Origin of the sequence: Thermoflexus sp., assembly GCF_040289485.1 — a bacterium.
In the GTDB taxonomy this organism is placed as follows: Bacteria; Chloroflexota; Anaerolineae; order Thermoflexales; family Thermoflexaceae; genus Thermoflexus.
On the sequence record NZ_PSLG01000001.1, the window covers coordinates 58,192 to 114,792 of the forward strand.

52 protein-coding genes and 1 riboswitch are annotated in these 56,601 nt (G+C 68.6%); of the genes, 22 read left to right on the forward strand and 30 right to left on the reverse strand.

Annotated features, from left to right (window positions below; all coding sequences use genetic code 11):
* On the reverse strand, positions 1-632 hold a 632-nt coding region (locus C4313_RS00255; RefSeq protein WP_352427867.1), incomplete at its 3' end, for a ribonucleotide reductase N-terminal alpha domain-containing protein.
* 100 nt (positions 633-732) lie between these two features.
* Positions 733-929: riboswitch (cobalamin riboswitch) on the reverse strand.
* Positions 930-1,280: 351 nt separating this feature from the next.
* On the opposite strand from C4313_RS00255, the gene ilvB reads away from it, so the two are divergent.
* The 16 genes from ilvB (at position 1,281) to ruvA (ending at position 17,518) form a co-directional block, all read left to right on the forward strand.
* The gene (gene ilvB, locus C4313_RS00260) at positions 1,281-3,032 is read left to right on the forward strand and encodes a biosynthetic-type acetolactate synthase large subunit (RefSeq protein WP_352427868.1); all 1,752 of its coding nucleotides are present in this window, start codon (positions 1,281-1,283) and stop codon (positions 3,030-3,032) included.
* A 20-nt stretch (positions 3,033-3,052) separates the two neighbouring features.
* The gene (ilvN, locus tag C4313_RS00265; protein WP_352427869.1) at positions 3,053-3,571 is read left to right on the forward strand and encodes an acetolactate synthase small subunit; all 519 of its coding nucleotides are present in this window, start codon (positions 3,053-3,055) and stop codon (positions 3,569-3,571) included.
* A 27-nt stretch (positions 3,572-3,598) separates the two neighbouring features.
* Positions 3,599-4,600, forward strand: a complete 1,002-nt coding sequence (gene ilvC, locus C4313_RS00270) for a ketol-acid reductoisomerase (RefSeq protein WP_352427870.1) — start codon at positions 3,599-3,601, stop codon at positions 4,598-4,600.
* 29 nt (positions 4,601-4,629) lie between these two features.
* The gene (locus C4313_RS00275; protein WP_352427871.1) at positions 4,630-6,213 is read left to right on the forward strand and encodes a 2-isopropylmalate synthase; all 1,584 of its coding nucleotides are present in this window, start codon (positions 4,630-4,632) and stop codon (positions 6,211-6,213) included.
* A 28-nt stretch (positions 6,214-6,241) separates the two neighbouring features.
* Positions 6,242-7,519, forward strand: coding sequence for a 3-isopropylmalate dehydratase large subunit (gene leuC, locus C4313_RS00280; protein WP_352427872.1), 1,278 nt, complete (start codon positions 6,242-6,244; stop codon positions 7,517-7,519).
* A 29-nt stretch (positions 7,520-7,548) separates the two neighbouring features.
* Positions 7,549-7,713, forward strand: coding sequence for a hypothetical protein (locus tag C4313_RS00285; RefSeq protein ID WP_352427873.1), 165 nt, complete (start codon positions 7,549-7,551; stop codon positions 7,711-7,713).
* A gap of 9 nt (positions 7,714-7,722) precedes the next feature.
* Positions 7,723-8,232 (forward strand): 3-isopropylmalate dehydratase small subunit, encoded by a 510-nt coding sequence (locus C4313_RS00290; RefSeq protein WP_352427874.1) that lies wholly within the window; start codon positions 7,723-7,725, stop codon positions 8,230-8,232.
* 174 nt (positions 8,233-8,406) lie between these two features.
* A complete protein-coding gene (gene cimA / locus C4313_RS00295; protein WP_352427875.1) occupies positions 8,407-9,963 on the forward strand; it encodes a citramalate synthase in 1,557 nt (518 codons plus the stop codon).
* Positions 9,964-10,007: 44 nt separating this feature from the next.
* On the forward strand, positions 10,008-11,078 hold the full coding sequence (leuB, locus tag C4313_RS00300) for a 3-isopropylmalate dehydrogenase (RefSeq protein ID WP_352427876.1): 1,071 nt from the start codon (positions 10,008-10,010) through the stop codon (positions 11,076-11,078).
* Between the two features lie 55 nt (positions 11,079-11,133).
* On the forward strand, positions 11,134-12,819 hold the full coding sequence (ilvD, locus tag C4313_RS00305; RefSeq protein ID WP_352427877.1) for a dihydroxy-acid dehydratase: 1,686 nt from the start codon (positions 11,134-11,136) through the stop codon (positions 12,817-12,819).
* A 70-nt stretch (positions 12,820-12,889) separates the two neighbouring features.
* Positions 12,890-13,942, forward strand: coding sequence for an aspartate-semialdehyde dehydrogenase (gene asd, locus C4313_RS00310; protein ID WP_352427878.1), 1,053 nt, complete (start codon positions 12,890-12,892; stop codon positions 13,940-13,942).
* 114 nt (positions 13,943-14,056) lie between these two features.
* Positions 14,057-15,286: a S8 family peptidase gene (locus tag C4313_RS00315; RefSeq protein ID WP_352427879.1), complete on the forward strand. Its 1,230-nt coding sequence runs from the start codon at positions 14,057-14,059 to the stop codon at positions 15,284-15,286.
* A gap of 146 nt (positions 15,287-15,432) precedes the next feature.
* Positions 15,433-16,197 (forward strand): YebC/PmpR family DNA-binding transcriptional regulator, encoded by a 765-nt coding sequence (locus tag C4313_RS00320; RefSeq protein WP_352427880.1) that lies wholly within the window; start codon positions 15,433-15,435, stop codon positions 16,195-16,197.
* On the forward strand, positions 16,197-16,685 hold the full coding sequence (ruvC, locus tag C4313_RS00325) for a crossover junction endodeoxyribonuclease RuvC (RefSeq protein ID WP_352427881.1): 489 nt from the start codon (positions 16,197-16,199) through the stop codon (positions 16,683-16,685). Before C4313_RS00320 ends, ruvC begins: the two co-directional genes overlap by 1 nt.
* 12 nt (positions 16,686-16,697) lie before the next feature.
* Positions 16,698-16,985: a response regulator gene (locus C4313_RS00330; RefSeq protein WP_352427882.1), complete on the forward strand. Its 288-nt coding sequence runs from the start codon at positions 16,698-16,700 to the stop codon at positions 16,983-16,985.
* Positions 16,922-17,518 (forward strand): Holliday junction branch migration protein RuvA, encoded by a 597-nt coding sequence (gene ruvA, locus C4313_RS00335; RefSeq protein ID WP_352427883.1) that lies wholly within the window; start codon positions 16,922-16,924, stop codon positions 17,516-17,518. Before C4313_RS00330 ends, ruvA begins: the two co-directional genes overlap by 64 nt.
* A gap of 110 nt (positions 17,519-17,628) precedes the next feature.
* On the opposite strand, the gene phnE (C4313_RS00340) is transcribed toward ruvA, so the two are convergent.
* The 7 genes from phnE (C4313_RS00340) to ahcY all read right to left on the reverse strand — a co-directional run bounded on the left by phnE (C4313_RS00340) (position 17,629) and on the right by ahcY (position 27,385).
* Entirely contained in the window at positions 17,629-18,777 is a 1,149-nt protein-coding gene (gene phnE / locus C4313_RS00340) for a phosphonate ABC transporter, permease protein PhnE (protein ID WP_352427884.1), read from the reverse strand.
* Positions 18,778-18,809: 32 nt separating this feature from the next.
* Positions 18,810-20,180, reverse strand: a complete 1,371-nt coding sequence (phnE, locus tag C4313_RS00345) for a phosphonate ABC transporter, permease protein PhnE (RefSeq protein ID WP_352427885.1) — start codon at positions 20,178-20,180, stop codon at positions 18,810-18,812.
* Complete coding sequence (phnC, locus tag C4313_RS00350; protein ID WP_352427886.1) at positions 20,170-20,928, reverse strand: phosphonate ABC transporter ATP-binding protein; 759 nt, start codon at positions 20,926-20,928, stop codon at positions 20,170-20,172. Before phnC ends, phnE (C4313_RS00345) begins: the two co-directional genes overlap by 11 nt.
* A 68-nt stretch (positions 20,929-20,996) precedes the next feature.
* Positions 20,997-21,905: a phosphate/phosphite/phosphonate ABC transporter substrate-binding protein gene (locus tag C4313_RS00355; RefSeq protein ID WP_352427887.1), complete on the reverse strand. Its 909-nt coding sequence runs from the start codon at positions 21,903-21,905 to the stop codon at positions 20,997-20,999.
* Positions 21,906-22,044: 139 nt separating this feature from the next.
* A complete protein-coding gene (locus tag C4313_RS00360) occupies positions 22,045-23,970 on the reverse strand; it encodes a hypothetical protein (RefSeq protein WP_352427888.1) in 1,926 nt (641 codons plus the stop codon).
* Positions 23,971-24,094: 124 nt separating this feature from the next.
* Positions 24,095-25,885, reverse strand: a complete 1,791-nt coding sequence (locus tag C4313_RS00365; RefSeq protein WP_352427889.1) for a DNA repair helicase XPB — start codon at positions 25,883-25,885, stop codon at positions 24,095-24,097.
* 231 nt (positions 25,886-26,116) lie between these two features.
* The gene (gene ahcY / locus C4313_RS00370) at positions 26,117-27,385 is read right to left on the reverse strand and encodes an adenosylhomocysteinase (RefSeq protein WP_352427890.1); all 1,269 of its coding nucleotides are present in this window, start codon (positions 27,383-27,385) and stop codon (positions 26,117-26,119) included.
* A gap of 146 nt (positions 27,386-27,531) precedes the next feature.
* Here ahcY and trmFO point away from each other — a divergent pair, with 146 nt between their 5' ends.
* Positions 27,532-28,887, forward strand: a complete 1,356-nt coding sequence (trmFO, locus tag C4313_RS00375) for a methylenetetrahydrofolate--tRNA-(uracil(54)-C(5))-methyltransferase (FADH(2)-oxidizing) TrmFO (RefSeq protein ID WP_352427891.1) — start codon at positions 27,532-27,534, stop codon at positions 28,885-28,887.
* 47 nt (positions 28,888-28,934) lie between these two features.
* Here trmFO and C4313_RS00380 read toward each other — a convergent pair whose 3' ends face one another.
* Both C4313_RS00380 and C4313_RS00385 read right to left on the reverse strand, forming a co-directional pair.
* Positions 28,935-29,291: an NUDIX hydrolase gene (locus C4313_RS00380; RefSeq protein WP_352427892.1), complete on the reverse strand. Its 357-nt coding sequence runs from the start codon at positions 29,289-29,291 to the stop codon at positions 28,935-28,937.
* Between the two features lie 25 nt (positions 29,292-29,316).
* Complete coding sequence (locus tag C4313_RS00385; protein ID WP_352427893.1) at positions 29,317-30,636, reverse strand: M16 family metallopeptidase; 1,320 nt, start codon at positions 30,634-30,636, stop codon at positions 29,317-29,319.
* 223 nt (positions 30,637-30,859) lie between these two features.
* On the opposite strand from C4313_RS00385, the gene C4313_RS00390 reads away from it, so the two are divergent.
* From C4313_RS00390 to fdhD, 4 genes are all read left to right on the forward strand, one after another.
* Complete coding sequence (locus tag C4313_RS00390) at positions 30,860-31,453, forward strand: hypothetical protein (RefSeq protein WP_352427894.1); 594 nt, start codon at positions 30,860-30,862, stop codon at positions 31,451-31,453.
* Positions 31,450-32,832 carry a hypothetical protein gene (locus tag C4313_RS00395; RefSeq protein ID WP_352427895.1) on the forward strand — a complete coding sequence of 461 codons (1,383 nt, stop codon included), beginning with the start codon at positions 31,450-31,452 and terminating at the stop codon, positions 32,830-32,832. The genes C4313_RS00390 and C4313_RS00395 overlap by 4 nt, the downstream gene beginning before the upstream one ends.
* A gap of 244 nt (positions 32,833-33,076) precedes the next feature.
* Positions 33,077-35,374 (forward strand): FdhF/YdeP family oxidoreductase, encoded by a 2,298-nt coding sequence (locus tag C4313_RS00400; protein WP_352427896.1) that lies wholly within the window; start codon positions 33,077-33,079, stop codon positions 35,372-35,374.
* Complete coding sequence (gene fdhD, locus C4313_RS00405) at positions 35,353-36,231, forward strand: formate dehydrogenase accessory sulfurtransferase FdhD (protein WP_352427897.1); 879 nt, start codon at positions 35,353-35,355, stop codon at positions 36,229-36,231. The genes C4313_RS00400 and fdhD overlap by 22 nt, the downstream gene beginning before the upstream one ends.
* Here the strand turns inward: fdhD and C4313_RS00410 are convergent.
* From C4313_RS00410 to ftsY, 7 genes are all read right to left on the reverse strand, one after another.
* On the reverse strand, positions 36,209-37,387 hold the full coding sequence (locus C4313_RS00410; protein ID WP_352427898.1) for a class I SAM-dependent rRNA methyltransferase: 1,179 nt from the start codon (positions 37,385-37,387) through the stop codon (positions 36,209-36,211). The two genes, fdhD and C4313_RS00410, sit on opposite strands and share 23 nt — an antisense overlap.
* A gap of 13 nt (positions 37,388-37,400) precedes the next feature.
* Positions 37,401-38,390 carry a DNA polymerase III subunit delta gene (holA, locus tag C4313_RS00415; protein ID WP_352427899.1) on the reverse strand — a complete coding sequence of 330 codons (990 nt, stop codon included), beginning with the start codon at positions 38,388-38,390 and terminating at the stop codon, positions 37,401-37,403.
* Positions 38,391-38,397: 7 nt separating this feature from the next.
* Positions 38,398-38,901, reverse strand: a complete 504-nt coding sequence (locus tag C4313_RS00420) for a DUF6391 domain-containing protein (RefSeq protein ID WP_352427900.1) — start codon at positions 38,899-38,901, stop codon at positions 38,398-38,400.
* 13 nt (positions 38,902-38,914) lie between these two features.
* Positions 38,915-39,649 (reverse strand): sortase, encoded by a 735-nt coding sequence (locus tag C4313_RS00425; RefSeq protein ID WP_352427901.1) that lies wholly within the window; start codon positions 39,647-39,649, stop codon positions 38,915-38,917.
* Entirely contained in the window at positions 39,616-40,266 is a 651-nt protein-coding gene (locus C4313_RS00430; protein ID WP_352427902.1) for a helix-turn-helix domain-containing protein, read from the reverse strand. The genes C4313_RS00425 and C4313_RS00430 overlap by 34 nt, the downstream gene beginning before the upstream one ends.
* A gap of 28 nt (positions 40,267-40,294) precedes the next feature.
* Positions 40,295-41,408 (reverse strand): peptide chain release factor 2 gene (gene prfB / locus C4313_RS00435; protein ID WP_352427917.1). Its coding sequence is split into 2 segments (ribosomal slippage): positions 40,295-41,341 and positions 41,343-41,408, totalling 1,113 coding nucleotides; the frame shifts between segments, so codons are not numbered across the junction.
* 64 nt (positions 41,409-41,472) lie between these two features.
* Positions 41,473-42,402, reverse strand: coding sequence for a signal recognition particle-docking protein FtsY (gene ftsY, locus C4313_RS00440; RefSeq protein ID WP_352427903.1), 930 nt, complete (start codon positions 42,400-42,402; stop codon positions 41,473-41,475).
* 93 nt (positions 42,403-42,495) lie between these two features.
* On the opposite strand from ftsY, the gene C4313_RS00445 reads away from it, so the two are divergent.
* A complete protein-coding gene (locus C4313_RS00445) occupies positions 42,496-43,164 on the forward strand; it encodes a LysM peptidoglycan-binding domain-containing protein (RefSeq protein ID WP_352427904.1) in 669 nt (222 codons plus the stop codon).
* Between the two features lie 14 nt (positions 43,165-43,178).
* Here the strand turns inward: C4313_RS00445 and C4313_RS00450 are convergent, their stop codons facing one another.
* From C4313_RS00450 to C4313_RS00510, 13 genes are all read right to left on the reverse strand, one after another.
* A complete protein-coding gene (locus C4313_RS00450; RefSeq protein ID WP_352427905.1) occupies positions 43,179-44,201 on the reverse strand; it encodes an ABC transporter ATP-binding protein in 1,023 nt (340 codons plus the stop codon).
* Between the two features lie 23 nt (positions 44,202-44,224).
* Complete coding sequence (locus C4313_RS00455) at positions 44,225-45,226, reverse strand: ABC transporter ATP-binding protein (protein ID WP_352427906.1); 1,002 nt, start codon at positions 45,224-45,226, stop codon at positions 44,225-44,227.
* A 70-nt stretch (positions 45,227-45,296) separates the two neighbouring features.
* The gene (opp4C, locus tag C4313_RS00460) at positions 45,297-46,217 is read right to left on the reverse strand and encodes an oligopeptide ABC transporter permease (RefSeq protein WP_352427907.1); all 921 of its coding nucleotides are present in this window, start codon (positions 46,215-46,217) and stop codon (positions 45,297-45,299) included.
* 11 nt (positions 46,218-46,228) lie between these two features.
* Positions 46,229-47,347 (reverse strand): ABC transporter permease, encoded by a 1,119-nt coding sequence (locus C4313_RS00465; protein ID WP_352427908.1) that lies wholly within the window; start codon positions 47,345-47,347, stop codon positions 46,229-46,231.
* Between the two features lie 97 nt (positions 47,348-47,444).
* On the reverse strand, positions 47,445-48,293 hold the full coding sequence (locus tag C4313_RS00470) for an amino acid ABC transporter permease (RefSeq protein WP_352427909.1): 849 nt from the start codon (positions 48,291-48,293) through the stop codon (positions 47,445-47,447).
* 122 nt (positions 48,294-48,415) lie between these two features.
* Entirely contained in the window at positions 48,416-49,219 is an 804-nt protein-coding gene (locus C4313_RS00475) for a basic amino acid ABC transporter substrate-binding protein (RefSeq protein ID WP_352427910.1), read from the reverse strand.
* Between the two features lie 36 nt (positions 49,220-49,255).
* Positions 49,256-49,969: an ABC transporter ATP-binding protein gene (locus C4313_RS00480; protein WP_352427911.1), complete on the reverse strand. Its 714-nt coding sequence runs from the start codon at positions 49,967-49,969 to the stop codon at positions 49,256-49,258.
* Between the two features lie 18 nt (positions 49,970-49,987).
* Positions 49,988-50,773, reverse strand: a complete 786-nt coding sequence (locus C4313_RS00485; protein WP_352427912.1) for an ABC transporter ATP-binding protein — start codon at positions 50,771-50,773, stop codon at positions 49,988-49,990.
* A gap of 11 nt (positions 50,774-50,784) precedes the next feature.
* Positions 50,785-52,206: an ABC transporter permease subunit gene (locus C4313_RS00490; RefSeq protein ID WP_503012430.1), complete on the reverse strand. Its 1,422-nt coding sequence runs from the start codon at positions 52,204-52,206 to the stop codon at positions 50,785-50,787.
* A gap of 21 nt (positions 52,207-52,227) precedes the next feature.
* A complete protein-coding gene (locus C4313_RS00495) occupies positions 52,228-53,226 on the reverse strand; it encodes a branched-chain amino acid ABC transporter permease (RefSeq protein WP_503012431.1) in 999 nt (332 codons plus the stop codon).
* A gap of 231 nt (positions 53,227-53,457) precedes the next feature.
* Positions 53,458-54,759, reverse strand: a complete 1,302-nt coding sequence (locus tag C4313_RS00500; protein WP_352427914.1) for a branched-chain amino acid ABC transporter substrate-binding protein — start codon at positions 54,757-54,759, stop codon at positions 53,458-53,460.
* Between the two features lie 256 nt (positions 54,760-55,015).
* Positions 55,016-55,576: a DnaJ family domain-containing protein gene (locus C4313_RS00505; protein ID WP_352427915.1), complete on the reverse strand. Its 561-nt coding sequence runs from the start codon at positions 55,574-55,576 to the stop codon at positions 55,016-55,018.
* Positions 55,577-55,620: 44 nt separating this feature from the next.
* On the reverse strand, positions 55,621-56,601 hold a 981-nt coding region (locus tag C4313_RS00510; protein ID WP_352427916.1), incomplete at its 5' end, for a dihydrolipoamide acetyltransferase family protein.

Consider the following 56,601-nt stretch of genomic DNA (forward strand, 5'->3'; position numbering starts at 1 on the left):
TAGAGATAACAAGAAGCGAGTTGATGATGGGGCGTCCCGCTGTTGAACAAGGTGGGGGTGCTGGGCAGAAAACGCAGGGTGCTGATGGCCTCATAGAACCGCAGGGCCCAGGCTTCCTTCTCCGGCTCCTGCAGGGCCAGGCCCATGGCCACCCGCATCCACATGAACTGGGGCGTCTCCAACACCTGTCGCGTCTCGGGGTCCCGCACCAAGTAACGATCGTAAAGGGTGGCCAGGCCTATGTAGGGCAGGAGCGCGTCCCGCTCCGGGCGCAGGGCGCCGGCCAGGCGCTCCAGATCGAAGGTCAAAAGGTCCGGATGCAAGGTGCCCCGCTCGACCCCTTTCCGGATATAAGCCGGAAAGGCCTGAACGCTGTCCGGCGCTTCCGCCCCGGTGGCCTCCAGGGCGATACGCCGACGCATCCAAGCGGCCGCAGCCCGCTCCCAGAGGGGATCCTCGACGATGCGGGCAGTCGCCAGCAAGATCAGCCCCTCCAGGGCGGTGGAAGGCTCCAAAGCCTCCAACCCGTGCGCCCGGGCCTCCTCCCAGGCCTGCTGCACAAGGGGTTCTGGAAGCCCAGCCGCACGCAGCCACGCCGCCAGCCGGGCATGACGAGTAGACCGCACGACCATGGCCGCCTCCGGTGCGGTGGGATCGTGCGGGAAGGCCGATCACGGAGGAAACCGTCGGGTCCCCAGCCGACGGGCGCCGTCGCCCTCCCGCGAGGCGATGGCGCAACGGGGCGGATGGGCCGGTCTTCGGGCTCCCGGATCGTCCTACTCGCCGCGCCTTCCCAGGGCAGGGCCCCAGTGGCGAGTCGCGCAGCCCAGCGGAGCGGCTACGCCCAGCGGCTTTCGTCCCCGGTTACCGCTGCGGGGCAGCGCCGGTCTCCCACCGGACTTCCCGCCACCCATCCGTCAGTCTCCTCGGCCTGGATCCAAAGATAGCACAAGATCCCCGCCGCCGCAAGGGGCCGGGGATCCTCTACCCGCCAGGAGGCCTCTTGACAAAGCCGCCCATCTGTGCTATAAACAAGGGCAAATCTCAGGGCCAGGGTGCTGGGTTCCGATGACGACGGTGCCGGTGGTTCTCTCCCTCGTCCTTATCGTCCTCATCCTTCGGGGCATCCTTCGCCTCGGGGAGGCGATGCCCGTTTGGGAGGGAGCCACCGCCGGCTAGCCCAGGTCTATCGCAACACAGGCACAGCGCATCCGGAGGGGGCCTCCCAAACGGGAGGCCCCCTCCACATTTATTCCCCGCCCGCCGAAAGGAGGAGCGCGATGGAAGCGACAACCGCCGTTCCCATAACGGCCCGGACCATCCGTCGGGAGCGCCGTCGGATGAAGACGGCGTGGGCGGTGATGGAGGCCCTGGTTCGGGAGGGCGTGGAGGTCGTCTTCGGGATCCCCGGCGGGGCTTCCCTCCCCCTCTATGACGCCCTGTGCGATTACCCCCAGATCCGCCACATCCTCATGCGCCATGAGCAGTGTGCGATCCACGCCGCCGAAGGCTACGCCCGAGCCACCGGACGCCCCGGGGTCTGCCTGACCACCTCCGGCCCTGGCGCGACCAACCTGATCACCGGGCTGACCGATGCCATGATGGACTCCACCCCCGTGGTGGCCCTCACCGGCCAGGTCCCCACGTTCTTCATGGGCGGCGACGCCTTCCAGGAGGCCGACGTCATTGGCCTTACCATGTCCGTGACCAAACACAACTGGCTGGTGCGGAAGCCGACGCAGGCCCTCGAGGCCGTCCATCGGGCCTTCCACCTGGCCACCGACGGTCGTCCTGGCCCCACCCTGGTGGACCTCCCGCGGGATGTGCTGCTGACCGAGGCGGAGTTCGCCCCGGACGATCCGGAGGCCTACCGGCCCGCCGGATCCACCCGTCGCTCCCCGGACGAGGGCCTCCTTCGGCAGGCGGCCGACCTGATCGCCGCCTCCCGGCGCCCCATCCTCTATGTCGGCGGGGGGGTCATCCACGCTGGCGCGGCGCCGGAGGTGCGCGCCCTGGCCGAGAAAGCCCGCATCCCGGTGACCACCACCCTGATGGGTCTGGGGGCCTTCCCCGAGGACCATCCGTATTCCCTCAAGATGCTGGGGATGCACGGGACCGTCTACGCCAACTTCGCCATCAATTTCTCTGATCTGATCATCGCCGTGGGCGCCCGCTTTGACGATCGGGTGACTGGAAAGCTCTCGGCCTTCGCCCCCCACGCGAAGGTGATCCACATCGACATCGATCCGGCGGAGATCAACAAGAACCGCAAGGCCGACATCGCCCTGGTCGGCGACGCCAAGCAGATCCTGCAGGCGCTGCTCCCCTTCGTCCGCCCGCCCGACACCGAGGCGTGGTGGCGGCAGATCCAGGAATGGAAGGCCCGTTACCCTCTGCGTTACCGCCAGGACGACCGGGTCATCAAGCCCCAGTTCGCCATCCAGATGATCTACGAACTGACCAAGGACTACCGGCCCATCGTCACCTTGGATGTGGGCCAGCACCAGATGTGGGCCGCCCAGTTCTTCACCTGGACCGAGCCGCGCACCTGCATCACCTCGGGCGGGCTGGGGACCATGGGGTTCAGCCTGCCGGCGGCGGTGGGGGCCCAGTTCGGCCGCCCTGACCGGCTGGTGATCAACATCAACGGCGACGGCAGTTTCCAGATGACCTTCCAGGCCTTGATCACCGCCGTCGAATGGCGGCTGCCCATCAAGGTCTTCATCATCAACAACCAGTATCTGGGCATGGTCCGCCAGTGGCAGGAGCTCTTCTACAACCGGCGCTACTCCGCCGTCTACCTGGCCAACCCCGATTTCGCCCGCATGGCCGAGGCGGTGGGCGCGGCCGGGATCCGGGTGGAGCGGCCGGACCAGGTGGAACCGGCCATCCGCCAGGCCCTGGCGATCACCGACCGCCCCGTGGTGGTCGACCTTCTCGTGGACCCCGAGGAGAACTGCTTCCCGATGATCCCCTCGGGGATGACGGTGCACGATATGCTGATCGCGCCGGGCGTGAAGGCTGTGCCGTGAGCCTTCAGGAGGGGATGACGATGCCCCACTGGCTGGCGTTGACCGTGGAGAACTCCGTGGAAAGCCTGAACCGGGTGTTCCATCTGCTGCGCCGTCGGCACTTGCCCGTCGGCTTCATCTCGATCTGTCGCACCGAGGACCCTCAGGATCTGCGGCTGGTCATCCCGGTGGATCCGGCCCAGGTCGATCCGGAGCGGGTGCGGGCCAACCTGGAGAAGCTGCTCTGCGTGAAGGCGGTGGAGGACTGGGGCGGGCAGCCCCTGGTGGTCCGAGACGTGGCCCTGGTGAAGGTGCAAGCCCCCGCCGAGGCTTGGGTGGAGATCGCCCAACTGGCGGAGTTCTACCGGGCGCGCATCGTCGATGTAGGCCCGGAGACCCTCATCCTGGAGGTGACCGGCTCGGCGGACAAGGTGGACTCCTTCATCGCCCGGTTGCAGCGCTTCGGCATAGTCGCCGTTACCCGGTCGGGCCCCTTGGCGATGCCGCGGGGCCACGCCGAAGCCGCCCCTCTCGATCGGACGGCTGAAGTCGTTCCATGAACCAACTCCGCGAGCCTGGAGGCTCCCATGGCGCGGATCTATTACGATGCGGATGCGGACCTGAGCCTGCTCAACGGGCGCCGGATCGCCGTCCTGGGCTACGGCAGCCAGGGCCATGCCCACGCCCTTAACCTCAAGGACAGCGGCTGCGATGTGTGCGTGGGACTTTACCGGGGCAGCAAATCCTGGGAGAAGGCCGAGGCCGACGGCCTGCCGGTCTATGAGGTGGCCGAGGCAGTGCGCCGCTCCGACATCATCGTGATGCTGGTCCCCGACCCCGCCCAGCCGGCCCTCTACCGGGAGGCGGTGGCCCCCCACCTGGCGCCCGGCAAGACCCTGATGTTCGCCCACGGCTTCAACATCCGGTTCGGCCAGATCGTGCCGCCGCCCGATGTCGACGTCAGCATGGTGGCCCCCAAGTCCCCCGGCCACCGCATGCGGGAAATGTTCCGGGAGGGCGGTGGGGTCCCCGGCCTGGTGGCCGTGCACCAGGACGCCACGGGCAAGGCTCTGGCCACGGCCCTGGCCTACGCCAAAGCCATCGGCTGCACCCGCGCCGGGGTGATCGAGACCACCTTCGCCGAGGAGACGGAGACGGACCTGTTCGGCGAGCAGGTGGTGCTCTGCGGCGGGGTCACCCACCTCATCAAGGCCGCCTTCGAGATCCTGGTGGAGGCCGGCTATCAGCCGGAGATCGCCTACTTCGAGTGCCTCCACGAACTGAAGTTGATCGTGGACCTCATGTACCAGGGCGGTCTCTCGTATATGCGCTACTCGGTGAGCGACACCGCCGAATACGGTGACTACCGGAGCGGCCCCCGCGTGATCGACGACCACGTGCGAGCGACGATGAAGCAGATCCTGGAGGAGATCCGCAGCGGTGCCTTCGCGGAGGAATGGATCGAGGAGAACGCGAAGGGCCGCCCGTGGTTCAACGCCAAGCGCGAGGAGGAGCGCCGGCATCCCATCGAGGAGGTCGGTCGCCGCCTGAGGGCCATGATGCCTTGGCTCAACCCCAAAGAGGTATGAGGGCCATTGCGTCCGGGAAGGAGGCGCCCATGGGAGATGATGTCGTCCGGATCTTCGACACCACCCTGCGGGACGGGGAGCAGTCGCCGGGGGCGACCCTCACGGTGGAGGAGAAATTGGAGATCGCCCGCCAGTTGGTCCGCCTGGGGGTGGACATCATCGAGGCGGGGTTCCCCATCGCCTCGCCGGGGGACTTCGAGGCGGTGCGCCGGATCGCCCGGGAGATCGGGCCGCTGGGGCAGGACCGCCCCAACGGCCCCCCGGTGATCGCCGGGCTGGCCCGGGCGAACCGGGAGGACATCGACGCTTGCTGGGAGGCGGTCCGGGAGGCCCCCCGCCCGCGCATCCATGTCTTCTTGGCCACCTCGGACATCCATCTCCAATACAAACTGCGGATGACCCGAGAGGAATGCCTGGCCCGCATCCGGGAGATGGTGGCCTACGCCCGCAGCCTGTGCGCGGACGTGGAGTTCTCCCCCGAGGACGCCGGGCGCACCGACCGGGACTTCCTGATGCAGGCCCTGACGGTCGCCGTGGAGGCAGGGGCCGCCACCCTGAACATTCCGGACACGGTGGGCTACACCACGCCCGAGGAGTACGGGAGCCTCTTCGCCGAGATCCGCCGCCGGGTCCCCGGGGTGGAGCGGGTGATCCTCTCCGCCCACTGCCACAACGACCTGGGCCTGGCCACCGCCAACACCCTGGCCGCCATCCGCAACGGCGCCCGCCAAGTCGAGGTGACCGTCAACGGCATCGGGGAGCGGGCGGGCAACACCGCCCTGGAGGAGGTGGTGATGGCCCTCCACACCCGCCGGGACGTCTTCGGGGTCCGCACCCACATCGACACCACGCAGATCTACCGGACCAGCCGCCTGGTGAGTGCCCTCACCGGCATCCCGGTGCAGCCCAACAAGGCCATTGTGGGTGCCAACGCTTTCGCCCACGAGGCGGGCATCCACCAGGACGGCATGCTGAAGAACCCGCTGACCTACGAGATCATGCGGCCGGAAACCGTCGGCGTGCCGGAGTCCCGGCTGGTCCTGGGCAAGCATTCCGGCCGGCACGCCTTCCGGGTCCGCCTGGAGCAGATGGGCTACCACCTCCCGCCCGAGGCCTTCGAGGAGGCCTTCCGTCGGTTCAAGGCCCTGTGCGACCGCAAGAAATACGTAACCGACTTCGACCTGGAGGCCATGATGGCCGACTTCACCGAGAGCGCCGGCCAGACCTGGCGGCTGGATGTATTGCAGGTGACCTGCGGGACGCCCCTCATCGCTACCGCCACGGTCCGGCTGGTGGGGCCGGAGGGCCAGGAGCGGGTGGCCACCGGGACCGGCAACGGGCCGGTGGACGCGGCCTATCGGGCCATTGAGGCCGCCCTCGGGGTGCAGGCCCGCCTGCTGGAGTTCAATGTGCACGCGGTCACCCCCGGCCGCGACACGATGGGTCGGGTCTTCGTCCAGGTGGAGGACCCCCAGACCGGCGAGATCGCCGGCGGCTTCGGGGCCGACACGGACATCGTGGTGGCCGCCGCCAAGGCCTACCTCAACGCCCTGTTGCGTCGCGCCCGCGCCTCTTCGGAGGCCCGCATGGCCCTTTCCATCCCTGTCCCTTGATCGACACCCTTCGCTGCGGAGGTCATCCATGGGGATGACGATGGCGGAGAAGATCATCGCCGCCCACGCCGGGTTGGAGCGGGTGGAGCCCGGCGAACTGGTCGAGGTGCAGGTGGACTTCGTGATGGCCAACGACATCACCGCCGCCCTGGCCATCCGAGAGTTCGAGAAGATCGGTGTGGAGGAGGTCTTCGACCGATCGCGGGTGGCCTTCGTGGCGGACCACTTCGTTCCGCCGCCGAACATCAAGGCCGCCGAGCAGTGCATGACGGTGCGCGCGTGGGCCCGCCGCAAGGGCATCCTCTACTTCGAGGGCGGCCGCGATGGGGGCATCGAGCACATCGTGCTGCCGGAGCAGGGGCTGGTGCTCCCCGGGGAGATCATCATCGGGGCCGACTCCCACACTTGCACCTATGGGGCCCTGGGGGCCTTCGCCACCGGCGTCGGCTCCACCGACGCCGCCGTGGCCATGGCCACCGGCCGGCTCTGGCTCAAGGTCCCGGCGACGATGAGGCTGTTCTACCACGGGACCCTGCGCCCGTGGGTGACGGCCAAGGATCTCATCCTCCACACCATCGGCCGGATCGGAGTGGACGGCGCCCTGTACATGGCCATGTATTTCACCGGCCCGGTCATCCGCGGCCTGAGCATGGACGGCCGCTTCACCATCGCCAACATGGCCATCGAGGCGGGGGCCAAGGCCGGCCTGATGGACGTGGACGAGAAGACGCTGGATTACATCCGCCCTCGGGCCCGGCGCCCCTTCACCGTCTACGCCGAGGACCCGGACGCCCGCTACGAGATCGAACTGGATTTCAACGTCAGCGATTGGGAGCCGGTGGTGGCGGTCCCGCACCTGCCTTCCAACGTGCGCCCCGTCGGTGAACTGAGCGACGTGCGCATCGATCAGGTGTTCATCGGCTCCTGCACCAACGGGCGGATCGAGGACCTGCGGCTGGCGGCTCGCGTCCTCCAGGGCCGCCGGGTGCACCCCGAGGTCCGCTGCATCATCATCCCCGGCAGCGGGCCCACCTACCGCCAGGCCCTGGCCGAGGGGTTGATCGATCTCTTTGTGGAGGCGGGGGCGGTGGTGGGGTTGCCTTCCTGCGGCCCGTGCATGGGAGGCTACTCCGGAGTGCTGGGTCCCGGCGAGCGCTGCGTCTCCACCACCAACCGGAACTTCATCGGCCGCATGGGCCATCCCACCAGCGAGGTCTATTTGGCCAACCCGGCCGTGGCCGCGGCCAGCGCCATCCTGGGCCGCATCGCCAGCCCCGAGGAGGTTCTGGCCGCTGTCCCGGCGTGAACGGGGAAACCGTTTTCGGAGGGGAAGCCATGGAGAGCCACCCGTATACCGATGAAATCTGGGAAGCCGTGCTGGAGGCCGCCCTGGCCGCGGAGAGCACCGCGGCCCCCCCAGACCCGGGGGATGACCCCACCGGATGGGTGGTCGATTGCATGATGGGTTGCTACAACTTCACCGAACCCGAGATCGAATAGGAGGGCCGGATGCGCTTCCACGGACGGGCATGGGTGTTCGGGGACAACATCGACACCGATGTGATCATCCCCGGCCGCTACCTCAACACCACCGACCCCCATGAGCTGGCGGCCCATTGCATGGAGGGGGTGGACCCGGAGTTCCCCCGCAAGGTCCGGCCGGGCGACATCGTGGTGGCCGGCCGCAACTTCGGCAGCGGCTCCTCCCGGGAGCACGCCCCGATCAGCCTGAAGGCCGCCGGGATCTCCTGCGTCATCGCCAAATCCTTCGCCCGCATCTTCTTCCGCAACGCCATCAACATCGGCCTGCCGGTCCTGGAATGCCCGGAGGCTGTCGAAGCCACCCAGCCGGGGGACGAACTGGAGGTCCGCCTCGACACCGGCGAGATCCTGAACCGCCGGGCCGGGACGGTCTTCCGGGCCAAACCCTACCCGCCCTTCATGCTGGAACTGATCCGGGCGGGAGGCCTCATCCCCTATACCCGGGCCCGGCTGCAGGCCGGCGCCCGCGCCGGTTAAGCCCAAGCCCTTCAGCGCGAGAAGGAGGCTCCATGGCGCGCCGCGAAAGGAGGTGGACCCGGACTGCCCTGGGCGGGGGCTGCACCCTGGAGGCCCTGGCCAGGGCCGTCCGCGCCATTGCCGCCGTCCTGGCGCCCTCTCGCTCTCAACCCATTCCCGTCCAGGAGGTGTGCAATGGTTCCCGTCGCCTTATACGATACAACCCTGCGCGATGGCAGCCAACGCGAAGGCATCTCCTTCACCGTTGAGGACAAGCTCCGCATCACAGAGCGGCTGGACGAACTGGGGATCCACTATATCGAGGGCGGATGGCCCGGCTCCAACCCCAAGGACGCGGAATACTTCCGGCGGGTCCGGGGCCGGACCTTTCGCCATGCCCGCATCGCCGCCTTCGGCATGACCCGACGCCCGGACCGCCGGGCCGAGGAGGACGAGAACCTGCGGGCCTTGCTGGAGGCGGAGACCCCCGTGGTCACCGTGGTGGGCAAATCGTGGGACCTCCACGTCCACCGGGTGCTGGAGACCACCCTCGAGGAGAACCTGGCCATGATCTGGGAGAGCGTGGCCCTCCTGAAGGCCCACGGGCGGGAGGTGGTTTACGACGCCGAGCATTTCTTCGACGGTTGGAAGCGCAACCCGGACTACGCCCTGGCCACCCTGCGGGCCGCGGCGGAGGGCGGGGCCGACTGGATCGTCCTCTGCGACACCAACGGCGGCTCCATGCCGTGGGAGATCGAGGAAGGGGTCGAGGCCGCCCGGCGGGCCGTCCCTGTTCCCTTGGGCATCCACGCCCACAACGACGCCGAACTGGCCGTGGCCAACTCCCTGGCCGCCGTCCGCCGGGGGGTCCGACAGGTCCAGGGGACCATCAACGGCTACGGGGAGCGAGTGGGCAACGCCAACCTGATCTCCATCATCGCCAACTTGAAACTGAAGATGGGCATCGACTGCGTGACCGACGCGCAACTGGCCCGCCTGACGGAGATCTCCCGCTTCGTGGCCGAGGTGGCCAACCTGCCCCACGACGCCCACCAGCCCTACGTGGGGGCCAGCGCCTTCGCCCACAAGGGCGGGATCCACGTCGCCGCCATCCTGAAGGCCGAGGAGAGCTACCAGCACATCGACCCGGCCCGCGTGGGCAACGTGAAGCGGGTCCTGGTCTCCGAGCTCTCCGGGCGCGGCAACATCGTGGCCAAGGCCATGGAGTTTGGCATCCGCCTGGACCCCGACGACCCGGCGGTGCAGACGGTGGTGCGGCAGATCAAGGCCCTGGAGAACGAGGGGTTCTATTTCGAAGACGCCGAGGCCTCGGTGATCCTGATGCTGCAGCGCGCCCGCCCGGATTACATCCCGCCCTTCCGGGTCCTGGATTACGTGGTGATGGTGGAGCGCCGGGACGGACGGAGCCCGCTGGCCGAGGCCGCGGTCAAGGTCCTGGTGGGCGGGGAGGTGGTGCACACAGCCGCGGAGGGCAACGGACCGGTCAACGCCCTGGACGCCGCCCTGCGCAAGGCCCTCCTGCCTTGTTATCCACAACTGGCCCGCATCCACCTCACCGATTACCGGGTGCGGATCCTCAACGGCGACGCCGGGACCGCCGCGCGGGTCCGCGTCTGGATCGAGAGCACCAACGGGCACCGGGTCTGGCGCACCGTCGGCGCCTCCACCAACATCCTGGAGGCCAGCCGCCTGGCCCTGGAGGACAGCCTGGAGTTCGGGCTGCTGTCCTGACCCAGGGCGCTGGGAACCTCACCTGGAAGCCGAGGGATCCACCGATGGGACGCTACGTCATCGCCGTGCTCCCGGGCGACGGCATCGGGCCGGAGGTCACCGCGGAGGCCGTCCGCGTCCTGGAAGCCGTCGGCCGGCGCTTCGGGCACACGTTCGAGTTCCACGAGGCCCTGATCGGCGGGGCGGCGATCGAGGCGACGGGCTCGCCGCTTCCCCCGGAGACCTTGGACCGCTGCCGCCGGTCCGACGCGATCCTGCTCGGAGCGGTGGGCGGCCCCCGGTGGGACGACCCCACCGCCCCGGTCCGCCCCGAGCAAGGGCTGCTGGACCTGCGCAAAGGCCTGGGGCTTTTCGCCAACCTGCGGCCCGTCCGCGCCTTCCCTGCCCTGGTCGATGCCACCCCCCTCAAACGGCATGTGATCCAGGGGGTGGATCTCCTCTTCGTGCGGGAACTGACGGGGGGGCTGTATTTCGGCCCCCGTCGAGAGGCCGGCCCCGACGGGGAAGAGGCGTATGATACGATGCATTATACCCGCCCCGAGATCGAGCGGGTGGTGCGGCTGGCGGCAGGATTGGCCCGCGCCCGCCGGAAGAAACTCACCTCGGTGGACAAGGCCAACGTCCTGGCCGCCTCCCGGTTATGGCGCCGGGTGACCGAGGCCGTGGTCCGCCGGGAGTTCCCGGACGTCGCCCTGGAGCACGTGCTGGTGGATGCCTTCGCCATGCACCTGATCCGGCGGCCGGCCGCCTTCGATGTGGTGGTGACCGAGAACATGTTCGGGGACATCCTGACGGACGAGGCGGCGGTGCTGGCCGGCTCCATGGGGATGCTGCCCTCGGCCTCTCTGGGCGAGACGCCCCCGGGGCTCTTCGAGCCGGTCCACGGCTCCGCCCCGGACATCGCCGGGCGCAACCTGGCCAACCCCATCGGGGCCATCCTGAGCGCGGCGCTGCTGCTGCGCCACGGGCTGGGCTTGGAGGCAGAGGCCGCCGCTGTCGAGCGGGCCGTCGAGGCCGCCCTGGCCGACGGCTACCGCACCCGCGACATCGCCGACGGGGAGGGACCTATCGTCGGCACCCGGGAGATGGGAGAGGCCATCCGTCAGCGGATCTGAATCGGTCGCAGCGGCGCTATGATCCCATCACTGGATCTTCTGCGGAGGCGAAACGATGGGCACCGTGAACGGACGAAAGCACCGCAGCGCAAAGGTCACGGAGGGCCTGGAGCGGGCCCCTCACCGCGCCATGTTCCGGGCCGTGGGCCTGCGGGACGAGGACCTCCGGCGGCCCTTCATCGGCATCGCCAACACCTGGTTCGAGATGCAACCGTGCAACCACCACCTGAACCGGCTGGCCGAGCGGGTCAAACAGGGGGTCCGGGACGCAGGAGGGACGCCCATCGAGTTCAACGCCGTGCCGGCCAACGACGCCATCGGCATGGGCCATGAGGGGATGAGGGCCTCCCTGGTCAGCCGGGAGCTGATCGCCGACAGCATCGAACTGGCCGCAGTCGCCTACCAGTTGGACGCCCTGGTGACCATCGGGGGCTGCGACAAAACGCAGCCGGCCTGTGTGATGGCCATGGCCCGCCTGAACCTCCCCAGCATTTACCTTTATGGCGGCAGCGTGCCGCCTGGAAACTGGCGCGGCCGCCGGGTGACCATCCAGGATGTCTTCGAGGCGGTGGGGGCGGTCTCCCGCGGACGCATGACCGTCGAGGAACTGCGCGAACTGGAGGAGGCCGCCGTGCCCACCTACGGCGCCTGCGGAGGGATGTTCACCGCCAACACCATGGCCTCCGCCTTTGAGGCCATGGGGCTGACGCTGCCCAACGCCGCCGCGCCCGTCGCCCCCAGCCCGGCCCGCGAGGCCCTGGCCTACGAGACGGGGCGGGCCATCGTCCGCATCCTCGAGGCCGGGATCCGCCCCCGGGATGTGATGACCCGGGAGGCCTTTGAGAACGCCATCGCTGTGGCGGCGGCCATGGGCGGCTCCACCAACCTGATCCTGCACCTCCTGGCCATCGCCCACGAGGCCGGCGTCCCCCTGACCTTGGACGATTTCGAGCGCATCAGCGAGCGCACCCCGCACCTGGCCGACCTCAAGCCGGCGGGCCGCTACGTGATGGCGGACGTGGACCGCATCGGCGGGTTGCCGGTGGTGATGAAGGCCCTCCTGGACGCCGGGCTGCTCCACGGGGAGTGCCGCACGGTGACGGGCGAGACCATCGCCGAGCGCCTGGCCGACGTCGTCTTCCCCGAGGGCCAGGACGTGGTGCGGCCGGTGCACAACCCCCTCCACCCCACAGGCGGCTACGTCATCCTACGGGGCAACCTCGCCCCAGAGGGCGGCGTGCTCAAGGTCACCGGCACCACCAAACGCTACCACCGGGGGCCGGCCCGGGTGTTCGACAGCGAAGAAGACGCCTTCCGGGCGGTCAGCGCTGGCCAGATCCGGCCGGGGGATGTGGTGGTGGTGCGCTACGAGGGGCCGAAGGGGGGGCCGGGCATGCGGGAGATGCTGGTGGTGACCGCCGCCCTGGTGGGCCAGGGCCTCAAGGACGAGGTGGCCTTGCTCACCGACGGCCGGTTCTCGGGCGCCACCCACGGCCTGATGATCGGCCACATCTCCCCAGAGGCCGCCGTGGGCGGTCCCCTCGCCCTCCTGCAGGACGGCGATCCCATCGTCATCGACGTGAACCGCCGGGTGGTGAACGTGGAGTTGCCCGAGGAAGAACTGGCCCGACGCCGAGCCGCCTGGACCCCGCCGCCGCCCAAATACACCACGGGCCTCTTCGTCAAATATGCGCGGCTGGTCTCCTCGGCGGCCCTGGGGGCCATCACCACCGGAGGATAAGATAGGGGCGCAGCGCCGCTGGGCCCCGGCTGGCTTTCCCCAAGAACATCCGCCCGTTCGGAGGAGGGAGATGGGACGGAAGCGGTTTCGGGTGGCGGTGCTGGGGGCCACCGGAATGGTGGGGCAATGGCTGGTGCATCTTCTGGACCGCCACCCGTGGTTCCAGGTGGTGGCCCTGACGGGCTCCGACCGCTCGGTGGGCCGTCCCTACGGGGAGGCATGTCGGTGGTTGCTCAGCGCGCCGATGCCGCCGTGGGCGGCCTCCATGATCGTGCAGCCCACCGAGCCGGGCTTCGAGGCGGACCTCGTCCTCTCCGCCCTGCCTTCGGAGATCGCCCGCGAGGTCGAGCCGCGCTTCGCCGCCGCAGGGTATTTGGTGGCCAGCAACGCTTCCGCCTATCGGATGGCCTCCGACGTCCCCCTGGTTATGCCCGACGTCAACCCCGATCACCTGGACCTGCTTTCCCGTCAGCGGGAGATCCGAGGTTGGTCCGGCGCCCTGCTCACCAATCCCAACTGCACCACCACCGCTGTGGTCCTTCCCCTCAAAGCCCTGATGCCCTACGGCGTCCGCCGGGCCCACTTGGTCAGCCTACAGGCCCTCTCCGGGGCTGGCTACCCCGGCGTCCCAGCCCTGGAAATCGTCGATAACATCCTCCCCTACATCGCCGGAGAGGAGGAGAAACTGGAGCGGGAGCCCCGTAAGCTCCTGGGGCGGCTGGCGAACGGAGCGGTCCGCGAGGCGGACCTGGCCCTCAGCGCCCAGACCAACCGGGTGCCCACCCTAGACGGACACTTGGTCTGTCTCTCCGTGGAACTGGCGGAACGCATCTCCCCCGAGGCGGCCATGCGGGCGATGGCTGCCTACCGGCCGCCGGAGGAAGTGGCGGATCTCCCCAGCGCCGTCCCACAGCCCATTGTGGTCCGGACCGAGCCCGACCGTCCGCAGCCGCGGCTGGACCGCATGGCCGGCGGGGGCATGAGCGTGGTGGTGGGCCGGGTGCAGCCCTGCCCCGTCTTCACCTTGAAGTTCGTCGCCCTCACCCACAACACCATCCGGGGCGCGGCCGGGGCCGCCCTCTTCAACGCCGAGGCCGCCCTCCGCTGGGCCGGGCGGGTTTGAGGGCGGTCCCACGCATCTCCCAAGAGGCCACGGGCGGTCTTCTTAAGGAAGGCGCTGGGCGGAGCCCGCAGGAGCCCCGCACAGCGCGCCAAACCCCCTAGGAGGAGGCTTCCCATGGGACAGCGATGGCACGTCGCGCTTTTGATCTTGGTCTTCGGCCTGGTCGGCTGGGCTCCCGGCGTCCCATCCCCTCGTGGACTTCCCCCCGGCCGTTACGTCCCCGATGAGGTCCTGGTGAAGTTCGCCCCCGGAGCGGACCCCGCCGCCCTGGCCCAGGCCTTCGGCCTGCGCCTCCACCGCCAGACCCTGCTGGGCGTCTGGGTGGCCAAAGTCCCGCCTCAGGCCCTCGACGCTGTGCTGGCGGCGCTGAGCCGCCACCCGATGGTGGAATACGCGGAGCCCAACGGGATCGCCACCATCGATCTGGATCCGAACGACCCCTACGACAACACCACCTGTTACAACTCCTCGAAGGCCGGCTGTGTCTCCCAATGGGCCTGGGGGAAAATCCAGGCCTACGCGGCCTGGGACCTCACCACCGGATCCAGCGCGGTGCGCATCGCTGTGGTGGATACCGGGATCGACAACCGCCACCCGGATCTGCCCCCCGTGGCTGCCCAGCGCGACTTCGTGAACAACGACAACGTGGCGGAGGATGACAACGGCCACGGGACCCACGTGGCGGGGACCATCGGGGCGCTGACCAACAACGGGATCGGGGTGGCGGGCATGAACTGGCAGGTCAGCCTGCTGGCGGCCAAGGTCCTCGACGCCAGCGGCTCCGGGACCTACGCCCAGGTGGCCGATGGGATCGTCTGGGCAGCCAACAACGGAGCGAAGGTGATCAACCTGAGCCTCGGCGGCTCCATCGGCTCGACCACGTTGAAGAACGCGGTGGACTACGCGTGGAGCAAGGGCGCGGTCCTGGCCTGCGCAGCCGGCAACAGCGGCTCCAGCGCCAAAACTTACCCCGCCGCCTACACCAACTGCATCGCGGTGGCTGCGACGGACGAGAACGACAACAAGGCCTCCTTTTCCAACTACGGCGCCACGTGGGTGGATGTGGCAGCGCCCGGGGTGCGCATCCTCTCCACGATGCCGGACACGCCGGTCTATCTGACCACCCAGTATGGCTATTTCACCACCTACGATGCTTTGAGCGGCACCTCGATGGCAACGCCCCACGTGGCCGGGCTGGCCGGCCTCATCTGGGCGAGCGGGAAGTGCGCCACCAACACCTGCGTGCGCCGGCGCCTTGAGTCCACCGCGGACCCGATCCCTGGGACCGGGCGCTACTGGTATTGGGGCCGCATCAACGCCTACCGGGCCGTCAGCGCCCCATAGGGCCCGGGGCCCCTTTCCGCGGGGGCGCGCCGCGCGCGCCCCCGCTGTTTTTTTGAGGGACGGACGGCGGTCCGGAACAAACCCATGGTAGAATTTCCTTAGAGGATGCCCGATCCGCACCTTGGCGATGGGGAGGGAGGAATTCGATGGCGGGGCATAGCAAGTGGGCGAACATCAAGCACCGTAAGGCGGCCATGGACGCCAAGCGGGGCCAGTTGTTCACCCGGCTGACCCGGGAACTGATCGTCGCCGCCCGCGAAGGGGGGCCGGATCCGGAGACCAACTTCCGGCTCCGGCTGGCCATCGAGCGGGCCAAGGCCGCCAACATGCCCAAAGAGAACATCGAGCGGGCCATCCGTCGGGGAGCCGGCCTGGAACGGGGGGAAGGCGAGCAACTGGAGGAGCTCTACTACGAGGGCTACGGGCCCCACGGGGTGGCCATCATCGTGAAGGTGCTGACGGACAACCGGAACCGCACCGTGGCCGAGCTCCGGCGGATCTTCGCCCGTCACGGCGGCAGCCTCGCGGAGTCCGGGGCGGTGATGTGGAACTTCGAGAAGAAGGGTTACATCGCCGTCCGGCCCGACGGGGCCGACCCGGAGAAAATCTTCGAACTGGCCATCGAGGCGGGGGCCGATGACGTGGAGATCAGCGAGGACCTGGTGGAGATCTACACGGCGCCCGAGGACCTCCAGGCGGTGCGCAACGCCCTGCTCCAGGCCGGCCTGAACGTCGACAACGCCGAACTGACGATGAAGCCCAAGACCCGGGTGACCCTGGACGACCACGCCACCACCGCGGTGATGTCCTTGGTCGATGCCCTGGAGGAACTCGACGACGTCCAACAGGTCTACTCCAACCTGGAGATCTCCGACGAACTGATCCGCAAATACGAAGCCCAGGCTGCCTGATGCGGGTGCTTGGGATCGACCCCGGGATCGCCATCACCGGCTACGGCGTGATCGAAGAACGGGACGGGCAACTGGAGGCCCTGGCCTATGGGGAGATCCGGACGCCGGCAGGGGACCCCCTGCCCCTTCGTCTGCGCCGGCTTTACGAAGGCCTTCAGGGCCTGATCCAAGCCCACCGCCCGGAGGCGGCCGCGGTGGAGCGCCTCTTCTTCGGCCGCAACGTGACCACCGCCTTCGCTGTCGGCCAGGCCCGGGGGGTGGCCCTCTTGGCCCTGGCCCAGGCGGAGATCCCCGTCTACGAATACACCCCCGCCGACGTCAAGCAGGCGCTGGTCGGCTACGGCAACGCCCCCAAGGCCCAGATCCAGGCCATGGTCCGGATGGTCCTACGCCTTCCCGAGACCCCCCGTCCGGACGATGTGGCCGATGCCCTCGCCGTGGCCGTCTGCCATCTCCACCACGCCCGGCTCTCCGCCATCCTGGGGTAGCCCGGTGGGGCTATGACCGGACCGGTTTGGATCGTCGAGGATGACCCGGCGGAGGCCCAGGCCCTGGCGGAACTGCTGGCCTGGGGCCGCCGGGCTGCTGTGGTGGCACTAGACCTCCGGACGGCCCGCCAGCGGCTGGCGGCGCTGCGGCCGGCGGTCATCGTCCTCGATCTCAACCTCCCCGACGGCGATGGGTTGGCCCCCACGACCTGCCGCATTGGAAAGGGGGATCGCGCGTGCTGGTCCGTCTGCATGGGATCGTGGAAGCGATCGGGAAGGACTGGCTGGTGGTCGGCTTGAACGGCCTCGGGCTTCAAGTCTACGTGTCGGCCGCTGTCCTGGCCCAGGCGCGGGTGGGGGAGCCCATCACGCTGCACACCACGTTGCTGGCCCGCACCGAGGGCCACGGCCTGACGCTGACCCTCTACGGCTTCGCCGATGAGGACGAGCGGACCCTCTTCGAGCAACTGCTGACCGTCAGCGGGGTGGGGCCCCGGGCGGCCCTGGCCCTGCTGAGCCTTTCCGTCCCCACCCTGCGGGCCGCCATCGCCCACGAGCAGATCGATGTGCTGCGCCGGGTCCCCGGCATCGGTCCGAAGACCGCGCGGGCGATCCTCCTGCATTTGAAGGACAAGATCCAGGCGGCCCCAGAGGCCGGCGTCCCGGCCGTGCGCGCCGACGAGACCGAGATCCTCGCCGCCCTGACCGCCCTGGGATACAGCGTGGTGGAGGCCCAGGCCGCCCTGTCGGCCGTCCCCCCCGACCCCAACCTCCCGCTGGAGGAGAAGATCCGCATGGCCCTGAGTTACTTCGCCCGGCGCCCGGGGCGCTGAGCCGGAGGAGGGTTGATCCCGGCGATAGGGGCACGGGGTCGGCCTCCGCGCCATAGGTCGCTGAAGCCGGAAGCGGACCATCCGCCGTTTCCTCGCGCCGGGCGCAACGGTTAGCGGATCGACTCCCGAAGGCGCGCGCTGAGGTAATCCATCGCCGAGACCACCGCCACGATGGCCCACACCGCCGTCCCCGCCTTGTGGTAATCCGTCTGGTCGATCCACAGCTTCAACTGATAGCCGATCCCACCGCCCCCCACGAACCCCACCACCGTGGAGATCCGGATGTTGATGTCCCAGTGATAGATGAGGAAGGCCAGGAACGGCAGGGTGATCTGGGGGATCACCGCGTAACGGATCACCTGCAAGGGGTGAGCCCCTGTCGCGGTCAGGGCCTCCACAGGACCGGGATCGATGGTCTCGATGACCTCGGAGAAGAGTTTGCCCAGGTTGACCACCGTGGCCACGGTGAGGGCCAGCACCCCGGCGAAGGGGCCGAAGCCCACCCAGGTGGCGAAGATGGCCGCCACCACCAGCGGTTCGATGGAGCGCACCACGTTGAAGGCCGTTCGCACCCCGTAGTAAACCGCTGTCCCGATGGGGCTCCGGGCGATGATGTTGCGGGCCGCCAGGAACGAGAGGGGGGCCGCCAAGAGCGTAGCGAACGAGGTCGCCATCAGGGCGAGGAAGATGGTCTGCAGCATCCCCTCGAGGGTCCGGGTCAGCGCCGGGCTGATCCTCCAGCCCCCCTCCCAACGGGCCTCGGCCTGGAGACGAGACCCGCCCTCCTGGACCACCAGGGGGCGGATCTCCACCTCGGCCGCGAAGCGGCCGTCCGGGCCTGTCCGCGCGCGCCCGATGAGAAGCTCCCCCCCGAGGGGCAACTGGGGGCTCGGGGCGAAGACCCAGCGCAACACCAGTTCGCTGTTCGGGCGGAAGCCCTCCCCCTGGATCGCCAGGCGGGCCCCTGGCGCCGCGCAGGGGGGGAGCCACAGCCGGGGGCCCTCGCCGACGGCCGCCGGCGCCGCCGAGGCCCCCTCCGGACACGGCACCCGCACGAATCCTTCCACCCGCTGAGTCCCCCGCTCGGGGATCAAGAACTCAGGCATCAGGAAGGCCGTGAGGATCTCCCGGGCGCGCCGGGCCGCCTGGGGCTCAAACAGCCTCCCCAGGTCGATCCCGACGGCCCGCCAGGACGCGGCGTAGATCAGAAGGGCCAAGATCCCCCCGCCGATCCGGACGAGCAGGCGCCGTCGTCGCATCGCCCTCCTCGAAGGTCGACCCGCCGCAGCCCTCAAACGATGCGGCGGCGGATCTGGGCGCTGAGGTAATCCAGGGCCATCACCACCACGGCGATCCCAATCACCGCCGTGGCCACCTGCCGGTAGGCGCTCAGCCGGATCCACTCGCTGAGCCGGAAGCCGATCCCCCCGCCGCCCACGAAGCCGATGATCGTGGACATGCGGACGTTGATGTCCCAGCGGTAGACGGCGAAGGAGACGAACTCGGGGATCACCTGGGGGATCACCGCGTATCGGATCACCTGGAGGCGATGGGCCCCCGTCGCCGTCAAGGCCTCCACCGGACCCGGATCGATGTGCTCGACCACCTCGGAGAACAGTTTGCCCAGGGCGGCCACGGAATGGGCCATGAGGGCCAGCATCCCCGCGAAGGACCCCAGCCCCACCCACACCACAAAGACGATGCCGAAGATGAGGGGCTCGATGGAGCGGACGACGTTGAAGAAAGCGCGCATGGCGTAATAGAGGAGGCGGGTGGGCCACGAGCCGCCCATCAGGTTGCGGGCGGCCGGGAACGACAACGGGGCGGCGATCAGGACCGCCCAGGTGGTGGCCAGCAGGGCGATGGCCACCGTCTCCCCCATCTTCTCAGCCACCTCCAGCAGGGCCTCGCTGGGCTGCGGGGGGCCGACCACCCGCACGGCGTGCACTTCCAGCCCGTGGGTCTGGGAACGGCCGGGGGGAGGCTCAAAACCCGGAGGGACGGCCCGAGGGGCGACGAACGCCACCTCGAACCGCCCGGAGGCGTCCGCCCGCAGATCCAACCGGCGCCCTTCCTGCAGGATCCGCTGCCGCTCGCCGATGGGGTTCACCCACCAGATCTCCAAGGGAACCCCGGCCGGGAATCCCTCGCCCTCCAGCGTCAACGGATCCCCCGCCTGGGTGCAACCGGCCGAGAGACGGAGCCGGGCGCCGTCCTCCAGCACAACAGGCTGGGGGGAATGGAGACAGGGGACCTCGATGGGGATCCGATAAACCTGGCGCTCGGTCGGGTAGGTCAGGAGATCGGGCTGGGTCAGGGCGATCAGATAGGGACGCATCTTCTCGAAGCGCACGAAGGGCGCCCGGAGATCGATCTCCGTGACCTCCCAGCCGACCGCGTAGATCACGGCCAGGGCCGCCAGGGCGGCAGGCCACCCGCGGGGCCGCCGGCCGGCCAGCCGCCGTGCGGCGTCGTGGATCGCCCCGAGCCACCAGAAGCCCCACCCGACCCAGAGCCAGGGATGGCCCCGCCACAGGGCCAGCCCGAGCAGGATCAGGGTGAGGCCTGCCCAGATCCCGGCCAGCGTCCGCAGGCCCAGGGCCCAGTAGGCCACGCCGGGGAGGAGGGCGGTCCCGCGAGGGACCCGGCCTTCAGCCGCCAATGCGCTCTGCCTCCTGCCCGTAGATCTCCTTGAACCGGCGATCGTCGATCTCGTCCGGCCGCCCATCGAAAACCTTGACCCCATCCTTGAGCCCGATCACCCGCGTGGCGTATCGATGGACCAGATCCAGGAAGTGCAGGCTGCAGAGCACGGTCACGCCATCCTTGCGGTTCAGTTCCTCGATGTAACGGAGGATGGAGTGCGCGAGGACGGGATCCAGGCTGGCGACCGGCTCGTCGGCCAGGAGCAGGCGGGGCTCTTGCATCAGCGCCCGGGCGATCCCGACCCGCTGTTGCTGACCCCCGGAGAGCTCATCCGCCCGCTTGTCCGCCAGGTCGGCCAGGCCGACCCGCTCCAGGGCCCGCATCGCCCGTCGCACCTCGGAGGGGGGGAAATAGCCCAGGAGGCTCAGCCAGAGGTTCACATAACCGAGACGGCCGGTCAGGACGTTGGTCAGAACAGTGGCACGCTTGACCAGGTTGAACTGCTGGAAGATCATCCCGATCTGCCGGCGGATGCGGCGGAGCTCCCGCGGGGAGGCGGCCGTGATGTCGACCCCGTTCCAAATCACCCGCCCCGAGGTCGGCTCGACCAGGCGGTTGATGCAGCGGAGCAGCGTGCTCTTCCCGGCCCCGCTCAGCCCGATGATGGCCACGAACTCCCCATCCTCCACCGTGAAACTGACCTCGGAGAGGGCCCGGGTGCCGTCCGGGTAGATCTTGGTTAGACGCTCGACGATCAGGGGCATGGAGGTCCCGCCGGGCTCTACATCCATAAGGGCGGGGGCGGCCTTAGAAGACCGCCCCCGCCCGCTCATCACTTGGCCGGCTTGACCAGGTCCTCCAGTTTGTAGCCCGAGGCGCTCAACTGGGCCCGGAACTCATCATAGAAGGAATCATCCACGGCTTGCAGGCCCTCGATCTGGTAAACCGTCTTGAGGGCCTTCTTCCCTTCCTCCGACTGGGCGATCTCCAGAAGGGCCTGGCGGATCTTCGCCCGCAGGTCCGAGGGGAGATTCTTGATCACGCTCACGTTGTCGTTCGGGATCTTCGCCGTGGTGGCCAGGACCACCACCTTCTCCTTCACATCGGGCAGATCCTTCTCCACCGCGCCCCGCGCGTCCACGTAGGTCGCCCCCGCATCGCAGTCCCCGTTGTAAACCGCCTTGACCACGTTGGGGTGGGAGCCCGCGTTCACCGTCTTGGCGAAGTCCCGGTCGGGATCCACCCCGTTGGCCTTGAGCAGGATGCGGGGCATCAGGTAGCCGGACGTGGAGAGGGGATCCACCCAGCACATCGTCTTACCTTTCAGGTCGGCGATGCTCTTGATGCCCGAGCCGGCCCGCACGATGATCTGTCCGGTGTAGTAGGTCTGGTTGAAGCGCACGGTGGCCAGGATCACTTCGACACCGTATTTCTCGTGGGCCAGCAGGTAACTCAGGGTGTTCAGCCAGCCAATGTGGGCCTGGCCCGCCCCCATCGCCTCGACCGCAGCGGCGAAGCTGCTGGCCAGGTTCATCTTCACCTTCATGTTCAGTTTCTGGCCGAGGAGCGCGGCGAGTTGCTCGCCTCCTCGCTTGATCTCCTCCGATTCCCCGGAGGGCACGAAGACCATCACCAGAGGATTCTGCTCGCTGCCCAACGGAGGCTTCTGGGGCGCACAGGCGCCCAGCGCCAGGCCCAGAACGAGGATCCCCAACACCCATCGAGGCGAAAGACAACGCATCGGCAACCTCCCGGAATAGGGTGGGGAAGGCCGGATCTCTGCCCCCATCTTAGGGGGAGGGCTCCCCCATGTCAAGGGCCCAACGGCCTGCGGCCCGCCGCATGGATGGAGATCCCCAACGGCCGTCCCGAGGCTTCGATCACGCCCGAACGACCACCGGATGATAGCCGCGGTCCCGCATCTCTTTCAACAGGCGGTCCAAAGCGTCCTCGTCGATGACCACCAGGTGGGGGGCCAGCCACCCGCGAATGGCCTCCCGCAGGGAGGTGGCCGCCAAGAGCTCCTGCAGCATCACCGGATCCTCGGTCTCCAGCAGGGTGACCTCTTCGAACACCTGGACCCGCCCCAAGCGGGCCCAGACCTCCTGCACCATGTGCGCCAATTGGGGGGTGGGGGGAAGGCCACAGGCCTCGAAAAGGGCCAGGATCTCCTCAGGGCGATAGCCCTCGCGGAACACCGCCTCGATCCGCTCCTCGTCGGCGGTGAACACGAAGGGGGAGCCGGCCGGCCGCCCCATGCGGGCGGACAGCCACAGCAGTTGTGCCGTCTCCGGCCCCGGCCGCACCGACCATGTCCGTGCGTCCACCCATCGGGTCTCCGGAAGCCCCTCCTCAGGAAGCCCTTCAAGGGGCTCCCCGCGCAACCATCGACGGCCCGGCTCTGTCAACCGGAAGGCCCGCAGGGTTCCTTCCTCATAAGCGAGAGAGACAACCCCCATCCAGAAAAGAGATCCCTCCAGATACGCCCGCAGATGGTCGGCGAGGGGGACCGGCTCGGCGGCCCCGCGGCCCCGGACCAACCGCCAGCGCAGGCCGTCGGAGGCTTCCACGAACCCAGGGGGACGCGCCGCCTCCAGCGCCCGGGCCACATCCCGCCAATCCACCCACCCTTCCGGCAACCCTTCCAGCAGGCGGAGGAGCGCCTGACGCCCCAGCCCCCATTCGTAATACAGCTGCGTCATCCCACTGGACCAGCCGAGCCATCGCACCAGGCGAAGGGTGGGATCCCGCCGCCGCAACCATGCGATCTCGAACAGCGTGGCGCCGCTCCGCCAGATCTCCGCGATCCGCGCCGTCGCCTCCGCCCCCTCGATCTGCGGGGGCGCCCAGCGGGCAGGGAGGGCCTCCCCGGAGGGGAGACCGGACAGATGCCACAATCCCTCCAGCAAGAAGGCGGCCCCCTCCCACGGCAAACCGAGGCCGCGGGCGACTTCCTCCACGGCCTCCGGCGCGAACCACTCCACGGGCACAGTCAACCACGTATCGGGCGGGGAGGACCATGGCCACCGGGCCAGGAGGCGCTCCACCTCTTCCGGATCGTGGGGCCATCCGCGCAGCCAAGGCAGCGCCGCCGCCTGCGGATGGGCCGACACAGCCAGAGGGATCGGCTTCCGGCGCAACCACCGGACGGTCTCCTGAAGCAACGGGGGAAGGGGCGGGGCGGTCACGATCTGCTCCCGCCGGAACCCCCGATGGAGCGTTACAGGAAAGGTGGGTGGAGGCAGATCGGCCACCTCCAGCGCCGCGGGCAGATGGGCGTGGGGTCGAGGGTGGGCTTCGTGGCCCAGTTCGCAGGGGAGCAACAGGCCCTTCTGAATCGCCCGGCTCCACGCCATCCGGAAGGCCCGGGCGTCCCGCCCCGTCCACCGGATCCAGCGCCTCTCCAGTTCCCCGCGGTCGATCCGGGAGGCCCCGAGCAGCCGGATGAGCCCCAGCAGGCGCTCCAGATCGGCATCGAGCCCCTCCCGCCACCGGCCCAGCCGATAGTGAAGCCAGAGCCGCGCGGCGAGGCGGCGCGCCAGCGCCGCCTTCCGCCCCCTGGAGAGGGGCCATCGCCAGCGGCGCGCCATCGCCTGCAGGGCCGCTGTCGTCAGGGATTCCAATTGGGCCTCCAGGCGCCGCATGCCTTCCGGGATCGGCTCCAGGGGCGGGTCCAGATCGAAGAGCAAGGCCAGCCAGGCCGCCGCTTCATGGGCGCAGACGCCCCGGGCCCCACATGGGCAGCGCTGCAGGCGGAGGGCGCTGAGATCCCATGGCCCACCAGGATCGGGGCGCCGCCACAGCAACTCGACCTCCCGCGATCCCCACGACACGGCGACAACAACCGGCCCGGCCGCGGCGGGGCGAAGGTGCACCTTCCCGGAGGCCCATCGGTCGAAGGCCTCCGTCAGCAACGAGCGGGGCAGACCTTCAAACAGCCGGTCCATGGTCGATGGGGGAAGGGATCTCTCCCTCCGGGGAAAGAGCCGGAAGCGCCCGCGGCCACGCGGCCACGTCCGCGACGGCAGGCCGGTAGGCGGCCACCTCCTCCGCCTCCAGGATCTCGTAGCGATAGCCCTGCTCGGCCAGGAAAGCCTGGCGCCGGGCAGCATAATCCTGGTCCACCGTATCCCGTGTGACCAGGGTGTAGAAGTGGGCGAGGATCCCGTTCCGCTTCGGGCGGAGGATCCGTCCCAGGCGCTGGGCCTCCTCCTGACGGGAACCGAAGGTCCCCGAGACCTGGATCAGCACGTTGGCATCCGGGAGGTCGATGGCGAAGTTGCCCACGCGGGATAGGACCAAGCGGCGGATCTCCCCGCGACGGAGCTGCTCGAAGAGCCGCTCCCGCTCGGCCACGGGGGTGCGGCCGGTGATGAGCGGGGCCCCGATCGCGCGGGCGATGCGCTCCAGTTGGTCCAAATATTGCCCGATAATGAGGACAGTGTCCTCACGGTGTTTCTCCAGGAGCAGGCGGACCATCGCCTCTTTGGCCAGGTTGGTGGCCGCCAGGCGATACCGCTCGGCGTCCTCCGCCGCCGCATACCGGACCCGATCCTCTGGGTCCATGGGGACCCGGATCTCGTGGCACTCCACGGCAGCGATCCAGCCGCGGGCTTCCAGTTCTCGCCATGGCGCCTCATATCGTTTGGGCCCGATGAGGGCGAAGACCTCCCGCTCCAGCCCATCCTCCCGCACCAGCGTGGCGGTCAGCCCCAGGCGGCGGCGCCCCTGGAGGAGGGCCGTGATCCGGAAGACAGGGGCCGGCAGGAGGTGGACCTCGTCGTAGATGATCAGCCCCCAATCCATGGCGCTGAAGAGACGAAAATGAGGGAACTGCGCCAGCAAATCCTCCCGGAAATCCCGCCGGGGCCGATGGGTCAGGATCTGATACGTGGCCACGGTCACCGGGCGGATCTGCTTGCGGTGGCCGGTGTATTCCCCCACCTGCTCGGGGCTCAGATCCGTCTTGTCTAGGATCTCCGCGACCCACTGCCGGGCGGCCACGGTGCTGGTGGCGATGATCAAGGTGGCGGTGCGCAGACGGGCCATCACCGCCAGGCCAACGATGGTCTTGCCCGCCCCGCAGGGCAGCAGGACCACCCCGTTGCCGGCGCTCAGAAAGGCCTCGGCCGCCGCCTCCTGATAAGGGCGTAGGCGGAAGGGCTCCCCCGTCGAGCGCCGTGCCGTCCGCAGCCGCAGATCCAGGCGAGCCCCCTCGATGTAGCCCGCCCGGTCCTCCGCCGGATAGCCCAGATAGACCAGGGCCTGCTTGAGGTGGCCACGGGCCCGGGGCTCCACCTCCACCCGATCCCCCTGCGGCGCCCCCCGCAGGAACGGCTGCAGCACCGGCTCTTGCGCCAGCCGGCCCAGGAGCCCCGGATCCTCCGCCACCAGCCAGAGCCGGCCGTCCGCCATCTCCAGACGGAGGCGCCCGTAGCGGGCCATCCACTCCCGGATCTCCTCTCGCAGCCGCTCGGGGACCCGGCCGCCGCTGAACCGCTCCAGGTCGGCCAGGATGGCCTCCGCCGTCAGGCCCAGCGCCGCCGCGTTCCACACGGACAGCGGGGTGATCCGGTAGCCATGGACTGGCCCGGCGCTCCGCTCCAGGTCCGCGAAACGGGCCAGGGCATCCCGGACCTGCTCATACGCCGGATGCCGGGTCTCCAGCCACACCACACGGTCTTCCTGGATCGTGATGGGATGCCCCGGATAGGCGGCCATCGGACGTGTCCCGAGAAAGGGTAGGCTTTCTATTTTCGCTCCATTTGTCCGCCATGGCAACCTCGGGGCGCACAAAGAACCGGCCATCCGGCCACCCTTTTCATCATATAACGGGGAAAACCCACCGGTGACCGCGGGGCCCAGCGGTGGAAGGACCCGGGCCCGTGCGGGAGCGAACCGGCTCGCGGCTTGCCCCCGCACGGGGGATCCATGGAGGGATGCCGGCCGTCCTTATGTGCCCTCCTCCCAGGAGGCCAGGTAGCGCTCCTGCTCGGGGGTGAGGGTGTCGATGCGGATCCCCATGGTTTCCAGTTTGAGGCGGGCCACCGTCCGGTCGATGGCCTCCGGCACGGGGTAGACCTGCCGATCCAGGGAGGGGCCGTGGCGGACCAAATACTCGACAGAGAGGGCCTGGTTGGCGAAGGACATATCCATCACGGCGCTGGGATGGCCCTCGGCGGCGGCCAGGTTCACCAGCCGCCCCTCGGCCAGCACATAGAGCCGGCGGCCGTCCGGCAGCGTGTATTCGTCCACGAACGCCCGCACCCGACGGGGCTCCCCTCCGCTCAACGCCCGCAGGGCCGGCAGGTTGATCTCCACGTTGAAGTGTCCGGCGTTGGCCATGATGGCCCCGTCTTTCATAACCATGAAGTGGGGCTGGTCCAGGACGTGGATGTTGCCGGTGGCGGTGATGAAGAGATCCCCCTCCCGGGCGGCCTCGGCCATGGGGAGCACGCGGAAGCCGTCCATGGCCGCCTCGAGGGCCCGCAGGGGATCCACCTCCGTGACGATGACGTGGGCCCCCATGCCCCGGGCCCGCATGGCGATGCCCCGGCCGCACCAGCCGTAGCCGGCCACCACCACCGTCCGGCCGGCCAGCAGGATGTTGGTCGTCCGCATGATCCCATCGATGGTGGACTGCCCGGTGCCGTAGCGGTTGTCGAAGAGGTGCTTGGTCCGGGCGTCGTTGACGGCGATGATGGGATAGGCCAGGACCCCCTCCCGGGCCATGGCCCGCAGGCGGATCACCCCGGTGGTCGTCTCCTCGGTCCCCCCCACGATCTGCGCCATCCACTCGGGGCGCTCCTTGTGCAGCGTGCTCACCAGGTCCGCCCCATCGTCCATGGTGATGTGGGGGCGATGGGCGAGGCAGGCCTGGATATGGCGGTAGTAGGTCTCCGTGTCCTCCCCCTTGATGGCGAACACGGGCACCTCAAAGAAGCGCACGAGGGCGGCAGCCACATCGTCCTGGGTGCTGAGGGGATTGCTGGCGCACAGGGCAACCTCCGCGCCCCCAGCCTGGAGGGTCCGGATCAGGTTGGCGGTCTCCGTCGTCACGTGGAGGCAAGCCGCGATGCGGACCCCGGCCAGAGGGCGTTCCCGTTCGAAGCGCTCCCGGATGCGCCGCAAGACCGGCATCTCGCGGTCGGCCCACTCGATGCGCTGGAGCCCCTTCTCCGCCAGGGAGAGATCTTTCACGTCGAAGGCTTTCGCGCCCATCCGCTCCTCCGCCTGGGGTGAAGATGCGCATGCCGGTATTTTATACCGTCGGAAGGGAGCCGACAGCCCCCCCGGATTTTACCGGAGGCCGACGCCCTACGGTTACAATTCCCTGAGAAAAGCCCTCTGAGACGGAGGTAGGAGCCGTGGCGCCTGGGCTCATCGTGGTGGGCGGGGGCCTGGCGGGGTCGGAGGCCGCGTGGCAGGCCGCCCAGCGGGGCGTCCGCGTCCTTCTGTATGAGATGCGGCCCCATCGGCTCACGCCGGCCCACACCACCGGGTGGCTGGCGGAGATCATCTGCTCCAACTCCCTGGGCTCGGACGAACTGGAGAACGCCTCGGGGCTGCTCAAGGCCGAACTGCGGTTCCTTGGCTCGCTGCTGATGGCCTGCGCCGACCGCACGGCGGTGCCCGCGGGGAAAGCCCTGGCCGTCGACCGGGAGCTCTTCGCCCGCTGCGTCACCGAACACCTCGAGCGCCACCCGAACATCACCATCATCCGGGAGGAAGTCACCGAGATCCCGGACGCCCCCTGCATCCTGGCCACAGGCCCCCTCACCTCCGACGCCCTGGCGGCCGCCGTCCAACGCCTGACCGGACAGGAGTACCTCTACTTCTACGACGCCATCTCGCCCATCGTCGCCGCCGATTCCATTGATATGTCCATCTGCTTTAAGGGCTCTCGCTACGGGCGCGGGGAGGAACCGGACGGGGATTACATCAACTGCCCGATGACGAAAGAGGAATACGAGGCCTTCGTGGACGCCTTGATCCATGCCGAGACCATCCCGCTGCGAGACTTCGAGCGAGAGGACCGACGCTTCTTCGAAGCCTGCCTGCCCATCGAGGTCCTGGCGCGGCGGGGGCGGGAGGCGCTGGCCTACGGGCCGCTGCGGCCCACCGGCCTCATCGACCCCCGCACCGGTCGACAGCCCTACGCCGTGGTCCAATTGCGTCGGGACAACCGGGCGGGGACGATGTATAGCATGGTGGGCTTTCAGACCAACCTGAAGTGGCCGGAGCAGCGGCGGGTCTTCCGGATGATCCCTGGCCTGCAGAACGCGGAGTTCCTGCGTTATGGCCAGATGCACCGCAACACCTACATCAACGCCCCGGCCCTCCTGGAACCGACGATGCAGTTCCGCGGGCGCCCCGATCTTTTCTTCGCCGGCCAGATCACTGGGGCGGAGGGCTATGTGGGCAACATCGCCACCGGGTTGGTGGCCGGGGTGAACGCCGCCCGCCTGCTCCAGGGCCGGCCGCCCCTGACCTTCCCGATCACCACGATGATCGGGGCCCTCTGCGACTACCTGGCCCACGCGGACCCACGGGATTTCCAGCCGATGAAGGCCAACTTCGGACTGCTCCCGCCCCTGGAGCGGCCCCCCCGGGATCGGCGGGAGCGGGCCCTGGCCTACGCCCGGCGGGCCCTGGCCGACCTGGAGCGGTTCTGGGCTGCAGTGGGAGCGGAACGCCTCGGCCTCGCCCCGGAGGCCCTCTGATCCCGGCCCGCTCCCCCTCCACGAGCCGGAGGCGACGAGGCGCCGGCTCAGAGCACCTGCAGCGCCCGATAGATCGCCGCCCGCTGCCCGGGCTCCAATGGAGGAAGATGCTCGATGTGGAACAAGGCGCCTACCGGGCGGGGCTCGCGGGCCAGCCGGCAGGCGTAGCGGAGGATCATCCGCCAGCGCCCTTCCTCGGAACGGGAAGCCGCCTCCAGGATCACGGGCTCCTCGACCTCCACCCCCGCCAGCGCCATCAGATGGCGCCGGAGGCCCTCCACCGGCTCCTCCCCATACGCCAGCGGTCCCCCAGGCAGCGTCCAGCCTCCATCCTCCGACGGGACCAGCCACACGGCCTCATCGGCCAGGGCCACCGCCTCCACCCAGATCTCCACCGAGGCCATCATCTGCCTCCGCGCCCATACGGCTCTACGAAAGGGCCGGGTCCGGCCCCGCAGTGGCGAGGACCATGCGATCGGGGTCCAGGTATTTGCGGGCCGCAGCCTGAACCTCGGCGGCGGTCAGGCCCACGATGAGATCAGGATATCGCTCCAGGTAGTCCAGGCCCAGTTCGAAGAGCTCCATATCCACTAGGACGCCGGCGATCCCCTCGTTGGTCTCCAACCGCAGGGGCAACGAGCCGATCAGGAAGGACTTGTTGTCCTCCAGTTCCTTGGCCGGCACCCGCCGCTCGATGAGGCGCCGGATCTCGATGCGGATCCCCTCCACGGCCCGGGGGAGGTGCTCCGGGGCCACCCCGGCGATCACGCTCCACGGCCCCGGGGCCAGCCCCGCGTCCAGGCGGCTGTAAACGTAATAGGCCAGCCCATCCCGATCCCGGACGTGATCGCCCAGGCGACCCATCATGCCGAACACCCCAAGGACGCAATTGGCCAGGGCCGCGGCATAGTAATCCGGATCGGTGCGGGCCAGCCCCACCGTGCCCATCACCAGGTCGATCTGGCTTTTGCCCGGGATGGGCGTGTGCACGTGGATCCAGCGCTCCGGCCGGGCCGCTGCTGGCACAGGGGGCGGCTCCGGACGCTCCCCTTCCCAATCCCCGAGCATCCCCTGGATGGCCTGGATCGCTGCCTCGGCCCGCAGAGCGCCCACCACTGCAATGATCATCCGCCGGGGGCTGTAAAAGCGCCGGTGGAAGCCGATCAGGTCCTCCCGCGTGATCGCCTGCACCGTCTCCGGGTAGCCGTCCACGCTCCGTCCGTAAGGATGGGCCTGGAAGAGGGTTTCCCGAAAGCGCAGGGCGGCCATCCGCCGGGTGTCGTGGGCCCGCTCCCGGAGATCGGTGAGGATCTCACCACGGACCTTCTCCACCTCCTCCTCCGGAAAGACAGGGTGGCGCAGGACGTCGGCCAGCACCTCCAGCAGGGCCGGCAGGTCTTCGGCCAAGGTCTTCAGACTGAAGCCGGTGGTGTGATAACCGGCCCCGAACTCCAGACTGGCCCCCACCGACTCGATGGCCTCGTAGATCTCATAGAAGGTCCGATGGGCGGTCCCCCGGGTCAGCATCTCTGCGGTGAACGCCGCCAGCCCGGCCCGCTCCGGGGGTTCATCCAGGGCCCCCGCCCACAGCAGGCCGGAGAGGACCACAGAGGGGCTGCTGAAGTTCTCGTAGGCCAGGACGACGATGCCGTTGGGGAGCACCTCCCGGGCGATGGTGCGGGGGCCCGGCACCGTCCACGCCCGGGCCCGCGAGGCGAGCGGCCGGCGTTGCGTTCCCTTGGGAGCCATTCTCCCTCCCGTTGGAAAGACATCGTGTCGGGGGCGGGCTCGGCGGCGCCCGCGCCGCCCCGCAGCCCTTCGGATCGCACCTCGGATTTTATACCGGCATCCCATCGGACGCGGCAGTTGCCGGAAGGGGACGGCCCGCCTATAGTAGGGACTCCCGGGGCGATGGCGGCCCCGTCGGAAGGCCCATGGCACATGGCAGAGAAAAGGGAAGGAGACCGCAGGCATGGTGGGCGACCTTTCAGAGCCGCTGGTTCTGCTGGTGGTCGGATCCGCCGTCCTGGTCCTGGCGCTCGATGACTGGCGCCCGATGGTGGGGGTGTGGGCACTGACGGCCGCCGCCAGCGGCCTGTTGCTGCAGATCCTCGCCGGGGTACCGGTGGAACTGGCCGGCCTCCAGATGCTGAGCGGGGGGCTCCTGGCCGGGGTGTTCTATCTGGTCGCCTGGCGGGCCCAGCGGACAGCGCCCTCGGTCCTCGGCGCCCGCTCCATCGTCCCATGGCGCTTCCGGGCCCTGGCGGGCTTTTTCCTCTATCTTTTGGCCCGGCTGCTGGCCGCGCGCTTCCCCCTGCCGTTCCTTCCGATCCCCTTGCTGGCCATGACCTACGCGCTGATCGGGATCGGCCTGCTGATGGCGACGTTGAGCCGATCGCCCCTCAAGGCCGGGCTCGGCGTGTTGACGATGTTCAGCGGCTACCAGGTGTTCTATTTCGCGGTCCAGGACAGCCTGATCGCCATCGGGCTGATGGCCGCCATGAGCCTCGTGGTGGCCTTCTTGATGGCGGCCCTGACCCTCATCCGCCAGGAGCGGCTCCCGTGAACCTCCCGCTGCTTGCCCTCCTCGCCCTGCCTTTCCTGGCCGCGCCGCTGGCCTATCCCCTCCGGCGGACCCCCCTGGCGGCCCCCCTGGCGGCGATCACGGCGGGGCTGATGCTGGTCCTCCTGTGGGGGGTTCCATGGCCCCGGGTGGCGGCGGGGCCGGACCAGATCACCCTCGGGGCGCCGGTGGTGGTTCTGGGACGAACGATCCGGCTGACCGAGGCCGATCGCTGGGCCCTCACCGCGCTATGGGGGGTGGCTGCCCTGGCCTTCCTGACGGCGTGGCCGTTCCCCTTTGAGCGCCGCCTGTATCCCATCGGCTTGACGGCAGCCGGGCTGTGGACAGCGGGCCTGTTGATCCGCCCGGTGGGCCTGGGGGCCTTCGCCATCGGCAGCGCGGCCTTGTTGCTGGCGCTGACCGTGCTCGGGGAGGGCCATGGGATGGCAGGGGCGATGTCCTATCTGATCGCCGCCAGCCTGGGCGTTCTGCTCTGGACCACCGCCGCATGGGCGGCGGAGCAGGCCGGATTGAACCCCGGACAGCCCCTGTGGACCCTCCTGACCCCGACCATGATCCTACTGGCCCTGGCGCTCTGGCTGGGGGTGTGGCCAGCCCACCGGTGGGTGCCGCTCCTGCTGGGGGAAGGCGCCCCGGTGGGCGGGGCCTTCACCTTGTTCCTCCTCCACGCCGGAACGTGGCTCTGGCTGCCGGCGTGGATCCAGTCCTTCCCCTGGCTGGCCCTCTCCCCGCTCTGGACCGTGGGCCTTCAGGCCATCGGCGCCATGATGGTCCTGAGCAGCGCCGCCCTGGCCCTGCCGGAGACCGGATGGGGCCGCCTGGGAGGCTACGGTTGGCTGGCCTCGAGCGGCCTCTCGTGGCTGGCCCTGGGCCTTGGCACCGCCGAAGGAATCCACCTGAGCGCCTGGAGCATGGGGATCCGGGTGATCCCGCTGCTGGGGATGGCCTTCGCCCTGGCCGCCTATCGCCGGATGGCCAGGTCCACCGCCTTCGGGCAGGTGCCGTTGGCCCAGGGCCCGTGGGTGATCGCCCTGCTGCTGGGCAGCGGCCTCGCCCTCGTCGACGCACCGCCCTTCCCCGGCTTCGCCGGCCGATGGGCTCTGCTACGCTGGTTGCTGCCGGGGCGGCCCGGGCTCGCCCTGGCGTTGATCGCGGTCACCGGGGCCATGGGCTGGACCTTCCTACGGGGTCTGGTGGCCGCATCGGCAGCGGAGCGGCCGCTGCACCCGATGCCCCGCTCGGCCCGGTGGTTCGGCCTCGCATGGTGGACCGCGCAAGGAGTCCTCTGGCTGGCCACCCCGTGGCTGGGGTCCTGGTTGGAGCCTCTGACCGCCGGCTGGACCCGCGCCCTTCTGGGTTGAACCGGCGCGCGGATATCTCTCCAGGCGCCTGTAGCGATCGCTGACCCTTCATCCCCCTCCCCGCGCAGCGGACGATCCCGCCTTTTGATCTTTTCGCGCGCCCGGATTTACAATATTCTCTGGACCGGGATTTGCTTCGCTCTCGCGCCTCCGAGGGATCAGAGACCGCTGGGGTGCTTCATTGACCGACGGTGGGACGTCTGCCCCCCGATGATCCCGGCCCAGGGCTGGAAAGGAGGGTGCGATGGGAGGTGTCCGGCGTGCCGTGCGGCCGCCTTCTCGAAAGTGGGATCCCCGTCTGTGGGCCAGTTGGAAGCCCTTCGGGATCGGGGAGCAACGGCCCAACAACTACCTGGAGATCCTGCGCGCCCTGTGGGAGAACCGGGATCGCCTGGGCTACGCATGGCGGATCCTCCGCGACGGTGTCTGCGACGGCTGCGCCCTGGGCACCACCGGCATGCGGGACTGGACGATCACCGGCATCCACCTCTGCAACATCCGCCTGCGCCTGCTGCGCCTGAACACCATGCCCCCCTTCGACCCCGCCCTCCTGCAGGACGTGCGGCCCCTCTCCGGCCGCTCCGGCCGGGCCCTGCGGGCCCTGGGCCGGCTGCCTTGTCCCTTTATCCGCTTCCGGGGAGAAGCGGGGTTCCGGCGGATCTCGTGGGAGGAGGCCTTGGATTTCATCGCCGAGCGCATCCGCCAGAGCGCTCCGCACCGCCTGGCCTTTTACCTCACCAGCCGGGGGCTTCCCAACGAGGCCTATTACGTCGCCCAGAAGGCGGTGCGGGCGATGGGCACCAACAACATCGACAACGCGGCGCGGGTTTGCCACGCCCCCAGCACCCTGGCCCTGAAGGCCGCCCTCGGCGTGGCGGCCACCACCTGTTCCTACAGCGACCTCATCGGCACCGACCTCGTCGCCTTCTTCGGCTCCAACGTCGCCAACAACCAGCCGGTGATGATGAAGTATCTCTACTACGCCCGGAAGGCGGGCACCCGGGTGGCCCTGATCAACCCCTATCGGGAGCCGGGGATGGAGCGCTACTGGGTGCCCTCCGACCTGGAGAGCGCCCTCTTCGGCACACGCATCGTCGACCGCTTCTTCCAGATCCGCCCCAGCGGGGACATCGCCTTCATCCATGGGACCCTCAAGCATATGATCGCCAACGGCTGGATCGACGAAGCCTTCATCCGCGCGCACACGGTGGGCTTCGAGGACCTGCGGGCCTTGCTGGAGGCCACCCCGTGGGAGGACCTGGAGGCGGGCGCGGGGGTCTCCCGGGAGGACATGTTGGATTTCGCGCGCATGCTCGCCGCGGCCGAACGGGCGGTCTTCGTCTGGAGCATGGGAATCACCCAGCACCCCTTCGGGGAGGACAACGTCCATGCCATCATCAACTTGGCCCTGAGCAAGGGGTTCGTGGGCCGCGAGGGGTGCGGGCTCATGCCCATCCGGGGCCACTCCGGCGTCCAGGGGGGCGCGGAGATGGGGGCTTACGCCACGGTCTTCCCGGGCGGCCTCCCCATCAACGAGGAAAACGCCCGCCGCCTCTCCGAACGCTACGGCTTCACGGTCCCGGCGGCCCGGGGCCTCACCGCCCCCGAGATGATCGATGCTGCCCGCCGGGGGGAACTGGACCTCCTCTTCAGCGTGGGCGGGAACTTCCACGAGGTGCTCCCCGACCCCGCCGGCGTGCGGGAGGCCCTCGAGCGGGTCCCCTTGCGGGTTCACATGGACATCGTGCTCTCACCACCGATGCTGTTCGAACCCGGGGAGGCGGTGGTGCTCCTCCCGGCAGCCACCCGGTATGAGGGGCCGGGAGGGGTGACCGAGACCACCACGGAGCGGCGGGTGATCTTCAGCCCCGAGATCCCTGGCCCCCGCGTCCCCGAGGCCCGGCCGGAGTGGTGGGTCTTCGGGGAACTGGCCGCCCGCGTCCGCCCCGACCTCGCCTCCCAGGTGCGCTTCCCGGACACCGCCACCATCCGGGAGGAGATCGCCCGGGTGATCCCGATGTATGACGGGATCCAGCACCTGCAGAAGAAGGGCGATGCCTTTCAATATGGAGGGCCGTTGTTGTGCGCCGGCTGGCGCTTTCCCACCCCCGACGGCAAAGCCCGCTTCAAGGCAGTCCCCCTCCCCGCGCGGGAGATCCCTCCCGGGGCCTTCCAGGTGACCTCGCGCCGCGGCAAGCAGTTCAACAGCATGGTCCAGGAGGAGGTCGATCCCCTCACCGGCGCCCCGCGGGACGCCGTGTTCATGCATCCGGAGGACGCGGCCCGGCTGGGCCTGCGGCCGGGCGACCGGGTGCGGCTTTGGAACCGCTACGGGTCCTTCGAGGGCCGGGTGGTCGTGGCCGAGGTCAAACCAGGCACCCTCCAGGTCCACTGGCCAGATGGGAATGTCCTGGCCGCGCCGGAGGCCCGCTCCCCCCTTTCCGGGATCCCCGCTTATAAGGCCATGGTCGCCTACCTGGAGCCGCTTCCGCCCGGCCAGGAGACCACGAAGGAGGGACCATGGGCCGCGGCGGCGCGCTGAAGGGTTGGCACGCATGGGAGTGGCAGGAGGAACAGCCGGCGCCACGGATGGATTGGATCGTCGCTGAGGAGCCCCTCGAGATCCGGGTGGCCTTCCCGGACGAGGCGGCGGACGCGGACTTCCCCGTCGCGGTCACCATGCGGACGCCGGGGGAGGACGAGGACCTGGCGCTGGGCTTTCTATACACGGAGGGCCTGATCGACGACCCCGACGGCTTCCCCCGGATCCGGACGGAGCGCCCGGCCCCCAACGTCCTGCGGGTCGTCGTGCCTTCTGAGATCCCCTTCGATCGACAGCGGCTGACCCGCCATTTTTCCATGACCAGCAGTTGTGGCATCTGCGGGAAGGCGGCCATCGAAGCCGTCTTCGCCCAGGGCTTTCCCTCCCTGCCGGAGGACGGACCGGTGATCCCGGCCGCCCTCCTCTATGAACTCCCCCGGCGGCTGGAAGGGGCCCAGGCCCTCTTTCGGCACACGGGGGGGCTGCACGCGGCGGCGGTCTTCGACCTCGAGGGGCGGCTGCTCTGGCTGCGCGAGGATGTAGGCCGGCACAACGCGGTGGACAAGGTGGTCGGCGCTGCCCTCCGGGAGGGGCGCCTCCCCCTCCACCGGGCCCTGATGCTGGTGAGCGGGCGGGCCGGCTTCGAGATCGTTCAGAAAGCCCTGCGGGCCGGCATCCCGCTGCTGGCGGCCATCGGCGCGCCCTCCAGCCTGGCCCTGGAACTCGCCCAGGCCGCGGGGATGACCGTGGTGGGCTTCCTGCGGGGGCAGCGTTGCAACCTCTATACCGCTCCCTGGCGGATCCAGGGCGGACCTGCCCCTCAGGAAAGCCCGCTCAGCCGGATTTCTCCACGATGAGGGTCTTCAAGTAGAGGGTCTCCGGGATCTGGAGGACCCAGGGGTGATCTGGGGGCTGGTAGGTCACCTCCCGGACGAGCAGGCGACAGCCCGCGTCGGCCGCTCCCAGCCGCAGCGCCTCGATGAGATCCTCCAGGCCGACCGGATAGGCACATGAAGAGAAAAAGAGAAGGCCCCCCGCCTCCAGCAGTCGGAGGGCCAGGCCGGCCAGGGCCACGAAGCGCCGTCGCACGCTCCGCTCCCACTCCGTCCGCCGCTTGACCATGGCAGGCGGGTCCACCACCACATGGGTGAACCGTCGGCCCTCGGCAGCCAGGGACTCCAGCATCTCCAGGGCCTCCCCCAGGCGGACGGTGATCCGTCCCCCCAGGCCGTTACGGGCGGCGTTGCGCTCCGCCTGCCCCAGCGCCCAGGGGTCCTTGTCGATCACCACCGCCGTGGCCCCCGCTGCCGCCGCGTGCAGCGCGAAGGTCCCGATGTATCCGTAGACATCCAGCACCCGATCTCCCGGCCGCACCCATCGGCGCAGCCGCCGCCGGTTGTCCCGCTGGTCTAGATAAAAGCCCGTCTTCTGCCCCCGCACGACGCTCGTCTCGAAGACCAGCCCGTCCTCGATCACCTCGATGGGATCCGGCACCTCCCCCCAGAGCACGCCGACCCGCGGCGCCAGGCCCTCGTCCTCCCGCGCCTCGACATCGCTGCGCTCATAGATCCCACGGGGGGCGAAGAGCCCTCGGAGCAGATCGACCAGCAACTCCCGCCGGCGCTCCATCCCCAGGTTGCGGATCTGAACCACCAACATGTCCCCGTAGCGGTCCACGATCAGGCCAGGGAGGCCATCCGCCTCCCCATGGACCAGGCGCACGGCGTTCGTCCCCTCGATGCCGCGGCGCCGCTCGGCGGCCGCGAGCAGGCGGCGTCGGAACCATGCAGCGTCGATGGGCTCATCCCCCAGGGAGAGCATCCGCAAGGGGATGGCCGCCTGGGGGTTGTAGAAGGCCTGGCCGACCAGCGCCCCGGAGGCCTCCCGCACCCATACGATGGCGCCGGGCTCGGGGTCGCCCACGACCTCGGCGATGTCGTCGTGGAAAGCCCACGGGTAGAAGTTGCGCAGTTTTCGCTCCGCCCGCGGTTTGAGGATCACCCGCGCCTGCACCAGCCCCCTCCGTTCACCCGGCCTCGGCCTCCGCCGTCGAGGGCTCCCGGGCGCCAACGGAGACGAGGAAGGTCTCCAGGGCCACCCCGTCCGGGATCTGCCCGGTCTTGATGGCCAGGTCCAGTTCCGCCAGGCGACGGTAGAAGGCCTCCAGTTGCGACATCGTGAAGCCGGCCGTCGCCTCAGCGATCTTGCGGGCGGCGTAAGGATGGAGGCCCAGCCGGCCCCCGGCCTCCGCCGGAGAGTGGCCGGCCTCCAGCAGTTCCTTCATCAACAACATCAGCCGGAACTGGCGGACGATCATGCCGAACAGGCCCAGAGGATGCTCGCCCTCCTCCAGCAGGCGGCGCAGCGCCGTCAGCGCCCGGCGGACCTCCCGCCGGCCCAGGGCCTCGGTGAGTTCGAAAATGCGAATGGGGGCCGCGTAAGGGACCAGCCGGTCGACGTCCTGAGGGGTGACCGGCCGGCCGGCGGCCCAAAGGACCAGTTTGCGGATCTCCTGATCCAGCAGCCGGAGATCGGTGAGCAGAGCCGCCAGGGCTGAGGCCGCCTGGGGCGTGAAGGCCCCCCCATGCCGCCGGGCCCGTTCCATCACCCATTCCGGCAGCGCATGGGGCGGCGGCAGGGGGAAATGCCGAACCTCGCCGGCCTCCGGGTGTTCGGCCAGCCAGCGCCGCACCGGGTGATCTTCGAGGAGGGTGCGGGCCTCCACCAGGACCAGGCGGGTGGTGGGGGGCACCGCTGCGAGGGCCTCCAGGAAGGCGGCCTCCTCCTTGGCCCGCCGCCGCTCGCGGGCGAACAGGCCGTGGACGATGACCAGGCGCTGGGCGGCCAGGAAGGGGAGCGCCGCGCACGCGTTCCGCAACTCGGCGGGGGAGATCCGCTGCCCGTCCAGCACGATCACGTTCAGGGACTGGGCGGCCGCATCCCCCACGGCCTCGCGGAGCGCCGCCAGCGCCTCCTCGATCTCCAGTTCGTTCTCTCCGTGCAGCAGGACGATCATGGGGCCCTTAGCCGCCGCGGGTCTCCACGAAGTAGGTCCGGACGAAGCCGCCGGGGAGGGCGCGCACCCCGACGATCTCCATATCCCCCGGGTCGGCCAGGGTGGTCACGCGGTCTTGCAGCCACGGGCCCAGGGGCTGGGCCGCGATGAGGGCGAAGACGGTGGCCAGGATCACCAGCGGCAGCACCTCGGGGCGGCGCCGGTGGGGGAACAGGCCCAGGGTGAGGAAGGCCGCCAGGCCGGCAGTGGTGCCCGAGGCCACATAATTGGTGCCGCAGCCCGGATGGATGGCCCAGTGGCGCTCGCCCCGGTGCAGGCGCTCCAGCGCCTCGTGGGCGGCGGCGACCACCGCCTCCATCGGCACGTTCCCGTAGAGATAAAATCCGGAGGGCGTAGAACGGCCGGCCATGGGCTGCCCGGGGAACCGCTGGCTCAGCAGGTGCACCGTTGCGTGCTCCAGGGCGTGGTTGCGCCGGATCCGACGCACCGGGGACCACTCCAGAAGCCCCATCGTCTCCCTCCATCTAAGGCTCGATCCCGTGCGGGGAAACCGCCTCCCCCCGCTCCGCATCCCCATCGAGGGGCCGGGCCACGACGATCAGCCGGTGGGTGTTGCCCGTCGGCGGCCAACACGTAACCAGCGTGAGCCGCTCCTCCCCCGTCGGGAGGATCCACTGCAAATGGCGCTGGCGGATCTCGAGGGGTTGCCCCTTTTCCAGCAGGAGGTGGCGGGCGACCACCTCGTAAACATAGACCCGCCGGCAGGTTTCCACCTGGATGCGATGGCCGGGCCTCAGCCGGTGAAGATCCTTGAAGACCATGCCGGCGATGTTGTGATGGCCGATGAGGACCACGTTATCCCCCTGGCCCGGCACCGCGGAGGTCACCAGCCACCCCGCGGCGAAGCCCCCCGGGGCCTCCCAAGTGATGAGGGTCCGCCCGCCCTCCTCCTGGGCGATCAACCCTGTCGGGACCACGGGCGCATCCAGCCCGATGGCGGGAATGCGAAGGCGGAGCGGACGGTCGCCGACGGCTTCTGTCCCCGCCGGCGCAGGATCGGGAAGGTCCGCTCCCCCTGCCGAGACCGCGGCCGCGGGAGCCCCGCTGGAGCGGGGATCCGACCGCATCGCCCTCAATGGCTCCGGATCCTCCCGGGGCGGGGCGGCCGGGGTCAGCGGGGCGACGCCGAGGAGGAGGGCGATGCCAGCGCCCATCAGGAAGACGCTCAGCCCTCGGAGGGCACCGCGGCCTTCGTCCATGGCGCCTGTTCCAGATAGCCGTCGATCATCGCCAACAACGTCTCGTTGTGGAAAGCCAGGACATCCCGGTAGACCTCCCGCCAGCGCTCTGGCGCGCCGCCCATCTCCACCATGCGGAACACGCTCTCCAGCAGGTAATGTCCGAAGTGCAGGTAGGCCCGGACCAGGTCCCCCAGGCTCAGGCCGGCCGCCAGGGCCTCCGCGACGTAGCGCAGGCCCACCGCCCGGGGGCGCCTCGGATCCCGATCCCGGATGTAGGCCTGAAGCTCCTCCAACAACTGATAGCAGATGGCCTGGAAAGCCTGGGCGATCTCCCCACGCATCCGCTCGAACCATGGGGCCTGGGGGGTCGCCCCCCGGGTCAGTTCCATTCGCAGCTGCCCCAGGGTATAGGCCACCAGCATCTGGACCCCCGGCTCTGCCCCGTGGGCCTGGAGCCAGGCCTCCAGATCCCGCCGGGCGAACCGGCGATGCCCCCCTGCCGTGCGGCGGGAGGGGATCCGCCCGGCGTCCGCCCACACCCGCAAGGTCGCGGGGTGGACCCCCAGCATTGCCGCCGCGTCCTTCAAGGACAGCCACTCGCCGCCTGGCTCCACCGCCTGCTTTCGACGGGGCATGCTCCCTCCTGCGGCGCGGCCTGATCGGTCATCCACCGCCCCGGGGGGCGGCTGCCGTCTGGCGAAGGTAGGCCTCGATGAAATCGTCCAGTTCACCATCCAACACCCGCTCCACCTGGCTGGTCTCGTGCTCCGTGCGATGGTCCTTCACCAGCTGATACGGATGGAGCACGTAGGAGCGGATCTGGTTGCCCCACTCGGCGCTGACGTGCTCCCCCTTCAGGGCGGCGATCTCCGCCCGCCGCTTCTGCTCCTCCAGTTCCGCCAGCCGCGCCTTCAGGATCTTAAGGGCGGTCTCCCGGTTCTGGGTCTGGCTGCGCTCGTTCTGGCATGAGACCACGATGCCGGTAGGGATGTGGCGGATGCGGACCGCTGTCTCGTTCTTCTGCATGTGCTGGCCGCCGGCCGTGGAGGCCCGGAAGGTCTCGATGATGAGGTCCTCGGGCCGGATGACGATCTCCGGGCTCTCCCCCATGTCCGGCCAGACCTCCACCAGGGCGAACGAGGTGTGGCGCCGGTGGGCGGCGTCGAAGGGGGAGAGGCGGACCAGGCGGTGCACCCCTTTCTCCGCCTTTAGATAGCCGTAGGCGTAGGGGCCTTTCACCAGCACCGTCGCGCTCTTGATCCCCGCCTCCTCCCCGTCGACCTTGTCCAGCAACTCGGTCTCCCAGCCCCGCCGTTCGGCCCACCGCAGATACATCCGCAACAACATCTCCGCCCAATCCTGGGCGTCGGTGCCGCCGGCCCCCGCGTGGATGGCGAGGATGGCGTCGTTGCGATCGTAGGGTCCGGACATCCAGACCTCGAACTGGTGGCGGCGGACCTCCTCCTCCAGGGCCTCGACCTCGCGGGCCAGTTCCGCCGCCAGGTCCTCGGCGCCCTCCGCCTCGGCCAGATCCAGCAGTTCGCGGAGCTCATCGGCCCGCTGCCGCAGGCGGAGCCAGGCCTCCACCTCCTCCCGCAGCCGGCCCAGCCGCTTCATGACCTCCTGGGCCCGTCCGGGCTGATCCCAGAAATCCGCCCGGGCCGCCGCCTCCTCCAGTTTCCGGATCTCGGCTTGCTTGCCCGGGATGTCAAAGACGATCCAACAGATCCTCCAGCGTCACCCGCAGATGATCCAAGCGTTCCCGCAACGCCTCCATGGTCTCGCCTCCTTGGTAGAGAATCATCGCTGGCGCTCCTCGCCCGAAGCCCGGCCTCCCCACCTCAGGTGGCCGCCGACGCCGCGTCCATGAAGAGCCCTTCCACAAACGCCGTCGGGTCGAAGGGCAGCAAGTCCTCCAGCCCCTCGCCCACCCCGACGAACCGCACCGGCAGGCCCATCTCGCGGGCGATGGCGAACAACGCCCCGCCCTTGGCCGTCCCATCCAGTTTGGTGAGGATGAGCCCGGTGACCCCCACGGCCCGGTGGAACTCCCGGGCCTGGGGGAGGGCGTTCTGGCCGGTGGTCGCATCCAGCACCAGCCAGACCTCATGGGGGGCCTCCGGGACCACCTTGGCGGCCACGTTGCGGATCTTGCGCAGTTCCTGCATCAGGTTGTATTTGGTGTGCAGGCGGCCGGCGGTGTCGGCCACGACCAGATCATAGCCGCGGGCCCGGGCGGCCTGCAGGGCGTCGAAGAGCACGGCCCCGGGATCGGCCCCCGGCTGCCCGCCGATGCAGGGCACCCCCGCCCGCTCCGCCCAGATCTCCAGTTGCTCCCCGGCGGCGGCCCGAAAGGTATCGGCGGCGGCCAGCAGCACCCGGCGCCCCTCTTGCTGGAAGCGATGGGCCAACTTGGCGGCGGTCGTCGTCTTGCCGGAGCCGTTGACCCCCACCACCAGCACCACCTCCAAAGGATGCCGCCCCAGGTTCAACGGCGGGGGATCGCCCAGGAGGGCCCGCAACTCGGCCTGGAGCCGCTCCCGCAAGATCGCAGCACGGGTGATCCCCTCCCGGCGGACCTGCTCCCGCAGGCGGGCGAGGAGGGCCTCCGTCACCGCAACCCCTACATCGGCCTGCAGGAGGGCGGCCTCCAGTTCCTCCCACAGGGACTCCTGGATCTCCGTCGCCCCCAACAACTGAGCGATCCGCCCGAAGGCCGCCTGGCGGGTTCGGGCCAATCCCTCCCGGAGCGAGCGCCACGCGTTCGACATCATCCCTCGGACACTCCTTCCGGTTCCTTTCAATTATAATGTAGAGACGGTTGGGGCTGTGCCCATGCGCACCATTCCCCAGGGGAAGCCGCCATGGGAAGCGCGGAACATCGTGGGCGGAGCGAGACCCATGGGTGGGGCTGGGGGGTGGGGTTGAACGCCCTAGCCGCCCTGGCCGCGTTGATCCTGGGGATGTGGGCATGGGATCGCCTGCGCCCCCTTCCCTCACGGCCGACGCCTCGGCCGACCGCTCCCCCGCCGCCGACCCCAACGCCGCGCACACCTTTCACCTACACGGTGCAACCCGGGGACACACTGTCGGCCATCGCCGCCCGCTTCGACGTGTCTCTGGAGGAGCTGCTCCAAGCCAACGGGCTGTCGCCGGAGGCGGTGATCTATCCGGGGCAGGCCCTCTGGATCCCGGCGGGGAGCCCAGCGCCCCCCACGCCGACCCCCGTTCGCCTGCGCCTGGTGCAGGCGCGGGCGCCGGGCGATCTCCTTCAAGAGGCCCTGGTCCTGGCCAACGAGGGGGACACCCTCAGCCTGGCCGGGTGGCGCCTCCGGGATGAAGCCGGTCACGTGTTTGTCTTCCCGGCGCTGACCCTCTGGGCGGGCAGCACGGTGACGCTGCACACCCGGGCCGGGGAGAACACGGCGACCGACCTCTATTGGGGACGGGAGGCCCCGGTCTGGCAGCGCGGCGAGCGGGGGATCCTGGAGGATCCCTCGGGGCGATCCGTCCTGGAGTTTCAGATCCCTTGAGGGATCACGGGCGTTCACATCACCCGCCAGCAAGCCACCCAATGCTCTCGCCCGGGGGCGCCCACGTTAACGAGGGGCGGTTCCTCACGGGCGCAGTGGGCCATGGCCACCGGGCAACGCGGGTGGAACCGACAGCCCGAGGGAGGATTTAAGGGGCTGGGGACATCGCCCTTGAGAATGATCCGCTCCCGTTTGAGTGTGGGATCGGGGATGGGGACAGCAGAGAGGAGGGCCTGGGTGTAGGGATGGAGCGGGTTGCGGTAAAGCTCCTCCCGGGAGGTCAGCTCCACGATCTTGCCCAGATACATCACCGCCACGCGGTCGCTCACGTGCTCGATCACGCTGAGGTTGTGGGCGATGAAGAGATACGTCAGCCCGAACTCCTCCTGCAGTTCCTTGAGCAGGTTGATGATCTGGGCCTGGATGGAGACGTCGAGGGCGGAGATCGGCTCGTCGCAGACGATGAACTTAGGCCGCAGGGCCAGGGCCCGCGCGATGACGATGCGCTGGCGCTGGCCCCCGGAGAACTCGTGCGGATAACGCCGGGCGTGGTAGTCCTCCAGCCCGACCTTGCGCAGCAGGTCGATGACCATCGCCTGGCGCTCTTTGGGCGTCCCGATGCCGTGCACGGCCAGCCCCTCGGCGATGCTGGCCCCGACCGGCATCCGTGGATCCAGGGAGGAGTAAGGATCCTGGAAGATGATCTGCATCTCCCGACGCAAGGCCTTCAGTTCGGCTTTGGAGAGGGCGAGGAGGTTGCGGCCCTCGAAGTAGACCTCGCCGGCGGTAGGCTCGATCAGGCGCAGGATGGTGCGACCCACGGTGGTCTTCCCGCATCCGGACTCCCCCACCAGCCCCAGGGTCTCCCCCCTTCGGATCGTGAAGCTCACTCCGTCGACGGCCTTGACCCAGGCCACCACCCGTTGCAGCAGCCCCCGCCGCACCGGGAAATATTTCTTCAGGTCGCGGACCACCACAAGATCGCGGTCGGCGGCCGTCGCCGTCACGGTCTGCGGTTGCATCTTGGTCAGGGCCATGGGCGGCTCCTCATCGAAGAGGATCACGCGTAGAGCCAGCAACGGACCGAGTGGCCGGGCTCGGTGCGGAACAGCGGCGGGTTTTCCTCCAGGCACCGGTTCCCCAGCCGGGCCTGGTTCTCGAGCCGGGCGCGGCAGCGCGGGGCGAAGCGGCACCCCGGCGGCAGGTCGATCAGGTTGGGCACCGTCCCTGGGATGGTCTCCAGCCGCGGTTTCACCACCCCCATCACCGGGATGGAGCCCAGCAGCCCCCGGGTGTAGGGGTGCTGGGGGTTGGCGAAGAGGGTGCGCATATCGGCCTCCTCGACAATCTGCCCAGCATACATCACCGCCACCCGGTCGCACATCTCGGCCACGATCCCCATGTCGTGGGTGATCAGGATGATGGAAGTGTTCAGCCGCCGCTGGAGCCCCCGCATCAGGTCCAGGATCTGCGCCTGGATGGTCACGTCCATGGCGGTGGTGGGCTCGTCGGCGATCAACAACTCAGGGCCCAGGGCCAGGGCCATCGCGATCATCACCCGCTGCGCCATGCCCCCGGAGAGCTCATGGGGATACGAATGGGCCCGACGCTCCGGATCGGGGATCCCCACCATGCGCAGGAGATCGATGGCCCGGCGCCATCCCTCGGCCCGGCTCAGACCCTCGTGGGCCTGGAAGACCTCGGCGATCTGATCGCCGACCTTGAAGACCGGGTTGAGACAACTCACCGGCTGCTGGAAGATCATGGAGATCCGGCTGCCCCGCAACCGCACCATCTCCGGCTCGGGGAGCCTTAACAGATCGACCCCGTCGAAGAGCACCTCCCCGCTCAGGATCCGGCCCGGCGGCGCGATCAGGCGCATGATGGAGAGGGAGGTCACGCTCTTGCCGCATCCAGATTCGCCGACCAAGCCCAACACCTCCCCACGCCGCACCTGGAAACTGACCCTGTCCACCGCCTTCACCACGCCGTCCTCGGTGAAGAAATAGGTGCGCAGATCCCGGACGTCCAGCAGGATCTCGTGATCGTTCCGGCGCTCCAACGGTCCCACCTCCGGATCAGGTTAACCGTCCCAACAGGAAGCCCCTTCCTGGTTGTCCTCTATTGACAGCCTACCGTTTCAGACGCGGATCCAAGGCGTCCCGCAGGCCATCCCCTACGAAATTGAAGGACAGCGAGGTCAGGAAGATGCAGAAGCCGGGGACAATGGCCTTGAAGGGCTGGGTCCACATATCCGCTTGGGCGTTGTTGAGCATGTTGCCCCAGGTGGGCACGGGCGGCTGGACCCCGAACCCGAGGAAGCTGAGGGCCGCCTCAAGGATGATCACCGTCCCCAGGGCCAGAGTCGCGCTCACGATGATCGGGGCCATGGCATTGGGGATCATGTGGCGGACCACGATCTGAAGGTCCGACATCCCCAGGGCCCGGGCGGCCTCCGTGAAGGCCTGCTCTCGCAGCGAGAGGACCACCCCCCGCACCAGGCGGGCGGTGCCCATCCAGCCGAAGGCGCTCAGCACAAAGATGATGAGGACCACACTGCTCCACTCCCGGCTCAGACCTGGGATGGTGACATCGCTGAGCAGGGCTGAGATGGTCAACAGGAGGGGAAGCAGCGGAAGGGTCAGCATGAAGTCCACCACCCGCTGGATCAGGTTGTCCACCCACCCCCCGAAGTAGCCCGAGATGGCACCGATGAGGGCCCCCGCGGTCTGGCTGATCAGGACCACCACGAAGGCCACCGTCAGGGAGATGCGGGCGGCGTGCATCAGCCGGGAGAGCACGTCCCGGCCCAGTTCATCCGTCCCCAGCCAGTGGGCGGGGGATGGGGCCGCGTTCTTCCGTTCCAGGTTCTGGACGTAGGGATCATAGGGGGCGATCCATGGGGCGGCGATGGCGATGAAGATGAAAAAGAGGAGGACCGCCGCCCCGGCCAAGGCCACCCGGTGGCGGCGGAACCGCCGCCAGACGATCTGGAGGTAACGCTCCTCGCGAACGGTGAGGAGGGCTTCCGCCCGGAGCTCCGCCGTCGCCATCAGCGCCTCCTTCACTCCAGCCGGATCCGCGGGTCGACGATCGTATATAGGATATCGGCCAGAAGGTTGGCGAACACCACCAGCAACGCGGTGATGAACAACAGGGCCATCACCACGGGCCAGTCATCCGCCTGCAGGGCGTCGTAATACAGGCGGCCCATGCCCTTGTAGTTGAAGACCGTCTCGGTGATCACCGCCCCGCTGAAGATGCCCGGGATCTCCAGGGTGAGGATGGTCACGATGGGGATCAGGGCGTTGCGCAGGGCGTGCTTCATGATCACCAGCCGTTCCACCAGCCCCTTGGCCCGGGCGGTGCGCACGTAATCCTGGCGCAGCACCTCCAGCATCGAGGAGCGGGTGTAGCGGCTCCAGCCGGCCATGTAAAGCAGGCTCAGCACCAACGTGGGCAGGATCAGGTGCACCGCCCGGTCGAGGGCCGAGCCCGGCGTGGCCCCCAACACGTAGAGGAGGCTCCCCGGCGGTGGCGGGCGCAGGCTGAAGGTGTTGCCCGTGGGCAGATACGGCAACCCCAGGACCTGATGCCATGGGGAGCGCGGCCCGCTGACGAGGAAGATCGTCATCAGACCGAACCAGAAGACCGGCATCGCCGTCCCGAAGAAGGCGAAGGCCGTGGCCGCGTAATCCAGCATGGAATACTGTCGGACCGCCGAGTAGATCCCGATAGGGATGGCCACCACCAGGGAGAGGAGCGTCGCCGAGGTCATCAGCAACAAGGTGTTGGGGAGCCGGAACCAGATCAGGTCGATGACCTTCTGCCCCGCCGCCAGGCGCCAGGAGTCCCCGAAATCGAAGCGGATCACCCCGCGGGCGCACTCCTCCGGGATCCTCTGGCAACTGGTGCGCTGCAGGTGTTCTAGCCCGACCTTATCCAGCCAGTCCTCGCCCAACAGCCAGACGATGTAACGCCAGTGCAGTGGGCGATGCAGGCCCAGGAACTCTTCGATCCGCCGGATCTCCTCCACGCTCAGCCGGCTTTTGCGATCCGCCCCCAAGTTGATCCCGCTGAGGGGCCCTCCGGGCGCCAGGTTCATGATGGCGTAGATGGCCATGGAGGAAAGGAGGATGACCAGCATCATCTGGAACAGACGCCGGATCAGGTAGTTGACCATCGCTCCCCCTCCCTGCAACTGCCCATCCAAGATCCTCAAATAACCTCAACTATTATGGCTCAAAACAAACGGGACAACCAAATCGAAGGCAGCGCCGTCAGCGGGGCACGGCGGTGCGCCGTTCTATCGCCCGGACCAGCAGGGAGAGCAGCAGGGTCATGGCCAGGTAGAGCAGGGCGACGGTGTTGTAGACCTCGAAGTAGCGGAAGGTGCCGGCCGCCCGCTGACGGCCCACATACATCAGTTCCGGGACGGCGATGGCCGAGGCCAGGGCGGTGTCCTTCAGCATGGCGATGAAGTCGTTCCCCAGCGGGGGGAGGATGTTGCGGATGGCCTGAGGAAGGATGACAAAGCGCATGGCCTGCCCGTAGGTCATCCCCAGGCTGCGGGCGGCCTCCATCTGGCCCTTGGGGATGGATTCGATGCCGGCCCGATAGACCTCGGCCAGATAGGCCCCGTAGCCGATGGCCAGCCCAGTCACCGCCCGCCCCATCTCGCTCCGGATCAGCCGGCCCAGCTCCGCCAGCGCCGGAACCCCCCAGGCCTGACCCGCCCCGATGAAGGCGTCCCCCAGGGGCGGCGCCGCTACGAAGGCCACGTAGAACAGGACCACCAGCAAGGGGACCCCCCGGATGAACTCGACATATAGGGTGCTCAGGTTGTAGAACAGCACGTTCCGGGAGACCCGGCCCAGGCCGGCGATCAGGCCCAGGACCAGGGCAATGGCGTAGGCGGTCACGGTGAGTTGCAGGGTCACCGGGATCCCCCGCAGCAGGAACCGGGCCGTGGCCTGATAATCAGGGGACTGGAGGACCGCCAAGGCCGTCCACATCCCGAAGGCGCCCAGCAGCACCGCCCACCACGGCCAGGACCGCCAGTCCCATCCGGCCCGCCGGGGCGGCCGGACGGAGGGGGTCACTGTTTGGGTCTCCAACGAGACTGCCATCCTCCACTTCCTCTTCCATCGAGGTTGTCCCGGGGGCCCACCGGCCCCCTATAAACGGGGATGGGCCGCGGGGATGCCGCGACCCATCCTGATCGGAACCCTGCGTCCTTTCCCCGGCTCCCTCACTGGCCGGGCTTGAACTCAACGAACCACTTCTTGTACAGCCGCTCCAGCGTGCCGTTCTCCTTGAGGACCTTAAGGGCAGCATTGAAGGGGGCGACCAAGTCGCTGCCCTTGGGGAAGCAGAGGCCCAGGTCCTCGCTGGTGAAGGGCTGGCCGGCGATCTTCAGTTGGCCGGGGTTCTGGGCTATGAAGCCGTCGGCTGCCGGGCTGTCGATGACCACGGCGTCCACGTCCTTGGCCAGCAACGCCCGCACGGCCAGGTCGAAAGTGTCGTAGCGCTTCAGCTGCTTGGCCTCGTTGGCTACCAGCGTCTTGGCTGTCTCCTCATTGGTGGTCCCGATCTGGACCCCCACGATCTTGTCCTTGAGGTCGTCCTTGCCCTTGATGCGCTCCTCGTCAGCACGGACCAGGACCACCTGCCCGTAGCGGAGGTAGGAGTCGGAGAAATCGAACTTCTGCTTGCGCTCTTCGGTGATGGTGATGCCCGAGGCGGCCAGGTCGAACTGCTTCTGCTCCAAACCGGCGAAGATGCCCTCCCAGGCCGTGGAGATGATCTTCGGCTTGCAGTTGAGCAACTTGCAGATTTCATTGACCAGATCGACGTCGAAGCCGACCACCTCGTTGGTCTTGGGGTCGACGAACTCGAAGGGCGGGTAGGTGGTGTCGCTGGCGATCTTCAACTCCCGGCCCTTCAGGTCCGGCAGTTGGGCCCCTGCCCTCGGTGCCGGGGTCGGCGTGGCCGCGGGCTGGCACGCGGCCGCCAGCAGGGCAACGATCCAGATCACCCACAGCAGGCGCCTCATGGATCTCCTCCTGAAACGGCGTTTGTCCAGCAGCCTTCAATGCATCCCCAGGTAGGCGGCCTGGACCTGGGGGTTGTCGGCCAGCTCCCGGGCCGTCCCGTGCAGGACGATGCGCCCGGTCTCCAGCACATACCCCCGGTGGGCCACCTGGAGCGCCATATGGGCGTTCTGCTCCACCAGCAGGATGGTGGTGCCCTGCTGGTTCAACTGGCGGATCACCTCGAAGATGCCCTCCACCAGCAGCGGGGCCAGCCCCATGGAGGGCTCGTCCAAAAGCAGGATGCGGGGCCTCATCATGAGGGCGCGGGCGATGGCCAGCATCTGCTGCTCCCCGCCCGAGAGGGTCCCCCCCTTCTGATGGAGGCGCTCCTTCAAGCGGGGGAAGATCGAGAACACGAACTCCATACGCCGCTCGATCTCCCGCCGGTCCCGGACGGTGTAGGCGCCCATCTCCAGGTTCTCCCAAACGGTGAGGCGGGGGAAGATCCGTCGGCCCTCCGGCACGTGCCCCACCCCCCGGGCCACGATCTCGTGGGGCGGCAGTTGGGTGATATCCTCGCCGTCCAGCAGCACCCGGCCGTGGCGGGCCCGCACCAGGCCGGAGATGGTGCGCAGGGTGGTGGTCTTCCCGGCGCCGTTGGCGCCGATGAGGGTGACGATCTCCCCGGGCTCGACCCGAAACGAAATGCCCTTCAGCGCATGCACGTGCCCGTAATACGTGTGGACATCGATCAGTTCGAGGACCGCCATAGCCCCCTTGCCTCCCATTCAAGGGATGGCCCCGATGGCCACGCCGCGGCCCAGGTAGGCCTCGATCACCCGGGGATTGCGCCGCACCTCCTCCGGCGTCCCCTCCGCGATCTTCTCCCCGTAGTCCAGCACCGTCACCCGCTCGGAGATGCCCATGACCACGCGCATCTGGTGCTCGATCAGGATCACCGTGATCCCCAACTCGTCCCGCAGCCGCCGGATCAGCCGGGTGGTCTCCGCCGTCTCCTGAGGGTTCATCCCCGCCGTCGGCTCGTCGAGGAGGATGAGTTTGGGCTTGGCGGCCAGGGCGCGGGCGATCTCCACCTTGCGCTGCTCGCCGTAGGGGAGGTTCTTGGCCAGTTCGTCGGGGGAGGCCCGCAGGCCCACGAAGCGGATCAACTGCAGAGCCTCCTCCCGCAGCCGACGCTCCTCCTCTCGATACCGCCGCGTGCGGAAGACGATGTCCAACGGGGTGGCCTGGTAACGGGTGTGCATCCCCACCAGCACATTCTCCACCACTGTCATGTTGCCAAACAGCCGGATGTTCTGGAAAGTCCGGGAGATCCCCATGGCAGCGATCTGGTCCGGCCGCAGCCCGACCAGGGAGCGGCCCTCAAAGAGGATCTCCCCCTCGTCCGGCCGGTAGATCCCCGTCATGATGTTGAAGAGGGTGGTCTTCCCCGCCCCGTTAGGGCCGATGATGCTCACAATGCGGCCGGGCTCCAGAGTGAAGTCCACCCGGTTCACCGCCACCAACCCCCCGAACCGCTTGGTCACCCCCTTGAGTTCCAGCAGGTAAGCCACCGCCTGCCTCCTCAATCGCGCATCGGCTTGGCCTCAGGCGCCGCCACGACCGGCGGGAGCTCCTCCTCCACCGGCAGGCGCTCCGCGATGGCTTCCTCCCGGCCAAGGGCCTCGGCCAGTTCCATCCGATGGCGCCGCTCGGGGATCAGCCCCTGCGGGCGCAGGATCATCATCAGGATCAACAGGATCCCGAAGATCAGCCGCTCATATTTGGCCGGCTCCAACTGGGTGGGCCACTGGCTCAGCGGGAAGTTGATCAACGGGACAACGAAGCCAGCCTGGCGGAGCTTGCTGAGCATCAGGGAGAGGCCCTTGAGGATCTGAAGGTTGAGGATGGTCACCACTGTGGCCCCTACGATGGCCCCAGGGATGCTCCCCATCCCGCCGACGATGACCATCACCAGGATCCCGATGGACTCCATGAAGGTGAAGCTTTCCGGGTTGATGAAATACTGCTTGGCGGCGAAGATCATTCCCATGGCGCCTGCGAAGGACGCTCCGGTGGCGAAGGCGGCCAGTTTCATGCGCACCAGAGGGATGCCCATCACCTGGGCGGCCAGCTCATCCTCGCGGATCGCCGTCCAAGCCCGGCCCACCCAGGAGTCCTCCAGCCGGCGGGTCAGCAGCACGGCAAAGCCGATGACCAAGAGCACCAGGAAATAGAAATACAGACCGTAGAGGACCGGCTCGTCCAGACGGATCCCCACCGTCTCCAGCCACGGCTTGAAGAAGAGCGGTGGGCGCTGGATCGGCCGGATCCCCTGGGGGCCGTTGGTAAGGTTGATGGGCTTGTCCAGGTTGTTCACGATGACCCGGATCACCTCCCCGAAGGCGAGGGTCACGATGGCCAGGTAGTCCCCGCGCAGGCGCAGCACCGGCAGCCCCAGGAGGATCCCGGTGAGGGCCGCCACCCCCACCGCCAGGAAAAGGAAGACGAAGAACCATTCCGGCGCCAGGGGGAAACGGTTCGTCCCGAAGGCGACGTTGGCCTGGGGAGAGCCGAAGATCGCCCACAGGTACGCCCCCACGGCGTAGAAGGCCACATACCCCAGGTCCAATAGCCCGGCGAACCCCACCACGATGTTCAAACCCAGGGCCATGGCCGCGAAGATACCCACCTGGGTGGCCACCTCCAGCAGGAAGGTGTTCCGGACCCCCAGGACCGGCAGCAGGACCAACAAGGTCACCGCGCCCAGCAAGGCCCGGACGGCCCCAGCCAGGGAGACGTAGTAGATCAAAAGGAGAGAGGCCAGGAAGGCCGCGAAGCCCAGCGCGGAGATCAGCGGATACCACGGGGCGTCTCGCAGGCCGGGCTGGCTGAGCCAGTTCATCAGGAGCAGGGCGGCGACAATGTAGAGGAGGACCCCGGCCAGGGCTCCTTCTCGGCCGTTCCGGATCCGCCCCACCAGCGCCTTCGCTTTCGCCCCGATCATCTCCCACCTCGTGAACGCAACTTACGCCTTCTGCCCCACCGCCTCGCCCAACAGCCCTGTTGGGCGGAACATCAGAATGAGGATCAGGATCAAGAAGGCGAAGATGTCCTTATACTCGGTCCCGAAGGCCCCGCCGGTGAACTGGGAGAGGTAGGCGCCGGCGAAGCCCTCCAGCACCCCCAGGACGATGCCGCCGAGCATGGCGCCGGTGATGTTCCCGATGCCACCCAGGACGGCCGCGGTGAAAGCCTTGATCCCGGGGATGAAGCCGACGTAAGGATCGATGCGCCCGACGCGGATCCCGAAGAGCACCCCAGTGGCCCCGCCCAGCGCCCCGCCGATCAAGAAGGTCAGCATGATGATCCGATCGACGTGGACCCCCATCAGGGCCGCCGTGGGGCGATCCTGGGCCACCGCCCGGATGGCCCGCCCCAGCCGCGTAGCGTTCACCAGATAGTTCAACCCGGTCAACATCAACAGGGAGGCGGCGATGATGAAGATCACCTTGGCCTGGATCTGCATCGGGATCGGCTGACCGGCGATGTAGAGGGTGGCGATGGGGACCTGTTCGTTCAGGATCGGGAAGGAAGGATAATTCCGATAGAAGGCGTTGTTGAGCAACCCCTCGATGGCCCGCACCGCGTCCTGCAGGAAGAAAGAGACGCCGATGGCGGAGATCAGCGGCACCAGCCGGGGCGCCCCGCGCAGCGGCCGGTAGGCGATCCGCTCCACAGCCACCGCCAGCAGGCCACTGCCGACCATCCCCGCCACCACCGCCAAGAGGATGCCGGCCATGATCAGGGTCAATGGGGCGGTGGAAGGGATGGCCAGGGCCAGCATGAGCTCCACCCCGATGAAGGCCCCGACCATGAAGATCTCGCTATGGGCGAAGTTGATGAACTCCAGGACCCCGTAGACCATCGTGTAGCCCAGGGCGATCATCGCGTAGAGGAAGCCAATGACCAGTCCGTCGATGGCCACCTGGGGGAGCGTGCGGACCACGAACTGGAGGAGGGTCATCCCACCGGCCACAGGGCGGTTGAAGAGGACGGCAAGGAAAAGCGTGATCGATCCGATCACCAACAGGCTGATCACGACGAAGAGGATCAGCTGAAGCAACGGGACCGCTACCGCCTGGTAAAGAACCGACTCGCGCAGCCGTCGCATCTGCCGCCAGCCCGTTTGGGGATCCCTATGCGGTGGGGAGGGGCCACGGCCCCTCCCCACCGGCTTGCCTCATCCCATTCCGAATCACTTCACTCCACACTTGGCTTTGAGCTCCGGCGTGAACGGCGGCGGGGCCAGTTCCAGAGTCTTCACCAGCTGGTTCTTGCCCCAGTCCTCCGGCTTGCTAGAGACAACCTTGATCACGAAATACTTGGCCTTGACCGGGTCGCCCCGCTCGTCGAAGGTGATCACCCCGGTGATCCCCTGGAAGTTCTTCGTGGCCCGCACCTTCTCCGCCACGGCCTTGCGGGACGGCTTCTGGCCACCAGCCTCCTGGATAGCGGCCTCGATGGCCTTCAGCACGATGGCCGTGGCGTCATAGGCCTGAGCCGAGAAGGGCTCCGGGTCCTTTCCGAACTTGGCCTTGTAATCCGCGATGAACTTCTTGGCCCCCTCGTAGACCGTGGGCGGCGCCGCCACCGTGGTGTAATACATCCCCACCACGGCGTCCCCGGCGATCTCGGCCAGCTTCGAGGAGTCCATCCCGTCCGGGCCCAAGAAGGTGGCCTTGACCCCCTTCTCCCGGGCCTGCTTGAAGAACACCCCGGCCTGGTCATAGATCCCGCCGAAGTAGATCAACCCGGGGTTGACCGCTTGGATGGCCGTGATCAGGGGATCGAAGTTGGCCTTCTCCTCGGTGCCCTCGAAGCCCAGGACCTTGCCGCCCAGCTCTTCGAAGCGCTTCTTGAAGAACTCGGCGACGCCCTGGCCGTAGGTCGTCTTGTCGTGGATGACGAAGGCGGTCTTGACCTTCAGCTCGTTGAAGGCGAACTCGGCGCCCACCGCCCCCTGCACGTCATCCCGGCCGCAGACCCGGTTGACCACCAGATAGCCACGGTCGGTGATGCACGGGTTGGTGTTGGCAGGGGAGACCATCACCAGGTCGTAGTCCTTGTAGGTCTCCGAGGAGGGGATCGCCACGCCCGAGTTCAGGTGGCCGATCACCGCCAGGATGTCCGGGTCGTTGACCAACTGCTTGGCGTTGGCCACCCCGACATCCGGCTTGGCCTGGTCATCGAAGGGCACCAGCTCCACCTTGAAACCCAGCGCCTCAATGGGGCCTTTGAGCTGCTCGATGGCCAGCTGGGCGCCGTTCTTGAGGCCCTCGCCCAAGGCCGCCTGGCCGCCCGAAAGCGGGCTCTGGGTGGCGATCTTGATGGTGCCCTTTACCGCCGGGGTGGGCGTGGCCGCTGGCGCCACCTTCGTGGGGGTGGGCGTGGCCGCTGGCGCCACCTTCGTGGGGGTGGGCGTGGCCGCCGGCGCCGCGCAGGCCGCCAGCAACAGGCTGAACGCAGCAAGACCCATCAACCATTTCGGAAACCTCATGGCCTCCTCCTTTTAGCAAGATAGTGATTCCTGTGCGCCGCGTTTTGGAACCCGCGCACGCACAGGTCACTGCCCGCCCTCGGGATGGAATCATCAATGGAAAGAAGGCGGCGCACGGTTCCCTGGGCCCCGCCTCTCCTTTTCCGCATCAGGCCCAAAGGCCCGCTTGTCCCAAATTTTAGGGGTCCCGGTCGGTTCTGTCAAGGCCATGCGCAGCCTCTTTTCTGAGATATGGATGCGCTGTTGTTGGCATCTTCTATCCACCAGCGTCCGTTTCGGGCCCCGAGGGAAGCTCCGCGGAGAGGGTGGCGCCCCCGGGGATCAGGCCCAAGCGGAGGAGATCGGCCCGGGGCACGCCCAAGGCCTCTGCTTCCTCCTGGAGGTTGAACCGAAAGCGCTGCAGCCAGAAGATAGGCACCTTGAGATTATAGGAAAATACCAGTTCGTTGAGCTCGACGATGCGCCGGGCGAAGGCCCGCAGCGCCCGCTCCCATTCGGCCTCCACCCACGCCCGCTCCGCTCGGCTGGAGGGATCCTCCCGCCCGGCCAAGGCCTGCAGGCGCTCCGCCCGCCAGGCCATGGTCCGCCGCAGGTCCGCGCGGGCCTGTTCAATCCCCCGCCGGATGGCCAGGTCCGCCTCGATCCACTCCGGCCGGGCATCGTTTTGATGCAGAAGATGATAGGCGATGGCGAGACCAGGCTCCAGGAAGGGATTCTCCTCCAGGTTTAGGGGCTTCCCCTTGCCCGGCAGGTTGTCGAACTCCCCCCGGCGGATGGCCTCCAGGATCCTCTGCTCCAACCACTCCCCCCAGTCCATTCCTTCCCCTCCGAGATGGTGCCACCGGATCCATGGAGCGCCCTTCAGGCCCAGTTCTCCAGGACCGCCTTCACCTTCCCCATGAAGGCGTCCGCCTGGGCGCCGTCGATGATGCGGTGATCAAAGGTGAGGGTGAGGTAGACCATCGGGCGGATGGCCAGGACATCCCCCTGGGGGGTCTCCAGAACCACCGGCCGCTTGTGGACCCGGCCGACGCCCATAATGGCGCACTGGGGTTGATGGATGATCGGCGTGGCGAAGAGGCTCCCGGAAACCCCGTGGTTGGTGATGGTGAAAGTCCCCCCTTGGACCTCGTCGGGCTTCAACTGCCGTCGGCGGGCCCGCTCGGCCAGGTCGTTGACCGCCCGGGCCAGCCCGATGAGGCTGTAGGTGTCGGCGTTCTTGATCACCGGGACGATGAGGCCTTCCTCCCCCAGGGAGACGGCGATCCCGATGTGATAGACCTTGTAGACCCGGATCCCCTCCTCGGTCCAGGTGCTGTTGAGGATCGGGTAGGCCTTGAGGGCCGCCACCGCCGCCAGCACGAAGTAGGGCGTCAGGGTCAGCCGCACCCCCTCCCGTTCGAAGGCTGCCCGGTGGGCCTCATAATGGGCCATCACCCGGCCCATATCGACCTCGAAGACGGTCGTCACGTGCGGGGCGGTGTGCTTGGAGCGGACCATGTGCTCGGCGATGGCCCGGCGCATCGAGGTCAACGGCACCACTTCGTAGGGCATGGCGGGCACGGCCGGAGGAGGCGGGGCCGGCGGAGGCGCAGCGGGCGGGGCCGCCGGGGCCGTCCGAAGCACCTCCTCCGTCGGGCGGAACAGCTCCCCGGTTCCCGGCTGCTCCCAGGGCGGCAACGCTGCCTCCCGGGCCGGTGCGGGCCCTTCCACCGGCTGGAGTTTCATGCGCTCGATATAGGCCAGCAGATCCTTCTTGGTGACCCGGCCGCCCTCTCCTGTCCCGGGGACCTTGGAGAGGTCGATGCCGTATTCCGCAGCCATCCGGGCCACCACCGGCGA

Coding starts and splice junctions, on each gene's coding strand:
- ilvB (WP_352427868.1), top strand. CDS start 1,281: ATGGAAGCGACAACCGCCGTTCCCATAACGGCCCGGACCATCCGTCGG.
- ilvN (WP_352427869.1), top strand. CDS start 3,053: ATGCCCCACTGGCTGGCGTTGACCGTGGAGAACTCCGTGGAAAGCCTG.
- ilvC (WP_352427870.1), top strand. CDS start 3,599: ATGGCGCGGATCTATTACGATGCGGATGCGGACCTGAGCCTGCTCAAC.
- C4313_RS00275 (WP_352427871.1), top strand. CDS start 4,630: ATGGGAGATGATGTCGTCCGGATCTTCGACACCACCCTGCGGGACGGG.
- leuC (WP_352427872.1), top strand. CDS start 6,242: ATGGGGATGACGATGGCGGAGAAGATCATCGCCGCCCACGCCGGGTTG.
- C4313_RS00285 (WP_352427873.1), top strand. CDS start 7,549: ATGGAGAGCCACCCGTATACCGATGAAATCTGGGAAGCCGTGCTGGAG.
- C4313_RS00290 (WP_352427874.1), top strand. CDS start 7,723: ATGCGCTTCCACGGACGGGCATGGGTGTTCGGGGACAACATCGACACC.
- cimA (WP_352427875.1), top strand. CDS start 8,407: ATGGTTCCCGTCGCCTTATACGATACAACCCTGCGCGATGGCAGCCAA.
- leuB (WP_352427876.1), top strand. CDS start 10,008: ATGGGACGCTACGTCATCGCCGTGCTCCCGGGCGACGGCATCGGGCCG.
- ilvD (WP_352427877.1), top strand. CDS start 11,134: ATGGGCACCGTGAACGGACGAAAGCACCGCAGCGCAAAGGTCACGGAG.
- asd (WP_352427878.1), top strand. CDS start 12,890: ATGGGACGGAAGCGGTTTCGGGTGGCGGTGCTGGGGGCCACCGGAATG.
- C4313_RS00315 (WP_352427879.1), top strand. CDS start 14,057: ATGGGACAGCGATGGCACGTCGCGCTTTTGATCTTGGTCTTCGGCCTG.
- C4313_RS00320 (WP_352427880.1), top strand. CDS start 15,433: ATGGCGGGGCATAGCAAGTGGGCGAACATCAAGCACCGTAAGGCGGCC.
- ruvC (WP_352427881.1), top strand. CDS start 16,197: ATGCGGGTGCTTGGGATCGACCCCGGGATCGCCATCACCGGCTACGGC.
- C4313_RS00330 (WP_352427882.1), top strand. CDS start 16,698: ATGACCGGACCGGTTTGGATCGTCGAGGATGACCCGGCGGAGGCCCAG.
- phnE (WP_352427884.1), bottom strand. CDS start 18,777: ATGCGACGACGGCGCCTGCTCGTCCGGATCGGCGGGGGGATCTTGGCC.
- phnC (WP_352427886.1), bottom strand. CDS start 20,928: ATGCCCCTGATCGTCGAGCGTCTAACCAAGATCTACCCGGACGGCACC.
- C4313_RS00355 (WP_352427887.1), bottom strand. CDS start 21,905: ATGCGTTGTCTTTCGCCTCGATGGGTGTTGGGGATCCTCGTTCTGGGC.
- C4313_RS00365 (WP_352427889.1), bottom strand. CDS start 25,885: ATGGCCGCCTATCCGGGGCATCCCATCACGATCCAGGAAGACCGTGTG.
- ahcY (WP_352427890.1), bottom strand. CDS start 27,385: ATGGGCGCGAAAGCCTTCGACGTGAAAGATCTCTCCCTGGCGGAGAAG.
- C4313_RS00380 (WP_352427892.1), bottom strand. CDS start 29,291: ATGGCCTCGGTGGAGATCTGGGTGGAGGCGGTGGCCCTGGCCGATGAG.
- C4313_RS00385 (WP_352427893.1), bottom strand. CDS start 30,636: ATGGCTCCCAAGGGAACGCAACGCCGGCCGCTCGCCTCGCGGGCCCGG.
- C4313_RS00390 (WP_352427894.1), top strand. CDS start 30,860: ATGGTGGGCGACCTTTCAGAGCCGCTGGTTCTGCTGGTGGTCGGATCC.
- C4313_RS00400 (WP_352427896.1), top strand. CDS start 33,077: ATGGGAGGTGTCCGGCGTGCCGTGCGGCCGCCTTCTCGAAAGTGGGAT.
- fdhD (WP_352427897.1), top strand. CDS start 35,353: ATGGGCCGCGGCGGCGCGCTGAAGGGTTGGCACGCATGGGAGTGGCAG.
- holA (WP_352427899.1), bottom strand. CDS start 38,390: ATGATCGTCCTGCTGCACGGAGAGAACGAACTGGAGATCGAGGAGGCG.
- C4313_RS00420 (WP_352427900.1), bottom strand. CDS start 38,901: ATGGGGCTTCTGGAGTGGTCCCCGGTGCGTCGGATCCGGCGCAACCAC.
- C4313_RS00425 (WP_352427901.1), bottom strand. CDS start 39,649: ATGGACGAAGGCCGCGGTGCCCTCCGAGGGCTGAGCGTCTTCCTGATG.
- C4313_RS00430 (WP_352427902.1), bottom strand. CDS start 40,266: ATGCCCCGTCGAAAGCAGGCGGTGGAGCCAGGCGGCGAGTGGCTGTCC.
- ftsY (WP_352427903.1), bottom strand. CDS start 42,402: ATGTCGAACGCGTGGCGCTCGCTCCGGGAGGGATTGGCCCGAACCCGC.
- C4313_RS00445 (WP_352427904.1), top strand. CDS start 42,496: ATGGGAAGCGCGGAACATCGTGGGCGGAGCGAGACCCATGGGTGGGGC.
- C4313_RS00450 (WP_352427905.1), bottom strand. CDS start 44,201: ATGGCCCTGACCAAGATGCAACCGCAGACCGTGACGGCGACGGCCGCC.
- opp4C (WP_352427907.1), bottom strand. CDS start 46,217: ATGGCGACGGCGGAGCTCCGGGCGGAAGCCCTCCTCACCGTTCGCGAG.
- C4313_RS00465 (WP_352427908.1), bottom strand. CDS start 47,347: ATGGTCAACTACCTGATCCGGCGTCTGTTCCAGATGATGCTGGTCATC.
- C4313_RS00470 (WP_352427909.1), bottom strand. CDS start 48,293: ATGGCAGTCTCGTTGGAGACCCAAACAGTGACCCCCTCCGTCCGGCCG.
- C4313_RS00475 (WP_352427910.1), bottom strand. CDS start 49,219: ATGAGGCGCCTGCTGTGGGTGATCTGGATCGTTGCCCTGCTGGCGGCC.
- C4313_RS00480 (WP_352427911.1), bottom strand. CDS start 49,969: ATGGCGGTCCTCGAACTGATCGATGTCCACACGTATTACGGGCACGTG.
- C4313_RS00490 (WP_503012430.1), bottom strand. CDS start 52,206: ATGATCGGGGCGAAAGCGAAGGCGCTGGTGGGGCGGATCCGGAACGGC.
- C4313_RS00495 (WP_503012431.1), bottom strand. CDS start 53,226: ATGACCCTCCTCCAGTTCGTGGTCCGCACGCTCCCCCAGGTGGCCATC.
- C4313_RS00500 (WP_352427914.1), bottom strand. CDS start 54,759: ATGAGGTTTCCGAAATGGTTGATGGGTCTTGCTGCGTTCAGCCTGTTG.
- C4313_RS00505 (WP_352427915.1), bottom strand. CDS start 55,576: ATGGACTGGGGGGAGTGGTTGGAGCAGAGGATCCTGGAGGCCATCCGC.